Annotated in this window: 33 protein-coding genes and 1 pseudogene; 25 read left to right on the top strand and 9 right to left on the bottom strand. The window is 61.1% G+C overall.

Annotated features, from left to right (window positions below):
* Positions 1–51: 51 nt before the first annotated feature.
* From I2F59_RS07285 to I2F59_RS07310, 6 genes are all read right to left on the bottom strand, one after another.
* Positions 52–861 carry a gamma-glutamyl-gamma-aminobutyrate hydrolase family protein gene (locus tag I2F59_RS07285; RefSeq protein WP_195503717.1) on the bottom strand — a complete coding sequence of 270 codons (810 nt, stop codon included), beginning with the start codon at positions 859–861 and terminating at the stop codon, positions 52–54.
* Between the two features lie 87 nt (positions 862–948).
* On the bottom strand, positions 949–1713 hold the full coding sequence (locus tag I2F59_RS07290; protein WP_195503718.1) for an amino acid ABC transporter ATP-binding protein: 765 nt from the start codon (positions 1711–1713) through the stop codon (positions 949–951).
* A gap of 36 nt (positions 1714–1749) precedes the next feature.
* The gene (locus I2F59_RS07295) at positions 1750–2583 is read right to left on the bottom strand and encodes an amino acid ABC transporter permease (RefSeq protein WP_195503719.1); all 834 of its coding nucleotides are present in this window, start codon (positions 2581–2583) and stop codon (positions 1750–1752) included.
* Positions 2580–3239 carry an amino acid ABC transporter permease gene (locus tag I2F59_RS07300; RefSeq protein WP_006234894.1) on the bottom strand — a complete coding sequence of 220 codons (660 nt, stop codon included), beginning with the start codon at positions 3237–3239 and terminating at the stop codon, positions 2580–2582. Before I2F59_RS07300 ends, I2F59_RS07295 begins: the two co-directional genes overlap by 4 nt.
* Before the next feature lie 138 nt (positions 3240–3377).
* The gene (locus I2F59_RS07305; protein WP_195503720.1) at positions 3378–4373 is read right to left on the bottom strand and encodes a glutamate ABC transporter substrate-binding protein; all 996 of its coding nucleotides are present in this window, start codon (positions 4371–4373) and stop codon (positions 3378–3380) included.
* 457 nt (positions 4374–4830) lie between these two features.
* A complete protein-coding gene (locus tag I2F59_RS07310) occupies positions 4831–6612 on the bottom strand; it encodes a 1-deoxy-D-xylulose-5-phosphate synthase (RefSeq protein ID WP_195503721.1) in 1782 nt (593 codons plus the stop codon).
* A gap of 228 nt (positions 6613–6840) precedes the next feature.
* Between I2F59_RS07310 and I2F59_RS07315 the strand changes: the two genes are divergently transcribed.
* The 8 genes and pseudogenes from I2F59_RS07315 to I2F59_RS07350 form a co-directional block, all read left to right on the top strand.
* The gene (locus I2F59_RS07315; RefSeq protein WP_195503722.1) at positions 6841–7398 is read left to right on the top strand and encodes an HD domain-containing protein; all 558 of its coding nucleotides are present in this window, start codon (positions 6841–6843) and stop codon (positions 7396–7398) included.
* A 3-nt stretch (positions 7399–7401) separates the two neighbouring features.
* Positions 7402–8421, top strand: a complete 1020-nt coding sequence (locus I2F59_RS07320; protein ID WP_271755886.1) for a putative ABC transporter permease — start codon at positions 7402–7404, stop codon at positions 8419–8421.
* A 260-nt stretch (positions 8422–8681) separates the two neighbouring features.
* Complete coding sequence (locus I2F59_RS07330) at positions 8682–9539, top strand: HAD-IIB family hydrolase (protein ID WP_195503723.1); 858 nt, start codon at positions 8682–8684, stop codon at positions 9537–9539.
* Positions 9540–9695: 156 nt separating this feature from the next.
* Positions 9696–9821, top strand: a complete 126-nt coding sequence (locus I2F59_RS10010; RefSeq protein ID WP_022094649.1) for a hypothetical protein — start codon at positions 9696–9698, stop codon at positions 9819–9821.
* A 275-nt stretch (positions 9822–10096) separates the two neighbouring features.
* Positions 10097–10807, top strand: a complete 711-nt coding sequence (locus I2F59_RS07335; protein ID WP_195503724.1) for a TetR/AcrR family transcriptional regulator — start codon at positions 10097–10099, stop codon at positions 10805–10807.
* Between the two features lie 11 nt (positions 10808–10818).
* Entirely contained in the window at positions 10819–15600 is a 4782-nt protein-coding gene (locus I2F59_RS07340; protein WP_195503725.1) for a 2-hydroxyacyl-CoA dehydratase, read from the top strand.
* A 417-nt stretch (positions 15601–16017) separates the two neighbouring features.
* Positions 16018–16977: a 3-hydroxyacyl-CoA dehydrogenase gene (locus I2F59_RS07345; RefSeq protein ID WP_195503726.1), complete on the top strand. Its 960-nt coding sequence runs from the start codon at positions 16018–16020 to the stop codon at positions 16975–16977.
* Positions 16978–17073: 96 nt separating this feature from the next.
* Positions 17074–17535, top strand: a pseudogene (locus I2F59_RS07350) (aryl-sulfate sulfotransferase); the annotation flags it as partial.
* A 69-nt stretch (positions 17536–17604) separates the two neighbouring features.
* Here I2F59_RS07350 and I2F59_RS07355 read toward each other — a convergent pair.
* The gene (locus tag I2F59_RS07355) at positions 17605–18744 is read right to left on the bottom strand and encodes a DUF389 domain-containing protein (RefSeq protein ID WP_195503728.1); all 1140 of its coding nucleotides are present in this window, start codon (positions 18742–18744) and stop codon (positions 17605–17607) included.
* A 307-nt stretch (positions 18745–19051) separates the two neighbouring features.
* Between I2F59_RS07355 and I2F59_RS07360 the strand changes: the two genes are divergently transcribed.
* Both I2F59_RS07360 and I2F59_RS07365 read left to right on the top strand, forming a co-directional pair.
* On the top strand, positions 19052–19267 hold the full coding sequence (locus tag I2F59_RS07360) for a hypothetical protein (RefSeq protein ID WP_195503729.1): 216 nt from the start codon (positions 19052–19054) through the stop codon (positions 19265–19267).
* 24 nt (positions 19268–19291) lie between these two features.
* Positions 19292–22507, top strand: coding sequence for a CAP domain-containing protein (locus I2F59_RS07365; RefSeq protein WP_195503730.1), 3216 nt, complete (start codon positions 19292–19294; stop codon positions 22505–22507).
* 200 nt (positions 22508–22707) lie between these two features.
* Here I2F59_RS07365 and I2F59_RS07370 read toward each other — a convergent pair whose 3' ends face one another.
* Positions 22708–24411, bottom strand: coding sequence for an OPT/YSL family transporter (locus tag I2F59_RS07370; protein ID WP_195503731.1), 1704 nt, complete (start codon positions 24409–24411; stop codon positions 22708–22710).
* A gap of 192 nt (positions 24412–24603) precedes the next feature.
* Here I2F59_RS07370 and I2F59_RS07375 point away from each other — a divergent pair, with 192 nt between their 5' ends.
* The 12 genes from I2F59_RS07375 (at position 24604) to I2F59_RS07430 (ending at position 34993) form a co-directional block, all read left to right on the top strand.
* The gene (locus I2F59_RS07375; RefSeq protein WP_195503732.1) at positions 24604–25455 is read left to right on the top strand and encodes a type III pantothenate kinase; all 852 of its coding nucleotides are present in this window, start codon (positions 24604–24606) and stop codon (positions 25453–25455) included.
* An 84-nt stretch (positions 25456–25539) separates the two neighbouring features.
* Positions 25540–26064, top strand: coding sequence for a deoxycytidylate deaminase (locus I2F59_RS07380; RefSeq protein WP_195445341.1), 525 nt, complete (start codon positions 25540–25542; stop codon positions 26062–26064).
* A 170-nt stretch (positions 26065–26234) separates the two neighbouring features.
* Positions 26235–26513, top strand: a complete 279-nt coding sequence (locus I2F59_RS07385) for a NifU family protein (RefSeq protein WP_022094472.1) — start codon at positions 26235–26237, stop codon at positions 26511–26513.
* A 109-nt stretch (positions 26514–26622) separates the two neighbouring features.
* Positions 26623–27444, top strand: coding sequence for a prolipoprotein diacylglyceryl transferase (lgt, locus tag I2F59_RS07390; protein ID WP_195445343.1), 822 nt, complete (start codon positions 26623–26625; stop codon positions 27442–27444).
* A gap of 80 nt (positions 27445–27524) precedes the next feature.
* Positions 27525–29708 carry a DUF6020 family protein gene (locus I2F59_RS07395; RefSeq protein ID WP_271755889.1) on the top strand — a complete coding sequence of 728 codons (2184 nt, stop codon included), beginning with the start codon at positions 27525–27527 and terminating at the stop codon, positions 29706–29708.
* 165 nt (positions 29709–29873) lie between these two features.
* Positions 29874–30680, top strand: coding sequence for a YebC/PmpR family DNA-binding transcriptional regulator (locus I2F59_RS07400; RefSeq protein ID WP_006234926.1), 807 nt, complete (start codon positions 29874–29876; stop codon positions 30678–30680).
* A 166-nt stretch (positions 30681–30846) separates the two neighbouring features.
* Complete coding sequence (locus tag I2F59_RS07405) at positions 30847–31392, top strand: Asp23/Gls24 family envelope stress response protein (RefSeq protein ID WP_195503733.1); 546 nt, start codon at positions 30847–30849, stop codon at positions 31390–31392.
* Complete coding sequence (locus I2F59_RS07410; protein ID WP_233540326.1) at positions 31385–31762, top strand: DUF2273 domain-containing protein; 378 nt, start codon at positions 31385–31387, stop codon at positions 31760–31762. The genes I2F59_RS07405 and I2F59_RS07410 overlap by 8 nt, the downstream gene beginning before the upstream one ends.
* A gap of 44 nt (positions 31763–31806) precedes the next feature.
* Complete coding sequence (locus I2F59_RS07415; RefSeq protein ID WP_138374888.1) at positions 31807–32328, top strand: Asp23/Gls24 family envelope stress response protein; 522 nt, start codon at positions 31807–31809, stop codon at positions 32326–32328.
* 208 nt (positions 32329–32536) lie between these two features.
* The gene (locus tag I2F59_RS07420) at positions 32537–33559 is read left to right on the top strand and encodes a YitT family protein (protein WP_195503734.1); all 1023 of its coding nucleotides are present in this window, start codon (positions 32537–32539) and stop codon (positions 33557–33559) included.
* 149 nt (positions 33560–33708) lie between these two features.
* The gene (locus I2F59_RS10085) at positions 33709–33888 is read left to right on the top strand and encodes a zinc-ribbon domain-containing protein (RefSeq protein WP_195503735.1); all 180 of its coding nucleotides are present in this window, start codon (positions 33709–33711) and stop codon (positions 33886–33888) included.
* The gene (locus tag I2F59_RS07430; protein ID WP_195503736.1) at positions 33872–34993 is read left to right on the top strand and encodes a DUF4013 domain-containing protein; all 1122 of its coding nucleotides are present in this window, start codon (positions 33872–33874) and stop codon (positions 34991–34993) included. Before I2F59_RS10085 ends, I2F59_RS07430 begins: the two co-directional genes overlap by 17 nt.
* A gap of 122 nt (positions 34994–35115) precedes the next feature.
* Here I2F59_RS07430 and I2F59_RS07435 read toward each other — a convergent pair whose 3' ends face one another.
* On the bottom strand, positions 35116–36579 hold the full coding sequence (locus I2F59_RS07435) for a M20 family metallopeptidase (protein ID WP_195503737.1): 1464 nt from the start codon (positions 36577–36579) through the stop codon (positions 35116–35118).
* Between the two features lie 162 nt (positions 36580–36741).
* Here I2F59_RS07435 and I2F59_RS07440 point away from each other — a divergent pair, with 162 nt between their 5' ends.
* From I2F59_RS07440 to groL, 3 genes are all read left to right on the top strand, one after another.
* Entirely contained in the window at positions 36742–38385 is a 1644-nt protein-coding gene (locus I2F59_RS07440) for an amidohydrolase (protein WP_229065390.1), read from the top strand.
* A 921-nt stretch (positions 38386–39306) separates the two neighbouring features.
* Positions 39307–39600, top strand: coding sequence for a co-chaperone GroES (gene groES, locus I2F59_RS07445; protein ID WP_022094351.1), 294 nt, complete (start codon positions 39307–39309; stop codon positions 39598–39600).
* Positions 39601–39696: 96 nt separating this feature from the next.
* A complete protein-coding gene (groL, locus tag I2F59_RS07450; RefSeq protein ID WP_006234938.1) occupies positions 39697–41334 on the top strand; it encodes a chaperonin GroEL in 1638 nt (545 codons plus the stop codon).
* Positions 41335–41539: the final 205 nt, after the last annotated feature.

The raw sequence follows: 41539 nt of genomic DNA on the forward strand, positions 1-41539 counted from the left end.
TCTGGACCATGTGGCCGGCGGGGCGCCCTTATCTGTTTTGTGGTTCGCGAGTTAACGGGCCTGCTTTACCTTGGCCGCTGCCTCGACAAACGACTTCCACAGGTTAAAGTCGGTCTCGAGCGTCTTCCACGTGTACTCAGGGTGCCATTGCACGCCTAGACAGAACGGCTGGCCTTCGACCTCGATGCACTCGGGAACGCCGTCGGTTGCCTTGGCGACCAAGCGCGTGCTTTTACCCAGACGATCGACGCAGCAGTGGTGTGCGGAGTTGGTCTGGATCAGCCTGGCGCCGCCAACCGCGCGGTCGAGCAGCGAGCCCGGCACGACCTCGACGGGGTGCACGGGATCGTTGAGCACGTGGGTGTGGCGCCACTGCGTGCGGCCCTCGCGCGCACCCAGGCTCGGCACGTCCAAGCACAGGGTGCCGCCGGTGGCGACGTTGAGCAGCTGCGTGCCGCGGCAGGTGGTAAAGAGCGGCTTTTTGGCGCGGAGCACCTCGTTAACCAGCTTAAACTCAAAACGGTCGCGAATCTCGCAGCACAGTGTGGGGTCGTAGGGGCGCTCGTCGCCCCAGCGCTTGGGGTTGACGTCCGGGCCGCCGGGAATAGCGACACCATCGGCGATTTCCACGTAATGACGGATGACCTCAATGTCCTCGGTGATGGACATCTGCAGTGGCAGGCCGCCGGCGGCAAGGATGGCATCGACAAAGACGCTTGCGATTTCCTCGTTGGGAGAGAGCGTCTCGCTTAAAAACGGCTTTGCATCTTCCCAGCGCGGCGCGACGAGGATGAGTGGGCGGTCGGCGGGGGCGACGTCGACGTGCGGGGTATAGGACGAGGAAGTACGTGTTCCGATCATAGGTGTTGCTTTCGAATCCGGGTGGACATGGCACAGGGGTGCGCGGGGCAAACGCTGGTGATGAATTTGCCCCGCGCGGCAATTGGGTTAGTGGCCCTTGATGGAGTTGAGGAAGTCCTGGGCGCGCTTGGTCTGGGGATGGTCGAAGAACTCGTCGGGCGTGCCGGTCTCCACGATCTGGCCGTCGGCCATAAAGACGACGCGATCGGCCACGCGGCGGGCAAAGTTCATCTCGTGGGTGATGACAATCATCGTCATGCCCTGCTGGGCCAGACGGACCATGACCTCGAGCACCTCGTTGATCATTTCGGGATCGAGGGCGCTTGTGGGCTCGTCAAAGAGCATAGCCTTGGGCTGCATGGCGAGTGAACGAGCGATGGCCACGCGCTGCTGCTGGCCGCCCGAAAGCTGCGCGGGCACCTTGTCGGCCTGCTCGGCCACGCCCACGCGGCTCAGCAGGTCCATGGCGCGCTCACGGGCCTCGTCCTTGGACACGCCCAGCACGTCGACCGGCCCCAGCATGACGTTCTGCAGTACGGTCATATGTGCGAACAGGTTGAACTGTTGAAACACCATGCCCAGCTCGGCACGCATGCGGGCAAGATCCTTGCCTTCCTGCGGCAGGGGATCGCCCTCGATGAGGATCTCGCCCGAGTCGATGGTTTCCAGGCGGTTGATGGTGCGGCACATGGTCGACTTGCCCGAGCCCGAGGGGCCAATCACCACGACGACCTCGCCGCGGTCGACCGACAGATTGATGTCGTTGAGGACGTGCAGATCGCCATAGTGCTTATCGACGTGTCTGAGCTCGATCAGCGGCTGATTGCCGGTGGAAGAGGTGCTCTGTGCCATGGTGCTCGGCTCCTTATGACTCGAAATGGTAAAGCGTTAGCGGATGATGGTCGCGCCGGTCTTGTGCGAAACATAGACAGCGGCCTTGTTGATCGCGACGTTGATGAGGATGTAGATGACTGCGATCACCAGGTAGACCGACACGAGGGCGTCGTAGTTGGTAATGAGCACGCGGGCGTTTTGCATGAGGTCGGGGTAGCTCACTACATAGGCGACGGTGGTGTCTTTGACTACGACCACGAGCTGCGAAATCAACGACGGAATGATAAACCGAATAGCCTGCGGCAACACGATTTTAAAGGTGATTTTGGCCTTGGAGAGACCGAGCGCCTGGGCTGCCTCGACCTGACCGCGCGGCACGGCATTGACGCCGGCGCGGAAAATCTCGGCCAGCACGCCGGCCGCAGCGAGCGCGACAGGCAACGTGAGCATCCAAAACGACGGCAGCGAGATCTTGTACTGGGGCAGCACCAAAAAGAAGAAGTAGATAAACAGCAGGCTCGGCACACCGCGGAAGAAGTCGGTAAGCACGCGGCAGACCAGCTGCAGCGGCTTAATGTCGCTGGTGCGGCCGAGCATAAGGGCTAAGCCCAGCACCAGCGCGATGGCGCCAGCGGTGAGTGCGACTTTAACGGTGCCCTCAAAGCCGGCAAGCAAGAACTTCCAGGTGGTGAGGTGCGTAAAGAAATACCAATAGTGGACCGAAAGCTGGCCGGTCACATAAAAGCGCTGCAGTACCAGGACGGCGAGTGCGGCCACGGCAACAAGCGAGATGGCGGTGCCGATGCGAATCTTGGCGCGCATCTTGGGACCGGGAGCCTCGTAGAGCGCATCGCGCATGGTAAGTGCAGGGGAGGAGTGCTTGCTCATCGGAGGATCCTCACCTTCTTATCGATATAGTTGCCAATGTGGCTCACCACAAAGGCCGTGCCCAGGTAGCCGAGCGCCGAGATAAAGAACGCGGCGACGCCGCCGAGCGAGCGCGTGTTGATATAGCTCACCACGCCGGTGAGCTCTTGCGGCTTAAGCGGCACCTGGCTGCCGAGTGCGGTAGTGAGCATGACGGCGATAAAGAGGTTGGTCATGGGCAGCACGCTCGAGCGCAGCGCCTGCGGAATCACGATCTTGGCGAGGATGCGGTTAAAGCTCATGCCGAGCGAACGTGCAGCTTCCACTTGGCCGACGCCGACGGTGTTGATGCCGCTCATAAAGTTCTCGGAACCAAAGGCCGAGCCCAAAAGGACCGTGGCGACGATAACGCAGGTGCGGTAGGGCAGAACGACCTTGAGCGGCGGCAGCGCATAGACGACGATGATGAGCAGCGCGATGCCGGGGATGTTACGGAAGACCTGGACATACAGGTCGCCAAAGACGCGCAGTGGCTTGAGCGGCGACACGCGCATCACGGTGACGGCGACGGCCAGTACCATGGCGATGGCAAACGACTCAAGCGTCATGCCCCAGGTTGCTAGCAGCGCGTCGATATAGTTCTGGCCATAGAGCGACCAGAGCTCGGAGAGACTCATGCGGACCTCCCGCCGATAAGGAAAGGGGCTCCCGTGTGTACGGAAGCCCCGACAACTCATTGAGGAAACAGTTTAGCGCAATAAAGCGCATCGTGCGTTTCCGTATGGTTTCGCAGCGGCCGTTACTAGGCTCGCTGCCTAGGCGCCGACCTCGGGCAGCTCGGGAACATTGGTGTCGCCCGTACGGTCGCCGATGCAGATCTGCCACAGCTTGGTCCAGGTGCCGTCGTCCTCGATCTTCTTAAGGAAGTCGTTGACAAAGGTGACGCCGTCGGAATCGAGCGGCAGACCGATGCCATAGGGCTCCTTGCTGCCGAAGGGCTTGCCGGCGATCTTGTACTTACCGGGCTCGCGGACCAGGGCGCTCTGCTGCATGTTGTTATCGATGACGTAGGCGTCAACACGACCTTGCTGGAGTGCCTGGCGGGCCTCCTCGTCGGTCTTGAACTCCTGCTGGCTGGCCTTGGGGGCGAACTCCTCCAGGATGGCGGGGCCGTTGGAGCCGGACTGGACGGCGACGTTCTTGTCGGCCAGGTCGTCGACGCTCTTGATGTCGTCGTTGTCGGCGAGCACCAGGATGGCCTGTTGCGTGTAGTAATAGGGACCGGCAAAGGAGACGAGCTTCTTGCGCTCGTCAGTGATGGTGTAGGTGGCAAAGACAGCGTCAACCTGGCCGTTCTGCAGGACGGACTCGCGCGTGTCCGAGGTCACCTGGGTGATCTCGACCTTGTTCTCGCCCAGAATGTAGTTGGACAGGAGCTGTGCGATACCGGCATCGAAGCCGCGGGTCTGACCGTCTTTCTCGTTGAGAAGGGAGAAGAGCGTAGAGGTCTGAACGCCACCGATTTTAAAGACGCCGGCGTCCTTAACGGCCGTGGCCCAGGTGCTGGCGGCGATGGCATCGTCATCGGCCTTGGGGCCGTTGTCGACGAGCTTGTCGAATGCCTTAGCGTCGAGCGTGGTGGAAGCCTCGGTATCATTGGAGCTCTTGGAGGAGCCGGCGGCGGAACCCTTGTCGGCCTCAGCGCTGGTGTCGGAGCAGCCGGCAAGACCAAGGCCGGCGACGGTTGCGAAGGTGGCGGCAACGAAGCCGCGGCGGTCGAGAACGACCTGCTGGGAGAGGTTCTTGCTCATGGTAGAACACCTTTCTCAATAAAATCCCTAGCGGTTGAGTAGAGTTATACCCTATCGCGCTCAAATGGGTCAACACGAAATAACTCAGAAACATACTTACCTTATGGGTAATTCTACCTACCAAAAAGGGACAGGCACCTTTGTGGTGGTTCTTGCAGATGTGGTGGCCTGTCTCGCTGCTTTGTCTCAATCTGTAACAGTTAGACGAGGAAATGGGTTCTACCTGTTACAGATCGAGATTTTCACTTCAGGGGAATTCGAATGTCTCGATCTGTAACATCTGGATGGCTAAAAGGTCTCTATCTGTTACAGATTGAGACAAAGGTCAGGGACTAAGACGTCTTGTCTAGATCTGTAACAGTTAGACAGGAATTCGGGCCCTAGATGTTACAGATTGAGATAATCGCGTCGCGAAAATAAAAACCTCCGCAGGGATGCTTCCCTTGCGGAGGTTTTCTTACTCGTTGAGTAGTCTCACGGCTTCGGCGGCCATGTTCTCGACCGCCATGCCGTTCTGAGCGAGCAGCTCGTTGGGGTCGTAGCGGTCGGGGAAGCCCTTGGCGATGCCGAAGGTGCGCGTGCGCAACGGCGTGCATGCCAGGTAACAGGCTACGCGCTCGCCCCAGCCGCCGTCCAAGATGCCGTCCTCGAGGGTGACGACAACGCGATGCTCGGCGGCAAGACTGTCGAGGAACTCGCGGTCGAGCTCGGTTGCAAAGCGCGGGTTGACGAGCGTGGCCTCGATGCCGTACTCGGCAGTCAGACGGTTTGCCACGCGCTCGCCCAGCTCAAAGAAATCGCCGAGCGCGAGTACGGCAACGTCGCGACCCTGGCGCACCACGTTGTAGCGAACGGCGCTGTAGTCGGTGTCTTCGGCGGGTGCAAGGTCGGGACGGCTCACCAGGCCAATACCAGGCACACGAATCGCCACGGGATGCTCGCGGTGGTCGAGCGACCAGCTCAGCATGGACAGATATTCCTCCATGCAGGCCGGCGCCAAGTAGTGCATGTTGGGAAGAGCGCCCAGCATGGAAATATCGAAGAACGAAAGGTGCGTCTCGGACGTGGTGCCAAAGATCGACGCACCAAACACCAAAATGGTTGCCGGCGCGTCGTTGAGACACAGGTCGTGCCACAGCTCGTCGTAGGCGCGCTGCAAAAACGTGCCGTACACACCAAAGACTGGCTTGGCGCCCGAGCGAGCAAGCGCGGTGGCAAAGGTCACGGCGTGCTCCTCGGCAATGCCCACATCGACGAACTGTTTGCCGGCGGCAGCGCGAAGCTCGGGCGTAAAACCCATGATGTAGGGCGTGGCGGCCGTGATGCCCACGACCTGCGGATCGCGCTCGATGGCGGCACTGAGCGCCTCGCCCGTAATGTCGGCATAGGTGCGCGGCGCAGGCTCGCTCGGATGGCCCGGGCAGAGCTTGCGCCCGGTCGCCATGTCAAACGGACCCACGTGGTGCCAGCGCTCGGGGTCGCTTTGGGCTGGCTCAAAGCCCTTGCCCTTGGCGGTGGAGACGTGCAGCACGATGGGATGATCGATATTGCGCAGTTCCTGCAGCGCGTCGACGAGGGCCAACACATCGTTACCGGCGTCCAGATAGCGGTAGTCGAGCCCCATCGCGCGGAAAACGTTGCGCTCACAGGTGCCGTTGCTGGCGCGCAGCTCGGCCAGATTGCGATACAGGCCACCGTGGTTTTCGGCGATGGACTGGTCGTTATCGTTGACGATGATGATCAGGTTGCTGTCGAGATCGGCGGCATTGTTGAAGCCCTCAAACGCCAAGCCGCCCGAAAGTGAGCCATCGCCAATAACGGTGATAACGTTGTACGCATCGCCCGCCAGGTCACGAGCGTGCGCCAGGCCGCAGCCCAGGCTCACCGACGTGGAGGTATGGCCTATGGCGAACAGGTCGTGCTCGGACTCGTCGGGATTGGCAAAGCCAGAGGCCTCGCCGTAGCGTGCCGGGTCGATATAAGTGTACGCGCGTCCGGTCAGCGCCTTATGGGCGTAGGTCTGGTGCGAAACGTCAAAGACAATCTTGTCGATGGGGGAGTTAAACACGCGATGAAGCGCAACCGTAAGCTCAACGACGCCCAGGTTGGGGGCAACGTGCCCGCCGACGGCGGCGGAGCTTTCGAGGATGGCGTGGCGAATCTCGTCGCAGAGCTGCGGGAGCTCGGCACGATTAAGAGCCTTGACGTCCTCGGGCGTTGTCGTTTGCGTAAGCAGCATCGTTGTGGGTTACTCCATGCGAATCGAGCGCCGGCGCTCCCTCGGCCGACACAATTGCACAAGACAGTCTCGCACATTTTGGCGTTTGATATGTGACGGCGGTGCGGTAATTCGCCAACTGGCGGGGCAAAACGTTTTGGCCGATGCCATACTGATGTGTTCCATGATGTTTTTATCGATTGTGCACAAGCCGTGGCTTGCCGCTGTGAGTCGCTGGAAGGAGGCAGCATGTCCGATGTCGTTCGTGCCGAGAACATCGCGTGCGAAGTAGACCATGCTGCCCGTCAACTGGCACAGGCGGGCCGTCTGGACCTGACGCGCGAGTTTATCCAACATGGCGACGTGACGGTCTATGCACATGTGACTTCGGTAGCGCGGGCGAGCCTGTCCTTTGCCGAGTGCTTGGGCCGTGCTGGCATTTCGGTCGACCGTGCTTCGTTGCTGCGCGGAGCCCTGCTGCACGATTACTTTCTCTATGACTGGCACGATCCCGATCCAAGCCATCGGCTGCATGGCTTTCGCCACCCGTTTTTTGCCCTGGCGCGTGCCGAGGAAGATTTTGAACTGACGTCGCGCGAGCGGAATATTATCGTGCGCCATATGTTTCCGCTGGTGCCAGTGCCGCCGACGTGTCGTGAGGCATGGATTGTGTGCCTGGCGGATAAATGGTGTGCTCTGCGCGAGACGGTCGCCTGCCGTCTACCGCGCAAAGGCGGCGCGAACGATTCGAACGAGGGCTCGAGTGACGGCTCGAGCAAAGATTCGAGCGAAAAGAGGAGAGGGTAGACGGTGGGGACCGCGATTGACATGGCGTTTGGCGGCGCGACGCTTGCCGTCTGCCCGCTTTCGGCACTGGTGCTCTCGTTTGCCTTTTACGGGTTTTGCGGCTGGGCGTGGGAGTCGACGGTCTGCGCCATGCTCAATCACGGACGATTTGCCAACAGCGGCTTTTTGCTGGGGCCGTGTTGTCCTATCTATGGTGTGGGCGGCATTGCCTGCTGGCTGCTGTTGCGCGGGATTCCGGATGCCCCGAGCCAGTTTGTCGCTGCAGCGCTCGTATGCAGCGTGATTGAGTACAGCGTAGGCGTGCTGCTGGAAAAAACAACGGGCGCTCGCTTTTGGGACTATTCGCACCTGCCGTTTAACCTGCACGGACGCATCTGTCTGTACTGGGCCTGCGCGTTTGGCTTGGGTGCGTTGTGCATTTGCCGTTTAGTGGAGCCGGCATTGCTGGGGCTGCTTGGCCATCTGCCGGTGCTGATTGTGCGGCTGTCCGCCTTTATCGTCGCGGTCGCGATGATGGTCGACGCAGTGTGCTCTTTGGCCAGCTGGCGCCGCCTGTCTGATCAGTTGGAGCGCGTCCGGGCCGACCTTGCCGACCGCATCAACGAGTCGCTTGCCGATGCGTCTGATTCCATGCTTGAACGTATTCCCGATTCGGCGATCGACTCGGTGGCGCAGACGCATATCCGCAGCCGTGCCGTTAACGCGTGGCTGGCCGAGCTGGGTGACGCCGCGCTCGATGCCCTGCGCGAGAAGGCTTCGATGCCGACGTTTATCGCGGATGGTGCTCGCGGCCTGGCACTTGCTGCCCGCCGCGTGGCCGATGCCGCGCCGAGCATGCCGCGTCCGTCGCTCAGTCGTCGCCTTGCCGGCAAGGGCATAAGCCGTCCGGTGCCGAGCGTGTCACTCAGCCGCCGCGACCTGCGCTTCTTCAATGCCTTCCCGCGCTTGCGTATCAACCGCTACGAGGGCGTCATCCGAGCTACCGACCTCCGCGACCGAGCCCGCGAGCTGTTCCGGCGCTAGCCGGGACGGGCGCGCTCGCGGCTTCCTTGCTCGCGTATTTCCCGTTGGTTTCGCGCCCGTTGCCGCGCCGTTTCCAAGATTGCGGTGCCGTTGGAGACGGCAAGATTTGGGTCGAGCCGGTCGAGGAAGTTATCCGCATCCGCACCGGCGAACACGGCCCCGCCGCGGTGTAGGACAATCTTTCGCCTAGCGGGCGCGTCTCTCTTGGGACGCGCCCGCTCTCGTCTACAATATCGTGCAGACGAAGGAGAGGCATGCCCATGATCAAGATGTTTGCGAGTGACTTAGACGGAACGCTGTTGAATGCCCTGCACGAGGCAGACGGGACCATTCGCCGTGTCATTCGCGAGCTGACCGAGGCTGGTCTGCATGTGGTTCCCGCGACCGGACGCTCGACGCTGCCGATCGGCGAGCATGGATTTACGGGCCTGGCGCTTGACGCCTGCTGCTCTAACGGCTCCATTGTGCGCGACAGTCATGGCGAGGTGCTCAAGACCTGGACCATCGACCCGCAGATCACCGAGGAGCTGCTCAAGGAGTTTCCGGACATTTGCTTTGATTGCTCCACGCCCGATGGCATGTTTTCGAGCGGATCGTTCGAGATGCACCAGGCGGGCTTTAAAAAGGACAGACCCATCAAGCGTATCGTGATGCGCGGCATGCGCGCGCGTGGCGGCTATCACGAGGAACAGTATTTCGATCAGTCGATCGGCGACATCCTGCGCCACGATGTGTGCAAGATCAACTGCCGCGTGACCTCGCCCGAGCTGGAGCGTGACCTTAAGGCGTATCTGGCCGAGCGCTCGGACCGCGTGGTCAACGCGCCGTTCGATCCGGTGATGTTTGAGATCACGGATGTGGCATGCAACAAGGGCGAGAGCGTGGCCTGGCTGGCGGGCTACTACGGCATTGCCGAGGATGAGGTCGCGGTTTACGGAGACGGCGGCAACGACATCGCCATGCTCAAACGCTTCCGCCACAGCTACGCGACCAAAAACGCAAGCGATGCTGCCAAGGCCGCCGCGAGCGCGACTATCGGCAGCTGCATGGTCCACGCCGTCCCCAAACACATGCTCGCCACCATGCGCAAGCAGAATTCCTGCACCGTAATCGAATAATGTGACAAAGGGACAGCCCCTTTGTCACAGGTGAAGCTGGTCTCTTGAAATACGAACAAACATTCGCATATCTAACTGCGCTTTGATAGAATTGATACTGTTGGCGGCAGTTCCATGTGCCGGGCAGCGCCCTCCATCTGATGGGAGGTGATGCCCATGACCGATTTGATTGATTTCGTGAGACTTCTGACCGCTTTGGTCTCGTTCTTCACGGCACTTGTCGGCCTTTCCGAGGCACTCAAGCAGCGTTCGAAGCGCAACAGAAGGGGTCGCCGCCGCTAAGGCGTTGACCCCCTAATGCAAACAACGGCGCTGCCCAGCTTTCCAGAACTTGGGCTGCCGTCGACACTATTCTACCCACGAATGACATTTTGAACAATCGGCAATGCCGCTTCAAAAGCCAGGCACAACTGGCACAACCTAGGCGGTCGCTGAATGTGACAAAGGGACAGCCCCTTTGTCACATCCAAAATATTGCCTTTACGTGTTGATACACACGGTGTGCAATAATACTCGCACTGTGCAATAGCGCGCAGACTGAGTAACAAGGAGGACGCTTGTCCCAGCTCGAGAAATGTGATCGCCGGTCCCTTCGCTCGCAGCGTGCCCTACGCCAAGCACTTGCCAGCGAGCTTGCCGAAAGCGGCGACCTTTCGCACATTAATGTCGCGTCGCTCACCGAGCGCGCTGGCCTTACGCGCCGCACGTTCTATTCGCACTACCGCGATATTCCCGACTTTATCAATCAAATCGAGGACGGCTTGCTGGCCGAGATCCGCGAGCGCATTGAGCTCATCACCGCAGCTCAGTTGCCCGATCTCTATCACAACATCGATGAGCTCGAGCCGGCGCCCGGTTCGGTTGAGTTGCTGCGCTACCTTGCGGCCAACCGCGATTTAATCGGATCGCTGCTGGGCCCGGGCGGCGACCAGGCTTTCATTAAGAAGATTATCGACACCGCGCGTGAGGCCGTGGTGCCTCGTGCACAGACGGGCATTTTGGGCCTGGCGCTGGGCACGTTCTTTGACTACTACGTTACCTACGTCGTGAGCGCCGAGGTCGGCATGATTCAGCGCTGGTTTGAGCACGGCCTCACCGAATCGCCCGAGACCATGGCGCGCATTATGACGGTTATCGCCTTTGTGCGCCCCGGCGACCTGTATGGCCAACCCATCGATATCAACGTGCCGGAATACGGCATGAAGCTATTGAATCTGCAGCTCGAGGACGCGGTCGACACCACCGCAACCGTCGAGTCCAACAACTAAGAGGAGAGACAATGAGCAAACTCGTCGAGGGCATCAAGGACCGCATGGTCGCTGCCGCACGCGAGGCCGCGCCCGCCGTGGTGGACGCCGCGCAGAAGGCCGCGACCGCGGCTGCCGAGAAAGTTGCCGAGGCAGTTGCCGATGCCAAGAACGTGGCAGGGGAGACTTCCGTCGTCAGCGAGCCCGCCACCGCCGCTGAGCCCGTAGCCGCCGCCCAGGCCCCCGAAGGCGCGATCTTCAACCCCGAGGCCGCCCGCGGCAACCTGCACCTGGGCATCGACGTGGGCTCCACCACCGTTAAGCTCGCCGTGCTCAACGACGACAACCAGATCGTCTACGCCAAGTACCAGCGCCACCACACCGACGTCCGCGCTTGTGCCCGCGACCTGTTCGAGGGCGCTGCGACCGTGCTGCCGACGGCCCAGATGACCTGCGCCATTACCGGCTCGGGCGGCCTGCTGCTGTCCCAGTGGCTCGACCTGGAGTTTGTCCAGGAGGTCATCGCCAGCAAGCGTGCCGTCGAGACCCTCATCCCGGCCACCGACGTCGCCATCGAGCTGGGCGGCGAGGACGCCAAGATCATCTACTTCGACAACGGCATCGAGCAGCGCATGAACGGCACCTGCGCCGGCGGCACGGGCGCGTTCATCGACCAGATGGCCACTCTGCTGCACACCGATGCCAGTGGCCTCAACGAGCTCGCGGCCAACGCCACCACCATCTATCCTATCGCCAGCCGCTGCGGCGTCTTTGCCAAGACCGACGTCCAGCCGCTGCTCAACGAGGGCGCCCGCCCCGAGGACGTGGCTGCCTCCATCTTCCAGGCTGTCGTGACCCAGACCATCTCGGGCCTGGCGTGCGGCCGTCCCATCCGCGGCAACGTCGCCTTCCTGGGCGGCCCGCTGCAGTATCTCTCCGAGCTGCGCCACCGCTTCTACCTCACGCTCAACCTAGACGAGGAACACCGTATCGTGCCCCAAAACGCCCACCTGTTTGTGGCGAGCGGCGCCGCCATGGCGCACGAGTCCAATAAGCTCAGCACGTTCCCGCAGCTCATCGAGGCCATCGATGCCCTGGGTGACACACAAGGTGCCGAGGTCGAGCGTCTGGATCCGCTCTTTGCCAACGACGAGGACTTTGCCGAGTTCAAGACCCGCCACGACCAGGAAGTCGTCCCCAAGGGCAAGCTCGACGGCTACACCGGCCGCGTGTTCATCGGCATCGACGCCGGCTCCACCACCATGAAGGCCGCGCTCGTGGGCGAGGACGGTCAGCTGCTGCACACCTGGTATGGCAACAACAACGGCGACATCCTGGGCACGGCCAAGGTCATCATGGCCGATTTCTACAACCACATCCCCGCCGGTTGCACCATCGGCCACGTGACTACCACGGGCTACGGCGAGGCGCTGCTCATCGAGGCCCTCAAGGCCGACTCCGGCGAGATCGAGACCGTCGCGCACCTGCGCGGCGCCAAGGCATTCCTGCCCGGCGTCGAGTTCATTCTGGACATTGGCGGCCAGGACATGAAGTGCCTGCGCGTGAAGGACGGCGTTATCGAGCACATCATGCTCAACGAGGCCTGCTCGTCGGGCTGCGGCAGCTTTATCGAGAGTTTTGCCGTGTCTATGAACATGGACGTGCGTGCGTTTGCCGATGCCGCCATCCATGCCAAGGCCCCCGTCGACCTGGGCAGCCGCTGCACGGTCTTTATGAACTCGCGCGTCAAGCAGGCGCAAAAGGAAGGCGCCACGGTGGGCGACATCGCGGCCGGCCTGTCCTATTCCGTCATCAAGAATGCCCTGTTCAAGGTCATTAAGCTGCGCGACCCCAAGGAGATCGGCAGCCAGGTGATCGTCCAAGGCGGCACCTTTATGTCCGATGCCACGCTGCGCGCGTTTGAGCAGCTCACCGGCGTTCATGCCGTGCGTCCCGACATCGCCGGCTGCATGGGCGCCTACGGCGCGGCCCTGCTCGCCCGCGATCGCGCTGGCGCCGACGGCACCTCGACCATCCTCTCGGCTGAGGACATCGCGCACCTCACCGTGACGCAAAAGCATGTCCGCTGCGGCCGTTGCTCCAACAACTGCCAGCTTACCGTCAACGACTTTGGCGGTGGCAGGCGCTTCATTACCGGCAACCGCTGCGAGAAGGGCGCCGGCCACAAAAAGCAGAAGACCGAGGCCCCCAACCTCTTCAAAAAGAAAAACGAGCTGCTCTTTAACCGCGAGGTCCTGAGCCCCGACGAGGCCCCGCGCGGCACCGTCGGCATCCCGCGCGCGCTCAACATGTACGAGAACTACCCCTTCTGGCACGCGTTCTTTACGCGCCTGGGCTTTAGCGTGCAGCTGTCCGACCAGTCGAGCAAGAAGACCTACCAGGCGGGCATCGAGTCCATGCCGTCCGAGAGCGTGTGCTACCCGGCAAAGATGAGCCACGGCCACGTGATGAACCTTATCGACCGTGACGTCGACTTCATCTGGATGCCGTGCGTGCGTTGGGAGCGCAAGGAGGATCCGACGGCTGGCAACTGCTATAACTGCCCCATCGTCATGAGCTACCCCACGGCGCTGGCGCTCAATATTGACGAGATCCGCGAGCAGAACATCGAGTTCCTGTATCCGTTTGTGCCGTATCACGACAAGACCGAGCTCAAGCGCCGCCTGTACCAGGTGCTCGCCGTCGACCGTGTGGCCGATGCTGAGGCCGGTCGCGGTCGCGTGCGCGGTCCTAAAATCACGCGCTCCGAGGTTGATGCCGCCGTCAACGCTGCTTTTGAGGCCGACGCGCGCTTCCACGAGGATATCCAGACCATGGGCGAGGAGGCTCTCAAGTGGGTCGAGGACCACGGCGGCCACGGCATTGTGCTCGCCGGCCGTCCCTACCATAACGATCCCGAGATCAACCATGCTCTGCCCGAGCTTATCTCGAGCTTTGGCTTTGCGGTCTTTACCGAGGATTCGCTTGCACACCTGGTAAAGCCCGAGCGTCCGATTCGCGTCGTCGACCAGTGGATGTACCACAGCCGCCTGTACGCCGTCGCCCGTTTTGTGACGATGCGCAACGACCTGGACCTGATCCAGCTCAACTCTTTCGGCTGTGGCCTGGACGCTCTGACCACCGACCAGGTGCAGGAGATTCTGGAGGCCAGCGGCAAGATCTACACCGTACTCAAGATCGACGAGGTGTCAAACCTGGGCGCCGCGCGCATCCGCATCCGTTCGCTCATGGCCGCGCTTAAGGACCAGGAGGCCGAGCGCTTGGCCGAGGCCACGACAGCGGGCGAGGCCTACGAGCAGGGTGACGCCGCGCCGGTGGCGCCCTCCACGGATGCCCCCGCGTTCGCGAGCCGCAAGTACACGTTCGAAGCGCAGCGTGAGAGCGCATCGACCGCGTGGCCCAAGGTGCCCTTTACCGAGCAGATGCGCGAGGAGGGCTACACCATCCTGTGCCCGCAGATGGCGCCGATCCACTTTGACCTGGTCAAAGAGGTGTTCCGCGGTGCTGGCTATAACTTGGAGCTGCTGCCCTCGACCGATCACGACGCCGTCGAGGCCGGCCTGCGCTATGTGAACAACGACATCTGCTACCCGTCGATTCTGGTGACGGGCCAGATTATGGAGGCCATCGAGAGCGGTCGATACGACCTGTCCAAGACAGCTGTGGTTATCAGCCAGACCGGCGGCGGCTGCCGTGCCACCAACTACATCGCGCTCATCCGCAAGGCACTGCGCGAGAGCGGCCACCCCGAGATTCCGGTGATCTCGCTTTCGGCCGTGGCGCTCGGCGAGGACAACCCCGGCTTTAAGGTTACGCCGGCGCTGCTTAAGCAGGCCGTGTACGCGGTGCTCTTTGGCGACGTGATGATGCAGATGCTCTACCGCTGCCGCCCGTACGAGGCCACGCCCGGTGCCGCCAACGCGCTCTACGAGGAGTACATGGCGCGCGCCCGCAAGCTAGCGCCTAAGTTCAACCGCCACAACTACACCAAGCTGTGCCGCGAGGCCATCCGCGCGTTCGACACCATGCCGCTCGTGGGCGAGGGTACCAAGCCGCGCGTGGGCGTGGTCGGCGAGATCCTGGTCAAGTTCCATCCCACAGCCAACAACCACGTGGTCGATGTCATCGAGCGCGAGGGCTGCGAGGCCGTGGTGCCGGGTCTGCTCGACTTTTTCCTGTACTCCATGAGCAACGCCGAGCTGCAGAAGGACGAGTTGGGAAGCTCCGCTACCACGCGCGCTGGTATGCAGGCGCTCATCAAGCTCGTGGACTGGATGCGCACGCCGGTGGAGGAGATGCTCGAGAAGTCCCGCCGCTTCGAGGCGCCCGAGCGCATCGGCACCATGGCCGACAAGGCCCGCACGGTGCTTTCGGTGTGCAACAACATGGGCGAGGGCTGGCTGCTCACGGCCGAGATGCTCGACCTGATCGATCATGGCGCACCCAATATCATCTGCACGCAGCCCTTCGCGTGCCTGCCCAATCACGTGGTGGGCAAGGCCGTGATTAAGGAGCTGCGCCGCCAGCATCCCGAGAGCAACATCGTTGCGGTGGACTATGATCCTGGTGCGTCCGAGGTCAACCAGCTCAACCGTATTAAGCTCATGATCAGCGTGGCCAAGGAAAACATGCGCGCCGGCAAGGGCTTTAAGCTTGAGAAGGTGGCGCCGCTCGCGATGGACGAGGTCACCGGCCAGATGCGTGCCCACGACGGCTGCGTGAGCTGCGGTTCGGTCGATGAGAGCGCTGTGGCGTCGGTCGCTGAGCGCCTGGGACGCGGCATTAAGAAGTAGCTGGCCTGCTATGGGCTGGATATGAGACAAACGGGTGGTGGCCGTACCGGCTACCACCCGTTTTGCTTGGACATATGTTGCGTAAACGCCCCGACTATCACCCTTTGCGAACTCAGATTTCGGAAGTATGCGGCAAAATCTGAATAGACCGAGCACACCGAATATGTCCAAGCCCTGTACCTGCGGTTTTATTGGCGGAAAATCGGGGGGTGCTCAAGGGTTCCGGAATTTGCCGCATACTTCCGCAAACGACGTCTCGGTGGCACAAAAAATCGCCCTCGGAACCCTGAGATAATGAACAGATGTAGCCGTTCGCCGCAAATTACCGTCCGTTTATAGAACCCACCCCCAGTGTGCAGCCCTCTTACGGTTGAATAAATACACATCTATGGAATTACGTAAGAGAGGACTGTTCCTATGAGCTACAAGACCGTTTGCGTTGCCGGCGGCGGCGTGCTGGGAAGCCAGATTGCCTTTCAGGCTGCCTACTGCGGCTTTGATGTAACGATTTGGCTGCGCAGCGAGGGCAGCATCGGCCGCACCCAGCCCAAGATCGATCATGTGCGCGAGGAGTACATCGCGGCAATCGAGGGTATGGCGGACGGCACGGGCGAGTGGTGCTCCGGTATCGCCGATAGCGGCCAGCCCTTCGACAAGGAGGCGGCACTCGCCGCCGTTGAGCGCGCCTACTCCACACTCAAGCTGGAGCTCGATCTTGCCAAGGCAGTGGCCGACGCCGATTTGGTCATCGAGTCTATGGCTGAGGATACCCAGGCAAAGATTGACTTCTACAAGAAGCTCGCCCCGGTCCTTCCGCAAAAGACCGTCGTCGTGACCAACTCCTCCACGTTACTGCCGAGTACCTTTGCCAAGTACACTGGCCGCCCCGAGAAGTACCTGTCGCTGCACTTTGCCAACTCTATCTGGAAGAACAACATGACCGAGGTCATGGCACAGGACCAGACCGACAAGCGCTACTTCGATGAACTCGTCGACTTTGCCAACGACATCCGTATGCTGGCGTTGCCCGTCAACAAGGAAAAGAACGGTTATCTGCTCAACTCCATGTTGGTACCGTGGCTGCTTTCGGGCCTTGATCTGTACGTCTCGGGCGTGAGCGATCCCAAGAGCATCGACCTCGCGTGGACGCGTGGCACCGGCGCTCCCAAGGGCCCGTTCCGCGTATTCGACACGGTGGGTATCCAGACGGCCTACAACATCGTCATGCAGTATCAGAAGGTGCCGGGCCTGGTGAGCCCGCTGCTCAAGAAGATGATGATGCCCTACAACTTTAAGGCCATGGCCTCCGTCCTCAAGAAAATGCTCGACGAAGGCAAGCTGGGCGAAAGCTCGGGCGAGGGCTTCTTCAAGTACTAAGAACGATCCCTCGGGGTCGGAGGAAAACGGATCATTTTCGGCCGCCAGCAGTGAGAAGATGGACCCAGAAATAGAAAGGAGTGGCAATGGGCTGGCTCGGGCTTTGAAGACAAGTTATTGCAGGCCCAGGGCGATTTCTCGCTCAATGCAGGCCAGCACAGCGTGACGTATCTGCCGAGTTCTGACACGGCAGCGACTGGTCGCTACCAAGTGCTGTTATACGACAACAACTTTGGTGCGGCCGAGAGCTACCCCAAGTTCGATTGGGGCCAGCTGGGCGCCGCGGTGGTGACCGACTACAGTAAGGGAACGCATTCGTTTGGGCGCGTCTTTACGGTGGACGAGACCGCGCGTGCCTACGAGCTTGTGGGCCAGATCGCAGTGCCGTTCTCGGGCTACGTGAGCAGCGCACAGCGCGTCGGCGATTCGAATAGTATGCTCGTGGCATCGGGCCAGGCCAAGACCTTTGCCGAGTACGATCGCTATGGACTGCCCATCGCCACCTACGAGATGGAAGCCGAAAAGTACATCTACCGCGTGTACAAGTACGAGCTGTAGCGCTGCGCTTGGCTGCGTCTGTGCCCCGTGGCTGCGCGCGCTCGCGCCGGGCCCGCCTCGCGTCCCGCATCACTTCACATCGAACTCAACGCGATCGAGCTCGGGCACATTGAGGTCGATGAGCTTGCGGGCGACGTGGCGGTCGTGTGCCCCAAGCGCCTCGCCTGTCGTCACATGGGCGACAATCTCACGCTCGACGACGCCCTCCTCCTCGCCTTCGGTAGCCGAGGTCTCGACGGCGACGGTGTAATCCTTAAAGCCCGGCAGCACCGCGGCAAGTTCGCGCGTAGTTTCGGTGACACCGTAGCCGTCCTGCACGCCGGTCTGCGCCGAGCCAATAGACCCCGCCGTCATAACGATGCAGGGGATGGCAAAGACTACCGTACCCACAATGATGCGGCGGCGCACCTTGCGCGATAGCTCGTCGACCTCGGCATCTTCTTCGGCGGTTACAATGCCGTCGCCGTTGAGGTCGCGCTTGAGCGGCACTCGCAAGATAAGTAATACGGCTTCGGCCGCGAGTGCGATAAAGACCACGTTGATGCCAAACTCGTAAAGCGCCGAGAGAAACAGCGACCCGCTTGCGATGGCGATGCCATAGCCCGCCGCACACAGAGGCGGCATGAGCGCGGTCGCCACGGCCACGCCGGCGATGAGCGTGGCGGGTTCCTGGTCGCGCGAGTTGCCCAGCCCGCCTGCAAAGCCGCCTGCGAGTGCGACGGTAAGGTCCCAGACGGTGGGTGTCGAGTTGTCGATGATGGCGGCCGTGGTGGTGCCAAGGGGCGAGAGCTTAAAGTACAGCGTGGACGTGACCAGGCAAAAGGCCATCTGCAGCGCAAGGCTGGCGACGGCTTCGACGGTAATCTCGCGGTCGAGCGTGGCAATACCGTATGCCATGGCAAGGACCGAGCCCATGAGCGGGCAGATGAGCATGGCGCCCACGATGGCAATGTCCGAGTCGATATCGAGGCCGATGCTCGCGATAAGCATGGCAATAATCAGGATGCATAGGTGGGAGCCAGTCAGACGCGCCCCGTTTACAAAACGCTTGCGAATTACGTGGTAGGGCGCGCGACCCTCGCGAATGTTGAATGCGCGCTTGAGGAAGCGGGTGATGTTTTCCATGGCTTCGCTATGAGCGGGGCGGATGCCGTGACGCCGATGATGACGCTCGCGCAGTCGCTTGATCTGTTGTTTGTCGAGTTCCATGTCCACCTCGTTCCAGCGCGGTCCGCGCAACGCGCCCGTTGTCTTAACTCTACACCGTGGCGGGCGGGGTGTCTGTTGGATGCGGAATCCGATAGGGCGGATGACGCGGGAGCAAATGCAAATCACAGGCTCAATTCGATCCCGCAAGAATATGATGCACCAGCTCCTACATATGTGACGAAATTGTGAAGCACGAGAGCGCGAATTTCAAAAAATCCGCTGGTGACCAATGTTGCGCAACAGAATTCAAAAATCAGCTCCTACATTTTGAGGCGTATGGATACATCCGTGTCAAAGGGAGAAAGCCATGGCAAACTATATCCCACAGCACTTTGAGCCTCGGGCCAAGGCCGTCAACGTCAAGGGCGTTGCCAACCGCGCTGTCGCAACCGTTTTGACGGCGGGCCTCATCGCTCAGCCGCTCATGTCGCCGCTGGCGGCAATCGCCGCACCGACGGCAGATAACGGTGACGCCACGAAGGGCGACAGCGCTATCGAGAACACCGTTGCCACCGGTAACTAGGCGGTCGTAAAGACGGCTGCCCAGTTGGCCGAGGAGTCGGCAAAGCAGCTCAAGGACGCTCAGGCCGCCTACGATGCCGCCCAGAAGAAAGCCGACGCGGCGGGCCAGTCTCAAAAGCAGGCGCAGCAGCAAAAGAATCAGGCCTCGCAGGCCGTGACCGATAACGCCGCCGAGCAGAACGAGGCCGAGGCAGCCGCGCTTCAGGAGAAGATCGACGAGCTTAAGGCGGCTGTTGACAAGGCCGAGCAGCAGCAGAAGAAGCTGGGCGACCTGAACGATCAGCTCGATCAGGCCAACAAGAGTGTCGAGGATAAGACCCAGGCGCTCAAGGACGCCAAGGCAAAGCAGGATGAGGCCAAGAAGGCCCTCGACGATGCGCAGGCCAAGCTCGAGGCCATGGGTATGGACGAGTACGAGGCCGCCAAGAAGGCCGTCGAGGACGCGCAGGCCAAGCTCAATGCGGCGAATGCCGATGTGAAGACGGCCGAGGGTGAGCTCGATGCCGCTAAGACCGCCGCCGACAATGCTGTGCAGGCAAAGAGTGATGCCGAGTCTGCTCTGACGACTGCCCGGGCCAAGAAGCAGGAGACCGCCAATGCCCTTGCCGCTGCGACCACCGCGTGCGGCAACGCCCAGGATAAGCTGAACGACGCCCAGAAAGCGCTCGATGCCGCCATCTCGGGCACGGGCATCGATCTAAAAGCGCTTGAGGCCGCCAAGAAAGCTGCTGCCGGTGAGCTCAAGGGCGCGCAGACCGAGCTTGATGCCGCGAAGGCTGCCGACGCCACCGCACAAACGAACCTCCAGGCCGCACAGACTGATGCCAGTGCCGCGCAGGAAAAGGTCAACGCCGCCAACGCTGCCGTTTCGTCAGCGCAGACTGCATACGACGAAGCCAACGGCAAACTCGGTGATTTGACCAGCAAATACAACACCGCCAAGGCTGCTTACGAGCAAGCTCAGCAGACCGAGGCCGACAAGAAGACAGAGTACGACCGTCTGGCAGAGGTCGCAAAGCAGAAGAAAAGCGCTCTTGAAAATGCTACCAGCGACTACAACAAAGCGAATGATGAATACAACACGGCCAGCGCAAACGTCAAAGCTCTTGAGCAGCAAATTTCTGAGCTAAAAGCAAACATGACGGTGGATACGGATGCTGTCAAGGCTGGCCTGCTTGGCTTTATGAATCACATCGCAAGTAGTACGTCGTTTACTGCTGCTCAGCGTGCCAACGCGAGCGATGCGGCGAAGTTACTTGATGGGTCTGCTAGCAAGGCGGCATGGTATGACGACTATGTCAACTTGGATGCATCTGACGCTGACAATGCTTTTTCGCTCGTGAATCTGCAGAATACCTTGACCTACATGAATGCCGTCAATGGAATTCGTCGCGCAAATGGCTTGAGTGACATGAAGGTCAGCATTGTCTCTATGGCGCAGTCGGCGCTCGATGTTTGCTATTCGTCGAATGTTTGGGATCACGCGGGGAACAGCGGCGAGGGCTTTTATATGTCCTATAACGAAAACCTTGCCGGACGTGCTGGCGCCTACAAGGGGTCAGATAATCCTAAAGATTGGGAAATATCCTTCGATAACGGCGACAAGTACGGCGATGATTGGCCGTTTATCGGTTGGTATACTGCGGAAAAGCGCGACTATGACAGGGGTGACTATAGCAACACCGGCCACTATGAGAACTTTATTGATTCAGGTGCTAATTCCTTTGGGTTCGCCGTCGGCTACGGTAAGGATGGCAACCGCTCAACGCCCGAGGATGACGGTGCACCCAGTCCTGTTTCAATTTATCAGGGAAACTGGGCCGAAGGCGATTTTACGGTTGACGAGTTCAAGAACCTGGTAAACACGTACGTAGACTCCGTTTATCATGCCGGTGGTACCGCCGCGCAGAAGGCGCAGCTGGCGCAGCTGCAAGATCAACTTGCGGCAGCACGGAAGGCGCGCGATGTGAAAAACGATGCGCTTGGCTCTGCGGAGTCATCCCTCGATGCTGCCAAGAGTGCCGCGAATGAAGCGAACGGTAACGTTGCTGCTGCCAAGAGCGACTATGAAGCTGCGCAAGAGGCCACCGCTATCGCGAAGGCGGCATATGGCGCTGCCGATGTCAATTTGAAGAATGTTGACATCGAAACTCCTAGGGCAAATCTCAACGCCGCCAAGGACGAGGCGACCGTCGCGCAGGCCGCGCTTGACGACGCTAACTCCAAGCTCACCGAATGCCAGACGAACGCCTCCAAGGCTTCCGCCCGCAAGGCGAAGGCACAGGGCGATTACGATACCGCCAAGACAAAGTCCGATAAGGCCAACGAGGCGTATGACAATGCCACGGCTTCGGTCAAGGACCTTGCCGCCAAGCGCGATGCCGCCCAGGCGGACCTTGCGAATAAGCAGGGCTCGCTTGACGATGCCAAGAAGGCCGACGATGCCGCCCAGACTGGTGTAGACAAGGCCCAGGCCGCAGATGTCCAGGCTGCGACTGCTCTTTTGGACGCCAAGCAGGCGGTTGCCGCCAAGGCGCAGGCCCTGTCCGACGCACAGGAGAAGGCCAAGGCCGCCGAGGGCGAGCTTGCCACCGCAAACAAGGCCTTCGAGCGCTTCGCCGGCGCCCAGAAGGCGGTCGACGACGCCAAGGCCGCCTATGACGCCGCCGTCGCCGGTGTCGCCGATGCCCAGAAGCAGCTCGAGGCCGCCAACGAAGCCGTCGTCGATGCGACCTTCGAGATCGTCGAGGCCAAGGCCGAGCTTGCCAACGACGAGGCGCTCAAGGCCGATCTTGAGGCTGTCGACCACAAGGCATCCCTTGCCGCGGGCACGACGGGCAACGAGAAGCTGGTCAAGCTGAACGCTGCCTACGCTCGCTATAAGGCCGCCGTCGATGCCGCCGCTGGCCTCAAGGCTGCTCTGAGCGATGCCGATGCCAAGCTGTCCGATGCCAACGACGCCTATGCCGCCGCGCTTGCCGAGCTCGGAGATGCCAAGGATGCCCTGGCTGCCGCTCAGGCCGAGTACGACAAGTATCATCCCAAGGCTGAGCCGCAGGCCAAGCCTCAGGTTGCGCAGGCTGCTGCAAAGGCCCCCGTTGCCAAGAAACAGGCTGCGCCTGCCGCGCTCGCCCAGACTGGCGACAATTCCGCGCTTGCGGGCGAGGTGTTCGTCATCGGCGGTGTGACGCTCGTGGCAGCGGGCGTGACGCTGGGCGATCGTCGTCGCAAGCAGATGTAGCGTTTCGAGCGTAGATTCTGCAACGAACTTCGGTTCAGAGCAGGAACGCTTCGATAGCTTAACCGATAAGGCCGGCGCGCTGTTAAACGCAGCGCGCTGGCCTTTCTTTGTTTCGATATCAAAAGCCCGGGCGGTAGCCGCGAAAGCTACCGACCGGGCAAATCGTAGGCAATATGGTTGCTGTCGAGCAGCTGCTCAGCTTAGCCCAGCAGGCTTAAGCCCACGGAGACAAACGCCAGGATAACGCCGACGATGGACTCGCCGCCGAGCAGGCCGCTGGCGACAACCAGCCCCTGTTCCTGGAAGGCGGCGTCCTTGGCAGCCCTCTCCTCGTCAGAAAGACCGGCGGTGGCGTCGCGGTGGGCGGACCACTTGTCGTAGGCGAGCTTGACGCAGGAGCCCAGGAATGCCGTGAGTGACATGTAGAACGGCAGGTACACGCCCAGGCCAATCATCATGGCCGGAATGCCGAGCCAGTACATGACGATGCCGGCGATAAAGCCGCCAACGAACCACGGCACGCTCGGGATGCCCGAGACCATGGTGGCGACCACGCTTGCCTGCGCGGCAACAAAGCTCTTGTCGGGGCCAAAGGCGTCCGGGCCATAGGCGGTGACGAGCGCGACCATGACGGCGGCGGCGACCAGGGCGCCTACGATGCCGCCGATGGCTTGGCCGATCCACTGCGCACGCGGGTTGGTGCCCAGCACGGCGCCGGCCTTAAAGTCGTTCATGACGTCGCCCGCAAGGCCGCACGCCACGGCTACGATGCCAGCGATAAAGAACAGCTTGACCTGAGCGATCTGAGCGAAGGCAGCCACGATGAGCATGACGATGAGGCCAAAGATCTCCATGGGGTCGATGCCCGTCTGGCCGCAGCTCTGTGCGCTCATGATGGTGGTGACAAAGGTGAACAGCGTGACGATGACGGCCGGAACGGGGCCAAGGTCGAGCACGATGGCGATGATCACGGCGATGGCGGCAGCGCCCAGGCCGATGATACCGGCGTCGAGCTTAAGGGAGCCCGAGATGAGCGACTGCTCGTCGGTGTCGGTGGAGCTGTCGGCGGCAAGACCGCGGACGATACCGGCGACCTGCGGCAGGATGTCCTTGAGGACGACGGCGACGCCAAAGCCCATCATAAGACCCATACCGAGGGATTTGACGATACCCTGCGCGGTCACAATATCGAACAGGCCAGCAGCGGTGCCGCCAACGATGATGCCAAAGTTGCCCAGCAGCGCGCCGGCAAACCAGAAGGCGACGGGGGCGAAGCCCACGAGGAAGCCGATGGACAGCAGCATGGGCGAGTTGTAGATGGCAAAGGTCACGCCGGGGATATTGAGCGTGCACAGCATACTGGGCACCACGCCCAGGGCGTCGCGCAGCACGCTGTAGATGCCTGCGATGGCCATGGAGCCAAAGAGCTGCTTACCGGTCTTGCCGCCGGCCTCGGTAGCACGTAGAGTCTGGGCAGCGGCGTTGCCGGTGGGGAACTCCAGCGCGGCGTCCACGATAAAGTGACGGTGGATGAGCGCTGTCGCTAGAAGGCCCAAGATGGTGCCGGCGAGCGCCACGATAAACATGTCGAGCCAGCTGATCTGGTCGGCATAGCCCAACATCCAGGCGCCCGGGATGGTAAACGCCAGGCCGCCGGCGACCATGGCGCCCGCAGACATGATGGTGTGGGTGACGTTGGCCTCGTTGAGGCTGGCGTTGCCCATGAGCTTAAGGAAGAACAGCGAAATGACGGCAGCGAAAATGATCGGCCAGGGGAGGGCGCCCATCTTGAGGGCGGTATAGGCCGAGCTTGCCGTGATGATCACGCAGCCAAGGGCGCCGATGACGACGCCGCGCAGCGTGAGTTGACCGCGCATCGAGGTGCGGTTCGAGGGATTGCTCATATAGAACTCCTTTGCGTATATCCGCTTCCCCCGGGAGCGCCGCTACGGATACGGCGCGGGAAGTCGGGTTACCAAGGGCCGCCGCGTGAGCTCGCAAACGACCGCGCACCAGTATAGCCGCAAGCTAGTCATTTTGGGATGACTGGTTTAGGTAGGCGATATACTGCTGGGCAGATGAAAGGAGCGCCGACGATGCTTAATGGGTGCGCATATGTATTGACGGTCGACGTGGGCAACACGTCCATTCGCTTTGGCCTGTTTGCCGAGGATTCGGCCGCGGCACAGGAATGTCCGCTTGCGACGTGCGAGATCACGACGCCGTCGAGCACCACAGCCGACGAGGCGCGCATGCGTCTCGTGCAGGTCATGGCTGCACTGGCGGCCGATGCGGGCATGCCGGGCGCGCTTGTGCCCGCGGCTGCTGTGCTGAGCTGCGTGGTCCCGGCGCTCGAGCGCCCGTGGAAAGCGGCGCTTTCCCGCACCTGCACGGGGCGCGTGCTCACGGTGGGGCCGGGACTTAAGACCGGCATGCCCGTGCACTACGACGATCCGGCCGAGATTGGTCCCGACCGCATCGCCGACGCCGTGGCGGCCCGTGCCGTCTACGGCTCTCCGTGCATCGTGATTGACCTGGGCACCACGACCAATATCGAGGTCATCGACGCGCGCGGTACCTTTGTGGGCGGCGTCATCGCGCCGGGTCTGGCGCTTGGCGCCCGTTCGCTTTCGGCGGCCGCGGCGCGTTTGCCTCAGGTCGAGCCCTCGGCGCCCACGCATGTGATCGGCCGCAACACGCGCGAGGCTATGCGCTCGGGCGTGGTCTTGGGCGAGGTGGCCCGCATCGACGGCATGCTCGACATGGTGCTCGCCGAGATGCGCGCGACCAAGGCCGCGGGGGAGGGCGACGTGCCCATCGTCATTACCGGCGACGACGCCGAGGCGCTCGCGTTGCTGGTCGGCCATAGCCTGACGGTTGACGACGCGCTGACGTTGCGGGGTCTCGCCGAGCTCTACCGCATCAACCAAAAGCCCCGCCGCGTGTAAAGGTGAGGGCGCCGGTGGGACAAACGCCTCCACCTTTCACCTGCTACAATGGGTCAAATTATTGCGATTACGGAGGTGTCTGCCATGTCGGACGATCTTCATCAAACTTCGTCAGGCAAGCGCCTGGACGTCATTAGCTGGGACGAGTTCTTTATGAGCGTGGCCATCGCCGCGCAGCGCCGCAGCAAGGACCCCAACACGCAGGTGGGTGCGTGCATCGCCAACACCAACCACCGCATCCTTTCGGTGGGTTACAACGGCACACCCTCGGCACTCAACGATGACTTTTTCCCGTGGGGAACGAGCGACGACCCGCTGCAGGACAAGCACAACTACGTGGTGCATGCCGAGGCAAACGCCGTGCTCAACTACCGCGGCTCGCTCAAAGACCTCGAGGGTTCCACGGTCTACGTCACGCTGTTCCCGTGCCACGACTGCGCCAAGATCCTGGCGCAGGTGGGCGTGGGCGAGGTCGTCTACCTGGACAATAAGTATGCCGACACCGATGACGGCCGTATCAGCCGCCGCATTCTCGACTCCTGCGGCATCAGCTACCGCCAGGTCATCGTCGATGTTCAGATTGGTACCGGGGGACAAGCTCAGCAGTAGTGCGTGCCAACGCCAGCTGGCGGCAAAACAGCCAAAAGAGCCCCGTCCCAAATTGACTACTCGTGAAAGTCGCGTCTGCGCGCATGGACGGCTCGTGAGCGGGTACATGGCTGTAGTAACATAGCTTCTGTCCGCGGGCGCGCCCGCGTTATTGTGAGAAAGGAGCCCCTGTGGCTGTTAACGAAGAGCTGCTTAAGAAGGTTCTTGAAGAGATTCGCCCCAACCTGCAGGCCGACGGCGGCGACATGGAGTATATAGGCGTTGATGACGAGGGCGTCGTCAAGCTGGAGCTTCAGGGCGCCTGTGCCGGTTGTCCCATGAGCGCCCTGACGCTTTCCATGGGCATCGAGCGTATCCTCAAGGAGCACGTGCCCGGCGTTACGCGTGTCGAGCAGGTCAATGCCTCCGGCGAGACCGATGACCTGTACGACGAGTATGCGCCGTTCTAAGAAGTGAAAGCTGCGGGCGATATGCTCCGCATAGACGTCACGCCCGAATATGCGGCTGCGAGCGCAAGGCCCGCGGCCGCATTTGTATGTAGGGAGCAGGGGGACCGATATGCTCAACGACCTCTACCATATGCTTGATCCCGTCGCCATCTCGGCGGGGCCCATCACCATCTACTGGTACGGCTTGGCCTATGTGGTCGGAGCTCTGCTCACGGCGGTCGTCATGTACCGCACGCAGCGCCGTTGGGGTTTTGACATTACGGTCGACGACCTGACGAGTGTCGTGGTCGGCGTGGTCTTTGGCCTTATCATTGGCGCCCGCCTGTTCTACGTCATCTTTTACGGCGACGGCTACTACTGGGCGCATCCGCTCGAGATCTTTGCTACCAATGAAGGCGGCATGAGCTTCCATGGCGGCCTGGTGGGCGGCATCATCGGCGGCGTGCTCGTGTGCCGCATGTACAAGCTCGACGCCTGGACCATCGCCGACCTTGCCGTTATCGGTGCTCCGCTGGCCTTATGTCTGGGCCGTTGTGCCAACTTTGTCAACGGAGAGCTGTGGGGCAAGCCGACCGATCTGCCCTGGGGCGTGATCTTTGGCGGCACCGCGGGCGATATGCCGCGTCATCCTTCCCAGCTCTATGAGGCATTCCTAGAGGGCGTCGTGCTCTTCTGTATTTTGCAGGTGCTCAGCCGCAAAAAGCCGCTGCTGCCCCAGGGTACGTTTATGGGCGTGTTCGTGATGGGGTACGGCATCGTCCGCTTTCTCGTTGAGTTCGTGCGCGTGCCCGATGCCCAGCTGGGTTATCTGCTGGGGGGCGTCATCACCATGGGCCAGCTGCTGAGCCTGCCACTCGTGATTGCCGGTCTGGCGCTCATCATCTTCGCCCGACACCGCAATCGTCCCCAGCGCATCTACCTCGACGCCTAACCAAGACCACCACAAAGGGGACAGGCACCTTTGTGGTGGTCTTGCCGAGTTTGATAGGTTTCTAGAAAGGCTTTCGGACTGTGAAGGATTCCGACCTCTCCACAACGGCTGCGCGCGACGCTGCCCGCATCGTCTGGTTTAAGCGCTACCCCGCCAAGCAGACGCTCATCGCATTTTTGCTCGCGCTGTTGGCGACCACGGCGTTTTCCATCGATCCTGCCCCGGTGTCGAGCAACGCAGTCTTGGCGATTGACCCCAAAGCCTCGGGCATGCTGTACGTGTGCTACGAGGTGCTCCTCTCGTTTGCCGGCCATACCGACGCGGTCATGCTGCTTGCGCTTGCCTGCCTGCTCACCTTGCCGTTTCGCTACGTGTTCTTTGGCCGTGGCGACACCTGGCGTCCATCGATCATTCTGCCGTCGCTGTTCTTCGCCATCTGCATGGTGTTCGGCCGCAGCTACGATCTCACCGACTCGGCCGAGATTGTCCTTGGCGACAAAGCCCGCATCATCTGCGCCTGGATTGGCGGCGCGGGCTGGATGCTCTTGGCGGTCGTTGCCTTCTACCTTGCCTTTGAGTGTCTAGATTGGCTGAGCTCTCGGCGCATTCCGTTTTCCGAGGCGCACTTTGGCCGCGTATGGCGTGTGACTCACGCCGTGCTCTCGGTCCATCCCTTTGCCGGGCCCTTCCTGGTGCTTATGGTCGCCTGGGCGCCCACGCTCATCGCTTCGCTGCCCGGCCTTTTTATGGGAGATACGGGTGCGCAGATTCGCCAGTGGTTCAACTACCCCAACGGCACGAGTGACTACCTGCGTCTGCTCAATCCCAATGTGTTGCTCAACGGACATCATCCCGTGGTGCACACGGCTATCATCGGTTCGTGCGTCCAGCTGGGGCTTTCACTGTTCAACAGCGCCAACGCAGGTCTTGCCATCTACACCTGCGCTCAGTTCGTCATTACGGCCGCCTGCATGGCCTATTCCATCTCGTCGCTGCGCAAGCTGGGCGTGAGCCTGCCGGTCCGCGGCGTGATCTTGCTGTTCTTTGTGTTTATGCCGATGTTCTCTAACTACGCGGCGTTGCTCACCAAAGACGTGCTCTTTGCCGACGCGTTCTTGGTGCTGCTGGTACAGACCGTCAAGCTCGTGGCATGTGGCTTGCCCCGTCGTGATGCCAATGTCGAGCGAACGGGCGAGAAAGCCCCCGTGCTCTTTGCGCGCCACGACTGGCTGCTGCTTGCTCTGGGCGCCATGGGCTCCACGTTTCTGCGTAACGGCGGCCTGGTGTTTCCCCTGGCGGCATGCGTAATCGCGGCGGCGCTTTGCGCATGGGACGTGCATGTGGCTCGTCGTGCAGCCAAGCAGGCTGGTGCTGCGCCTTCGGGCGCCACCCCGCGTTTCCGCTGGGTGGGAGTTCTTGCGGTGCTTGCGCTCTGCCTTGCCTCTAATATGTACTTCACCAAGGTCTTTATGCCGGCACACGACATCACGCCTGGTTCCAAGCGCGAAATCCTCTCGATTCCGTTCCAGCAGACGGCTCGTTTTGTCCAAAAGCACGACGGCCTCAACTCGGGCGTCAACCCCACGGTTAAGGAGGACGGCACCATCGTGGAGGCTCCTTGCGACGGCTTGGTGACCGACGAAGAGCGTGCCGTGATCGACCGTGTGCTCAAGTACGAGAATCTGGGGCGCCGTTACAACCCGGATAAGTCGGACGCCGTCAAAAATTGCTTTAACGAGTACGCCTCGCAGGAGGACATCAAGGCTTATTTTGAGGTGTGGGCCCAGATGTTCAAAAAGGATCCCGAGTGCTATATCTCGGCGCTCATCAATAACTACTACGGCTACTTTTATCCGAGCGCCCGCGATGCGTGGGTCTACAGCACGGCGCGCAGTGCCGAGATTATGGCGAAGCCCGATAACCTCAAGTACTTTGACTTCCATCCGGTCGATAGCAAGGTCGTGCGCTGGTGCGACCACCTGATCAACCTGTATCGCGTGGCAGTACAACGCATCCCGTTTATCTCGCTCACCATGAGCTCGGCCACCTATGTGTGGATCATGATCGCCGTGGTGCTCTATCTGCTACGTCGTCATTCGTGGCGTGCGCTGGCGATCTGGGTGCCGCTGCTGGGCGTGCTCGCCGTGTGCCTGATCGGTCCCTGCAATGGCTCGACCTACATGCGCTACCTGTATCCGGTCATCGCCTGCATGCCCTTTGCCATCGGCGCCACCATCACCCGCAGCGACCTCCTCTGGTCCTAATTTGGTGCATTGGGGTCAGGTTGCTTTGCACCAAAGGGTGGCATCATCACGACGCCTTCATTTTGGGGTTTATCTCGCAGGCCAGTAGGTATATCATAACGACGTTTGTTTATATTGCCCGAGCATCTGCGCTGGGCTTTAGGTCGAAACCGATAGGAGACACGTATGTCCGGACACTCTAAGTGGGCCACAACCAAGCATCGTAAGGGCGCGCAGGACGCCAAGCGTTCCGCCCTCTTCTCCAAGCTGAGCCGCAACATCACCGTTGCTGCCCGTCTCGGCGGTGACCCGCTGCCCGAGAACAACGCCAGCCTCGCCGCTGCCGTTGCCAAGGCCAAGGCTCAGTCCATGCCCAAGGACAAGATCAAGTCCGCTATCGACAAGGCTTTTGGTTCGGGTGCCGACGCTGCCGTCTACGAGAACATCGTGTACGAGGGCTACGGCCCCGCCGGTGTCGCCGTCTACGTTGACTGCCTGACCGACAACCGCAACCGCACCGCCGCTGATGTCCGTTCCGCCTTCTCCCACGCTGGTGGCAACCTGGGCACCTCCGGCTCCGTCGCCTTCCAGTTTGAGCGCAAGGGCCAGATCGTTGTTGCCAAGGAGATCCTGGACGAGAACGCCAAGAAGGAGACCATGATCGCCAACGGTGCTGCCGGTGACGAGGATGAGTTCATGATGGCCATCGCCGAGGCCGGTGGCGAGGACTACGAGGATGCCGGCGAGGAGTGGATCGTCTGGACTACTGCTAACGAGGTCATGGCTGTCTCCAAGGCGCTCGAGGAGCAGGGCGTCCAGGTCAAGGGCTCCGAGACCACCATGGTCCCGACCACCCCGACCGAGGTCTCCGGCGCCGACGCCAAGAAGGTTCAGCGCCTCATCGACCGTCTTGAGGAGCTCGACGACGTCCAGGATGTTTACAGCACCATGGACATGACCGACGAGGTCATCGCTGCCCTCGAGGAGGAGTAGCGCCCGCACGGGTTAAGCCGTGCATATCTGGGCATAATGAAGCGAGCATGCAAGCCTCGTGGAATAGATGAGCCGGATCCGCGTGCGTAGAGCACCGGACCCGGCTCTTTTATAATGATGCGAACCGTTTTGTATTTCGAGTGCCGAGATTTGAAGGGAGCGCCACGTGCGCGTACTCAAACGAGCCCTAGCGATTGTGTATCTTGCCGCCGCCATCGTGGCGCTGGGTACGCTTGTCTGCCAGTTTTGGGGGCCGTATACGTATCGCTTTATGCTGCTGATGCGCGACCCCATGCCGCGCATTGTCGTGACGGCATGCGGCGGAGTTGTGGCGATCGGCGTGCTGGTAAGCTTCTTCCGCCTGATGTTTGCTCGTCGCGAGCCGTCCTGTGTGCATCCGGCGGGGGAGCGCAATATCGAGGTCACGCTCGCGGCGCTTTCTTCGTGCGCTCGCACTGCGGCAGAGCGCGACGATCGCGTGATGATCGAGCATGTCGAGGCCCGCGTCCAAGGTTCCGACGATTCGCATGTCCGTTTTAAGGTCGAGGCTATCGCGCTTGACGATAAGGACGTGGCATCTCTGGCTACCGCGATGCAGCAGCGCATCGAGGAAGCTTGCGACACCATGCTCGGCACGCCGGGTACGAACACGCGCGTCCGTTTTTTGCCGTCCAAGACTACCGTCCAGACCGTGGAGGTTTCCGGTGAGTGATACCAATCAAGATAAGACCGCTCGTACGCCGCGCCTGACGATTGACCAGAGCGCCACGCCGGCGAACGAACCTGTTGATTCCAAAGCAGAGGCAACTGAGTTACAAGACGCGGCGGCCGCGGATTTTGACGAGGCTATGGGTCTCATCAAGGGTACGGGCGCTGCCATCTGGAGCTATGCTGTGCGTCATCCCAACACCACGCTCGGTGCCGTCGCTGGCTTTATCCTTGCCGTGTTGGTGCTCACGCTCGGCCTGTGGGACACGCTCGTCATTGCATTCTTCGTGCTGATCGGCGCCGTGATCGGCCAAATTCGCGACGGCGAAAACGGGATCGTCAACTTCTTCGGCCGTCTGTTTAGCGGCCGCTAATATGTATTCGACTGTCGCATCCGCGGCAGGCATAAGGAGGAACCATGGCTTTTAATACGAAGGTCGATGTGGCCGATACCGAGCTCGAGGAGAACGAGGCGGCCGTCGCCGAAGCCGAGGATGTGACGCTCGAGGATGAGGCGCTCGTCGAGGCCGAGTCCGCCGATGACGCGGACGAGGATGATGAGGAAACAGACGAGTCCGAGGACTCGCTGACCTATTCCAACGGTGTGATCGAGAAGATCGTCGCCATGGCCACCCGCGAGGTGCCGCACGTCCTGGGCATGAAGGGTAACCTTATGCACTTTGTGCAGGAGCAGTTTGGTGCCGAGAATCTGACCAAGGGCGTGACGGTTGAGGTCACCGATGACAATCGCGTGGTCGTCAACATCTCCGTCATTATCGAGTACGGCGCCTATGCGCCCGCGATCTTCGACGATGTCAAGGCACGTGTCACCGAGCGCCTTGCCGCGATGACCGGCCTTGAGGTGGCGGGCGTCAACCTGCGCATCGAGGACGTCATCACCCCCGAGGAGTACGAGCACCGCACCAGCCAGCACGAGTAACCTTCCAAAAAGGGACAGGTTTGTTTTGGCAGGCTTTATCTGCGAAAACGTTAAACGGCCGACCGCGCAAGCAAAAGCGTGGCCGGCCGTTATTTGTATGCCCCCCGATGTGGGCATACCGCTCGTCTAACTAGGGGTTGCAATCGTCGCGTTCCGCGTTACCCTAATGGGCGCATTGTTTCCAAATTGTTAACGAGGGGTTGCCGTAATGGCCGACGAGCACGAAACAGAAAGCAAGGCATGGGCGATTGAGGCCGCCGCGGCAGAGGCGGCATCGCGTGCTGCCGAGGAGGTGCATCGTCCTCCCGTGGTGCCGATGGAGCGCGTGGTTGATCGCACCGATATCGAGCGCGGCGAGCGTGTCGGTCAAAAGCGCAGCCAGGAGCCGGGCTTCCCGCGCTTTTTTGCCGAGCTCAATCTGGGCCTGATTCTTACGGCCTTCGCCATCGTTGCGTTTAAAACCCCTAATCACTTTGCTTTTGGCGGCACCTCGGGCGTGTCGGTCATTCTGTCCACGCTGTTCCCGACCCTGCCCGTCGGCGTTTTTATGTGGATTATCAACGCGGTTCTCGTCGTCTTGGGCTTTATCTTTTTGGAGCGCAATGCAATCCTGTGGAGCGTCTTCGCCTCGTTTGCGCTTTCGGCCTATGTTTCGCTGTTTGAGCTTTTTATTCCGACCGATGTCTCTCTGACGGGTGATATGTGGCTCGACCTGTGCTTTGCCGTCATCTTGCCGGCGCTCGGCAGCGCTATTGTCTTTGATATTGGCGCCTCGACGGGCGGCACGGACATTCTTGCCATGATCCTCAAGCGCCGCACGACGCTCGAGATTGGCCGCGCGCTGCTGTTGGTTGATATCGGCATCGTGGCCATCGCGGCCTTTTTGTATGGCCCGCGTGTCGGTCTGTACTGCGTGCTCGGCCTGTTTGCCAAGACGCTTGTGGTCGATAAAGCCATTGAGAGCATTCACCTGCGCAAAGTCTGCACGGTCATTTGCTCCGAGCCGCGCAAAGTCGAGGAGTTTATCGTCAAGCATCTCAACCGCACAGCGACCATCAGTCGCGGCTACGGTGCCTTCTCGGGCAAGTGCGTGACGGTGATCATGAGCGTGCTGAGCCGTCGCGAGGCCGTGCAACTACGCCGCTATGCGCGCGAAGTCGATCCGGGTGCCTTTATCACGATCGTCGACAGCTCCGAGATCGTCGGCAAGGGCTTCCGCGGAACGAACTAGCACAGACGTATTCAACGAACCGCCTGCTGGCGCCGTGTACCTTGCAAATCGGTCATCTTTGAGTATTTGACCCCACATTGGGCAATAATGATGCTAAAGACAACGTTTGCGATCCAAGTGATTCGTTCAAGATACGAAGGGATGATTCTATGTTCTGCTCGCAGTGCGGCGCCCCCATGGGCGATAACGACAAGTTCTGCGGCGTGTGTGGTGCTCCTAATGCCGGTGCCGCTGGCCCCGCTCCCCCAGGGACAGCCTCAGCCCCAGCAGTTTGTTCCGCAACCGCCCGTGGCGAATGCGCCAAAGGGCTGTGTGGCTCAGGCGTTTGAGGATATGACCAAGACTCCGGGCGTGCTGCAGCGCGTGTGCCAGATCGCTTTTTTGCCGGCGCTTATCTGTGTCGTGTCGGTACTCGTTCTGTTCATCCCCGTTATTGGCGGCATTGCGGCTGCCATCGGCTTTTTGGCAGCTTGCATTGCGAGCGTGTGCGGTTCCGGCTTTGGCATCGAGTGGGGTCGCGATCTGTCGCTTAAGATCGATGACGGCATGGATCGTCCGCTGATGCGTTCCACGTCGTTTGGTCTCGGAGTCTTTTCGAGCGTTATTTCGGTCGTGCTCGAGGTTATCGCTGCCATTCCCGTTATCGGTGTAGTGCTTTCGCTGGTGGAGGGCGTGGTAATTGGCGCTGCGGGCTCGTATTCTTATTACGGCTCTTATGCGCTCGAGGCTGCGCTGTTTGGCTCGCTCGGCCTGCTTGTCCTGGCGCTAATTGCCTCGGCGATTCTGGGTGTCTTCTTTAAGATGTTCGCCGACATCGCCGTGATGCACTTTGCGGTGACCGGGCGTGTCGAGAGCGCGTTTTCGCTCGATAAGGTCTGGGCGGCGTTTAAGCACAACAAGACCAAGCTGTTCTGTGCTTCGTTCCTTCCCGAGTTTTTGACGGGCCTGGTCGCCAACGTTGTCACATGGATCTTGACGGTCGTCTTTGGCGCCATTGCCTCTGTCGGTATGTATAGCTACTACTATCGTCCTACGGGTATTGAGGCAATTGTTACCGGCGGTGGCGTCACGCTCGTGCTGTTCTTGGTGCTGGTCGCTTTCGTCACCGTATTTCTTACGGTCTTTGGCAAGATGCTCAAGCACCGTGCCGTTGGCTATTGGGCCGCACGCTATGCAAGCGAGTGGGCCGATGAAGATAAGGACGACGTTCTGACTTTTGTATTGCCCTTCGAGAAGAAGTTCTCTCCTTCGGGTTCCAGCGCTCCGGATGCTTCGCCGGCACCTGCACCAGCACCCGAGCCCGCGACCGAGCCTGAACCGGCGCCCGAGTCTGAGACGGCATCTGAGCCCGAGCCTGCGCCTGAGCCTGAGCCGGCACCTGCACCTGAGTCGGCGTCCGAGCCAAGCTCCGACGAGGAACCTCAGGACGAGTAGCCATGCCGTCTGCCATTTGGGGACGGGGTAGAAATAGCGCTTGAAGAATGAGCGGGGGCGGACGTGTCGAAACGTCCGCCCCCGCTCTGCTTTAGCCAGGCTGTTATGGATGGGTGTGACGACTACTCGTCGTGCTTCTCCTCGCGGCGTGCAGCAGCGCGTGCGTCGTGGATGCCCTTGATCGCGGCATGGCGAGCCGTTCGGGCATCATGGATGGCGTCGCGAGCCTCGGCGGTCGTCGCCTTGGCAGAGCGCAACTTGGCGGCCAGATCGGGGTTGGTTTCGGCGACCGCGGTAATCGCGGGGCCGTCGAGCTCCTCTTGTGTGGGCTCGGCCAAAAAGTCGATAGCATACTGGGCGGCCACCATGGAGCCCTTTGCCAGCACGCTCTCGTCGATCTTGTAGAAGCAGGAATGTTGGGCGTACGTGGCGCCAATCTTGGGGTTGCGCGTACCTACAAAGGCGAGCACGCCCGGTACGCGACGCAGGTACTCCGAAAAATCCTCGCCCGAAAGCGTGCCGCGATAATGGCCTTGGCCGGTGGGGCCCAGGCACTTGATTACAGCCTGACGGCAGCGCTCGCTCGAGGCGGCGTCGTTTTCGACCTTGTAGTTGGCGATGGTGTAGTCGGTGAGCTCTGCCTCGGCGCCCAGAGCTGCCGCGGTATGCTCCACGATGCGGCGCATGAGCTCCGGCATTTCCTCGTGGGTCGAATCGCCGTAGGTGCGCACCGTGCCGGCGAGGTAGGCCGTGCCGGCGATAACGTTGCGCGCGGTGCCGCCGTGCAGCTCGCCGACGGTGATGACGGCCGGCTCGTAGGGGCTGATTTCGCGCGAAACGATGGTTTGCAGGGCGTTGACGATCTCGGCGGCAACCATGACGGCGTCGTGACCTCGCTGGGGCATGGCGCCATGGCACGAGGTGCCGCGGACGTCGATGCGGAACCAGTCGGTATTGGCCATGCGCGGACCGGGCTCGCAGCTCACGGTGCCGGCGTCGACCTCACTCCAGATGTGCGCGGCGTAGGCGCCATCGACGCCGTCGAGCACACCCGTGCCGATCATGAGCTTAGCGCCCTGGCCGTTTTCCTCGCTGGGCTGGAATACGATGCGGACTTCGCCGTGGATGTCGTCGGTCATATGGCGCAGGATTTGCAGCGTTCCGAGCATCATGGCGATATGGCAGTCGTGGCCGCAGGCGTGCATGCAGCCCTCGTTGACGCTGGCGAACTCCTCGCCGGTCTGCTCGGTGACGGGCAGGGCGTCGATGTCGGCGCGCAGCAGGATGCGGCGGCGTGGCGTGCCGTCCTCGCGGTAGGCATCCGGCGCGGTACCGCGAAGCGTTGCCACCAAGCCGGTCTTGAGCGGACGCTCGTAGGGGATATTCATGGCGTCGAGCTGGTTGGCGATGTCGGAGGTCGTGCGCTCCTCGGCGAGGCTCAGCTCCGGGTGCTTATGGAAGTGCCGGCGCTGCTTGATGATATATGGTTCAAACTCGGTAGCGATATCTTGGATGGCCGCGGTGACGTCGTCAGCCGCGCGAGCCTCGGTCGCCGTCATAATCTGCTGTGCCTTGGTCTTCGTCATGGTCGATTTGCTCCTTGCTGGGTTGATCGCAAAATCGTACAGGCTCTCTCCAGTATGCCACCTGCCGCTAGGGCTGGTAAAGTTGCCGTTTGCCGCTTGGGGTTTTGTTACAAGGGCGGGGGAGTACACTCGGGGGTGTTGAATTTCCTGCCAGAGATGGGGATGCCCATGCAACATATCGATCGGATTATCCGCTCCAAGAACGTCTTTACCGCGCAAGACGGCATCGATACTGCTCGTGAGCTGGCGATTGCCATCGCAGGTGACCGTATCGTCGCAGTCGGCAAGCCCGATGACGTGATCGCCGCCGCTCCCGCCGCCACGCCGGTTCTCGACTACGGCGAGCAGTTTGTCTGCCCCGGTTTCCATGACGCTCATCTGCACTTCTTCCATACCTCGGTCGGTTCCTCGCCGTACATGCTCATGGATATGGGCACGTCCGAGGCGGCGCTGGTACAGCACGCGCTCGAGTTTTCCCAGGACCTGCCCGACGACGCTTGGGTTGTGACGCAGGGCTGGCGCGACTACCGTTGGGACCCGCCCGAGCATCCTACCAAGGCGTCGCTCGATGCGGCATTCCCCGATCGTCCCTGCGTTATGTACTCGGGCGACGGCCACACGCTGTGGCTCAACAGCCGCGCACTCGAGGCGCTCGGCGTCACGCGCGACAGCGAGCCGCCGGCGGGCGGCAGCTACGACAAGGACGCAAACGGCGAGCTCACGGGCATTGCTCACGAAGCGGCTGCCATGCAGCTGTTGCCGCGCTGTCTTGAGTGGCTGGGCGAAGATCGCATCGCAAGCGCTTACGCCGATCAAATGAGGCGCATGGCCGAGCAGGGCATCACCTCGATCTGCGATATGTCGCTCATGCCCATGCCGGGCTGTGATTTTATCCGCGACGATGTCTACGACAAGCTGCAGACGACCGGCAAGCTGGGCATTCGTGCCCATCTGTTCCCCACGCTGCTGGATGACCAGTCGCGTCTAGAAGAGCTCCAGGTACGTTACGCGAACAACGCGCTGCTTTCGGCGCCAGGTTTTAAGCAGTTCTTCGACGGCGTGTCGAGCGAACACACGGCATATCTCACCGAGCCCTATACCAATCCGCGCTTCCCGGGCGACCAGGGCCGTCTGACGGTCCCGGCTGAGCGCATGCGCAAACTGGTTCTGGCGGCCGCGGAGCGCGGTCATACCGTACGCATCCACGTTATTGGTGACGGTGCGATTCATGCCGCGCTGGATATCTTCGAGGAAGCGGCCGACCTGTACGGCCTGCCCCAGCACGGCCATAACACGCTCGAGCACCTGGAGAACCTCCTGCCCAAGGACATCGATCGCTTGCGCAAGCTCAACGTGGTTGCTTCGAGCCAGCCCTGTCACATTACACTCGACCCGGGCGGCCCCGAGCGCGATCTGGGTCTGGAGCGCAGCCGCATCATGTGGGCGTTTGCGACCTATAAGCAGCGCGGCATTCGCCAAGCTTTCGGTACCGACAGCCCTATCACGCCCGTTACCAGCATGAACGTGCTCTACACGGCTATCACGCGCCAGGACCCCAAAAGCCACTGGCCCGAGGGCGGCTGGTTACCGAGCGAGCGCATCGATGCAGCAACAGCCCTGCGCAACTACACCCTGGGCAGCGCGTACGCAGCGGGCGACGAGCAAAACCTCGGCAGCTTGGAGCCCGGCAAGTATGCCGACCTGGTAGTCCTGGACCAAAACCCGCTCACCATCGACCCCCAAGAGCTCCAGGCTACCAAGGTTCAAGCAACCTACCTGGCAGGTAACTTGATTTACGAGCGCTAAGTATTCATGCCGTACCGTTAAGCGCGGCTCGGGCAGCCAATTTTGGGATAACGCTCGAGCCGCGTTTGTTTGCCGGTGAGGATTTGTTAGGAGCGTCCCCGCTCTGCTGGATTTGGGCGCAGGGCGGACGCGCCGCTGCCCTGCGCGCTCAATTTGGACACCAGCAATGCTATCTCTTGGTGTTTTGCATACTTCCCATTACAGATTGCATAAAAAGGCTGGGATATTTTTCCTGATCCTGATGTACCCCCGCCCGTGCCGTGCAAAAAACGGAGTATTCAGCACCGCGAGCTCTGCCGGTGCCGCTGCAGTCGGGTAGCATTGCGGAGATCGACGTCATTTTGGGGTCCGACGTGGCGCGAGGCATGCTTGTTTGTCTCGACGAGGCCTGTCTGCCGACCCAAATCGCCGGTCGAAGGCTACCGTGGGACTAATTAGATGCGCCCGGTGCGTATGCATTTGTCCTGGCTTGCTGAATACTCCCAAAAATGCACGGTGCTCCCCAGGGGACCCGTGCACGCAACGAAAACCATGCCCATGTCGCTATCCGCATCGCCATTTTGCTGCACTGACTTTTCTGAATGCCGGGCTCGAATTAGTTAACCTGCCTCCCGTGTGGCTCCGGAGGGGCGGGGCATAAGGTTTATCGCGAGTTCCGCACGAGCCGAAAGCCGCTTAATGTGGCCTTCGTGCGAGCAGGACTGCCCGAGCAGGAAACCTTATGCCCCGCCCCTCCGGAGCCACACGGGAGCCACCGCTAAGTTATCCCCCGGCATTCAGAAAATCTAAGTGCCAAAAAATAAGATTTTTTGACTCCGTGTTGTATAACCCGCCATTCGTGGGTACCATTCAACGCGTACGCAAACAAAAAGGGTTAATTCGCGTGGTATAACCGCGCGGCCCAAAAAGGAGGAGACAAGCATGTCGTCTTTGAAGCCGCTTGCAGATCGTGTTCTGGTCAAGCCCGACGAGGCCGAGCAGAAGACCGCTTCTGGTCTGTATATCGCCAGCAACGCTCAGGAGAAGCCGCAGCGCGGCACCATCGTTGCCGTGGGCGCCGGCAAGGTCAACGACAAGGGTGAGCGCATCCCCATGGACGTCAAGGTCGGTGACGTTGTCATCTACGGTAAGTTCGGTGGCAACGAGGTCAAGGTCGACGGCGAGAAGTATCTGCTGATGCGCGCCGACGACATCTACGCTGTCGTCGAGGCCTAGTCTCGTCAGAATCTCTGATTCGTCTTTGAACGCGTCCGCCGCATAGGACTCGGAAGCGGCGACGCGAGTCACATTTCTTTTGGAGGATTAACTACCATGGCAAAGAACATTACGTTCAACACCGATGCCCGCGCTAAGCTCGCCAAGGGCGTCAACACTCTGGCCGACGCCGTTACCGTCACCATGGGCCCCAAGGGTCGCTACGTTGCGCTGCAGCGCACGTTCGGTGCCCCGACCATCACCAACGACGGCGTTTCCGTCGCCAAGGAGATCGAGCTCGAGGACAACATCGAGAACATGGGCGCTCAGCTGGTGAAGGAGGTTGCCACCAAGACCAACGACACCGTGGGTGACGGCACCACCACCGCAACTCTGCTCGCTCAGGCCATCGTCAACGACGGTCTGCGCAACGTCGCCGCTGGCGCCAACCCGCTGGCCATCCGTCGCGGCATCGACAAGGCCGTCAACGCCGCCGTCGCCGAGATGAAGAAGCAGGCTAAGCCGGTCGAGACCAAGGAGCAGATTGCTTCCGTCGGCACCATCTCTGCCGGTGACCCCGAGGTCGGCGAGAAGATCGCCGAGGCCATGGAGGTCGTGGGCAAGGACGGCGTCATCACCGTCGAGGATTCCCAGACGTTCGACATCACCATCGACACCGTCGAGGGCATGCAGTTCGACAAGGGCTATGTCTCCGCTTACTTCGTCACGGATAACGACCGCATGGAGGCCGTGATGAAGGATCCGTACATCCTCATCACCGACCAGAAGATCTCCAGCGTTCAGGACATCATGCCCGTTCTCGAGGCTGTCCAGCGCGCTGGCCGTGGCCTGCTCATCATCGCTGAGGACATCGACGGCGAAGCTCTGCCTACCCTGGTCCTCAACAAGATCCGTGGCGCCCTCAACGTCTGCGCCGTCAAGGCCCCGGGCTACGGCGATCGCCGCAAGCGCATTCTCGAGGACATCGCCGTCCTCACCGGTGGCCAGGCTGCCCTGGACGAGTTGGGCGTGAAGGTCGCTGACATCACCGCCGATATGCTCGGTACCGCTAAGTCCGTCACCATCTCTAAGGACAACACCGTCGTCGTCGGCGGCGCTGGCTCCAAGGAGGCCATCGACGCCCGTATCGCTCAGATTAAGGGCGAGATGGAGAACACCACCTCTGACTTCGACCGTGAGAAGCTCCAGGAGCGCCTGGCCAAGCTCTCCGGTGGCGTTGCCGTCATCAAGGTCGGCGCTGCTACCGAGTCCGAGCTCAAGGAGATCAAGCATCGCGTCGAGGACGCCCTGCAGGCCACCCGCGCTGCTGTCGAGGAGGGCATTGTCGCTGGCGGCGGCGTCGCCTTCATGGACGCTGCTCCTGCGCTCGATGCCGTCGAGATCGATGACCCCGAGGAGAAGATCGGCGTCGACATCGTCAAGAAGGCTCTGACCGCTCCGGTCGCCACCATCGCCAAGAACGCTGGCTTTGAGGGCGCTGTCGTGGTCGACAAGGTCGCCGAGCTGCCCGCCGGCCAGGGTCTCAACTCTGCCAACGGCGAGTGGGGCGACATGATCGAGATGGGCGTCCTCGACCCCGTCAAGGTCAGCCGCGTCACCCTGCAGAACGCTGCTTCTGTCGCCAGCCTGATCCTCATCACCGAGGCCACCGTCTCCGATGTGCCCAAGAACACTCAGCTTGAGGACGCAATCGCTGCTGCTACCGCTGGTCAGCAGGGCGGCGGTATGTACTAAGGCCGACAAGGTCTAGAACTCCCACCGGGAATCCGGGGGCGGGACGGGGACTTCTCTCCGGAACGTCCTCGGACATGCAAAGAGGCTCCGCATCGCGCTTCGCGCTGCGGAGCCTCTTTGCGTCCTGACGCTCCTATTTGGCAAGGTGTTTTTTAGAATCCATTTTGCGCTCGGCCTCGAAGGCTTGCCTGTCCCAATCGAGCGG

It is taken from the genome of Collinsella aerofaciens (assembly GCF_015556945.1).
GTDB lineage: Bacteria > Actinomycetota > Coriobacteriia > Coriobacteriales > Coriobacteriaceae > Collinsella > Collinsella aerofaciens_AO.

What these genes read in the sequence shown, in the direction of transcription:
- I2F59_RS07345 (WP_195503726.1), top strand. Translation starts at nt 16,018, where the DNA reads ATGAGCTACAAGACCGTTTGCGTTGCCGGCGGCGGCGTGCTGGGAAGC.
- I2F59_RS07435 (WP_195503737.1), bottom strand. Translation starts at nt 36,579, where the DNA reads ATGACGAAGACCAAGGCACAGCAGATTATGACGGCGACCGAGGCTCGC.
- I2F59_RS07305 (WP_195503720.1), bottom strand. Translation starts at nt 4,373, where the DNA reads ATGAGCAAGAACCTCTCCCAGCAGGTCGTTCTCGACCGCCGCGGCTTC.
- I2F59_RS07355 (WP_195503728.1), bottom strand. Translation starts at nt 18,744, where the DNA reads ATGGAACTCGACAAACAACAGATCAAGCGACTGCGCGAGCGTCATCAT.
- I2F59_RS07310 (WP_195503721.1), bottom strand. Translation starts at nt 6,612, where the DNA reads ATGCTGCTTACGCAAACGACAACGCCCGAGGACGTCAAGGCTCTTAAT.
- I2F59_RS10010 (WP_022094649.1), top strand. Translation starts at nt 9,696, where the DNA reads ATGACCGATTTGATTGATTTCGTGAGACTTCTGACCGCTTTGGTCTCG.
- I2F59_RS07360 (WP_195503729.1), top strand. Translation starts at nt 19,052, where the DNA reads ATGGCAAACTATATCCCACAGCACTTTGAGCCTCGGGCCAAGGCCGTC.
- I2F59_RS10085 (WP_195503735.1), top strand. Translation starts at nt 33,709, where the DNA reads ATGTTCTGCTCGCAGTGCGGCGCCCCCATGGGCGATAACGACAAGTTC.
- I2F59_RS07315 (WP_195503722.1), top strand. Translation starts at nt 6,841, where the DNA reads ATGTCCGATGTCGTTCGTGCCGAGAACATCGCGTGCGAAGTAGACCAT.
- I2F59_RS07295 (WP_195503719.1), bottom strand. Translation starts at nt 2,583, where the DNA reads ATGAGCAAGCACTCCTCCCCTGCACTTACCATGCGCGATGCGCTCTAC.
- I2F59_RS07415 (WP_138374888.1), top strand. Translation starts at nt 31,807, where the DNA reads ATGGCTTTTAATACGAAGGTCGATGTGGCCGATACCGAGCTCGAGGAG.
- I2F59_RS07285 (WP_195503717.1), bottom strand. Translation starts at nt 861, where the DNA reads ATGATCGGAACACGTACTTCCTCGTCCTATACCCCGCACGTCGACGTC.
- I2F59_RS07420 (WP_195503734.1), top strand. Translation starts at nt 32,537, where the DNA reads ATGGCCGACGAGCACGAAACAGAAAGCAAGGCATGGGCGATTGAGGCC.
- I2F59_RS07375 (WP_195503732.1), top strand. Translation starts at nt 24,604, where the DNA reads ATGCTTAATGGGTGCGCATATGTATTGACGGTCGACGTGGGCAACACG.
- I2F59_RS07380 (WP_195445341.1), top strand. Translation starts at nt 25,540, where the DNA reads ATGTCGGACGATCTTCATCAAACTTCGTCAGGCAAGCGCCTGGACGTC.
- groES (WP_022094351.1), top strand. Translation starts at nt 39,307, where the DNA reads ATGTCGTCTTTGAAGCCGCTTGCAGATCGTGTTCTGGTCAAGCCCGAC.
- groL (WP_006234938.1), top strand. Translation starts at nt 39,697, where the DNA reads ATGGCAAAGAACATTACGTTCAACACCGATGCCCGCGCTAAGCTCGCC.
- I2F59_RS07440 (WP_229065390.1), top strand. Translation starts at nt 36,742, where the DNA reads ATGCCCATGCAACATATCGATCGGATTATCCGCTCCAAGAACGTCTTT.
- I2F59_RS07300 (WP_006234894.1), bottom strand. Translation starts at nt 3,239, where the DNA reads ATGAGTCTCTCCGAGCTCTGGTCGCTCTATGGCCAGAACTATATCGAC.
- lgt (WP_195445343.1), top strand. Translation starts at nt 26,623, where the DNA reads ATGCTCAACGACCTCTACCATATGCTTGATCCCGTCGCCATCTCGGCG.
- I2F59_RS07340 (WP_195503725.1), top strand. Translation starts at nt 10,819, where the DNA reads ATGAGCAAACTCGTCGAGGGCATCAAGGACCGCATGGTCGCTGCCGCA.
- I2F59_RS07370 (WP_195503731.1), bottom strand. Translation starts at nt 24,411, where the DNA reads ATGAGCAATCCCTCGAACCGCACCTCGATGCGCGGTCAACTCACGCTG.
- I2F59_RS07290 (WP_195503718.1), bottom strand. Translation starts at nt 1,713, where the DNA reads ATGGCACAGAGCACCTCTTCCACCGGCAATCAGCCGCTGATCGAGCTC.
- I2F59_RS07400 (WP_006234926.1), top strand. Translation starts at nt 29,874, where the DNA reads ATGTCCGGACACTCTAAGTGGGCCACAACCAAGCATCGTAAGGGCGCG.
- I2F59_RS07330 (WP_195503723.1), top strand. Translation starts at nt 8,682, where the DNA reads ATGATCAAGATGTTTGCGAGTGACTTAGACGGAACGCTGTTGAATGCC.